46 protein-coding genes (2 of these 46 cut by a window edge) are annotated in these 57,671 nt (G+C 72.4%); 25 read left to right on the forward strand and 21 right to left on the reverse strand.

The window, feature by feature from the left end; all coding sequences use genetic code 11:
• The 3 genes in view from Aut01nite_RS33060 to Aut01nite_RS33070 are tightly spaced (each overlapping or abutting the next) and all read right to left on the reverse strand, a layout consistent with a single transcriptional unit that may run on beyond the window.
• A protein-coding gene (locus Aut01nite_RS33060) for a DNA alkylation repair protein (RefSeq protein ID WP_239124622.1) crosses the window boundary here: on the reverse strand, positions 1-651 show its 5' portion. It extends 24 nt beyond the left edge of the window; only the first 651 of its 675 coding nucleotides appear in the window; its start codon is at positions 649-651; the stop codon falls past the left edge of the window.
• Complete coding sequence (locus tag Aut01nite_RS33065) at positions 648-1,298, reverse strand: SRPBCC domain-containing protein (protein WP_043530732.1); 651 nt, start codon at positions 1,296-1,298, stop codon at positions 648-650. Before Aut01nite_RS33065 ends, Aut01nite_RS33060 begins: the two co-directional genes overlap by 4 nt.
• On the reverse strand, positions 1,295-1,654 hold the full coding sequence (locus tag Aut01nite_RS33070) for an ArsR/SmtB family transcription factor (protein WP_043530730.1): 360 nt from the start codon (positions 1,652-1,654) through the stop codon (positions 1,295-1,297). The genes Aut01nite_RS33065 and Aut01nite_RS33070 overlap by 4 nt, the downstream gene beginning before the upstream one ends.
• 466 nt (positions 1,655-2,120) lie before the next feature.
• Here Aut01nite_RS33070 and Aut01nite_RS33075 point away from each other — a divergent pair, with 466 nt between their 5' ends.
• The 6 genes from Aut01nite_RS33075 (at position 2,121) to Aut01nite_RS33100 (ending at position 6,436) form a co-directional block, all read left to right on the forward strand.
• The gene (locus Aut01nite_RS33075; protein WP_043530728.1) at positions 2,121-2,678 is read left to right on the forward strand and encodes a hypothetical protein; all 558 of its coding nucleotides are present in this window, start codon (positions 2,121-2,123) and stop codon (positions 2,676-2,678) included.
• A 116-nt stretch (positions 2,679-2,794) separates the two neighbouring features.
• The gene (locus Aut01nite_RS33080) at positions 2,795-3,706 is read left to right on the forward strand and encodes an SPFH domain-containing protein (RefSeq protein WP_043530726.1); all 912 of its coding nucleotides are present in this window, start codon (positions 2,795-2,797) and stop codon (positions 3,704-3,706) included.
• A gap of 4 nt (positions 3,707-3,710) precedes the next feature.
• Positions 3,711-3,929 (forward strand): type II toxin-antitoxin system antitoxin, encoded by a 219-nt coding sequence (locus tag Aut01nite_RS33085; RefSeq protein WP_043530724.1) that lies wholly within the window; start codon positions 3,711-3,713, stop codon positions 3,927-3,929.
• Position 3,930: 1 nt separating this feature from the next.
• The gene (locus Aut01nite_RS33090; RefSeq protein WP_043530722.1) at positions 3,931-4,557 is read left to right on the forward strand and encodes a GOLPH3/VPS74 family protein; all 627 of its coding nucleotides are present in this window, start codon (positions 3,931-3,933) and stop codon (positions 4,555-4,557) included.
• A gap of 73 nt (positions 4,558-4,630) precedes the next feature.
• Positions 4,631-5,545, forward strand: a complete 915-nt coding sequence (locus tag Aut01nite_RS33095) for an ADP-ribosylation family protein (RefSeq protein ID WP_083999770.1) — start codon at positions 4,631-4,633, stop codon at positions 5,543-5,545.
• A 60-nt stretch (positions 5,546-5,605) separates the two neighbouring features.
• On the forward strand, positions 5,606-6,436 hold the full coding sequence (locus tag Aut01nite_RS33100) for a hypothetical protein (protein WP_152629009.1): 831 nt from the start codon (positions 5,606-5,608) through the stop codon (positions 6,434-6,436).
• Between the two features lie 92 nt (positions 6,437-6,528).
• Here the strand turns inward: Aut01nite_RS33100 and Aut01nite_RS43885 are convergent, their stop codons facing one another.
• The 3 genes from Aut01nite_RS43885 to Aut01nite_RS33115 all read right to left on the reverse strand — a co-directional run bounded on the left by Aut01nite_RS43885 (position 6,529) and on the right by Aut01nite_RS33115 (position 8,497).
• Positions 6,529-7,167 carry a MarR family winged helix-turn-helix transcriptional regulator gene (locus tag Aut01nite_RS43885; protein ID WP_239124623.1) on the reverse strand — a complete coding sequence of 213 codons (639 nt, stop codon included), beginning with the start codon at positions 7,165-7,167 and terminating at the stop codon, positions 6,529-6,531.
• On the reverse strand, positions 7,164-7,700 hold the full coding sequence (locus tag Aut01nite_RS33110) for a deaminase (protein WP_204037761.1): 537 nt from the start codon (positions 7,698-7,700) through the stop codon (positions 7,164-7,166). The genes Aut01nite_RS43885 and Aut01nite_RS33110 overlap by 4 nt, the downstream gene beginning before the upstream one ends.
• Before the next feature lie 161 nt (positions 7,701-7,861).
• Positions 7,862-8,497: a GTP cyclohydrolase II gene (locus tag Aut01nite_RS33115; RefSeq protein WP_043527667.1), complete on the reverse strand. Its 636-nt coding sequence runs from the start codon at positions 8,495-8,497 to the stop codon at positions 7,862-7,864.
• Between the two features lie 210 nt (positions 8,498-8,707).
• Here Aut01nite_RS33115 and Aut01nite_RS33120 point away from each other — a divergent pair, with 210 nt between their 5' ends.
• Positions 8,708-8,935, forward strand: coding sequence for a hypothetical protein (locus Aut01nite_RS33120; protein ID WP_204037763.1), 228 nt, complete (start codon positions 8,708-8,710; stop codon positions 8,933-8,935).
• 385 nt (positions 8,936-9,320) lie between these two features.
• Here the strand turns inward: Aut01nite_RS33120 and Aut01nite_RS33125 are convergent, their stop codons facing one another.
• From Aut01nite_RS33125 to Aut01nite_RS33135, 3 genes are read right to left on the reverse strand one after another with little or no spacing between them, the layout of a single operon-like run.
• Positions 9,321-13,712: an SbcC/MukB-like Walker B domain-containing protein gene (locus tag Aut01nite_RS33125; protein ID WP_043527664.1), complete on the reverse strand. Its 4,392-nt coding sequence runs from the start codon at positions 13,710-13,712 to the stop codon at positions 9,321-9,323.
• On the reverse strand, positions 13,709-14,869 hold the full coding sequence (locus Aut01nite_RS33130; RefSeq protein ID WP_204037765.1) for a TIGR02678 family protein: 1,161 nt from the start codon (positions 14,867-14,869) through the stop codon (positions 13,709-13,711). The genes Aut01nite_RS33125 and Aut01nite_RS33130 overlap by 4 nt, the downstream gene beginning before the upstream one ends.
• The gene (locus Aut01nite_RS33135) at positions 14,866-16,425 is read right to left on the reverse strand and encodes a DUF2397 domain-containing protein (RefSeq protein WP_052164028.1); all 1,560 of its coding nucleotides are present in this window, start codon (positions 16,423-16,425) and stop codon (positions 14,866-14,868) included. The genes Aut01nite_RS33130 and Aut01nite_RS33135 overlap by 4 nt, the downstream gene beginning before the upstream one ends.
• A gap of 301 nt (positions 16,426-16,726) precedes the next feature.
• Between Aut01nite_RS33135 and Aut01nite_RS33140 the strand changes: the two genes are divergently transcribed.
• From Aut01nite_RS33140 to Aut01nite_RS33170, 7 genes are all read left to right on the forward strand, one after another.
• Complete coding sequence (locus Aut01nite_RS33140) at positions 16,727-17,875, forward strand: RBBP9/YdeN family alpha/beta hydrolase (protein WP_043527662.1); 1,149 nt, start codon at positions 16,727-16,729, stop codon at positions 17,873-17,875.
• Entirely contained in the window at positions 17,872-19,008 is a 1,137-nt protein-coding gene (locus Aut01nite_RS33145; protein WP_052164026.1) for a caspase family protein, read from the forward strand. Before Aut01nite_RS33140 ends, Aut01nite_RS33145 begins: the two co-directional genes overlap by 4 nt.
• Positions 19,005-20,525, forward strand: coding sequence for a VMAP-C domain-containing protein (locus Aut01nite_RS33150; RefSeq protein ID WP_043527660.1), 1,521 nt, complete (start codon positions 19,005-19,007; stop codon positions 20,523-20,525). Before Aut01nite_RS33145 ends, Aut01nite_RS33150 begins: the two co-directional genes overlap by 4 nt.
• Positions 20,522-21,466 (forward strand): AAA family ATPase, encoded by a 945-nt coding sequence (locus Aut01nite_RS33155; protein WP_043527658.1) that lies wholly within the window; start codon positions 20,522-20,524, stop codon positions 21,464-21,466. The genes Aut01nite_RS33150 and Aut01nite_RS33155 overlap by 4 nt, the downstream gene beginning before the upstream one ends.
• Positions 21,463-25,098 carry a DUF5995 family protein gene (locus tag Aut01nite_RS33160; RefSeq protein WP_204037767.1) on the forward strand — a complete coding sequence of 1,212 codons (3,636 nt, stop codon included), beginning with the start codon at positions 21,463-21,465 and terminating at the stop codon, positions 25,096-25,098. Before Aut01nite_RS33155 ends, Aut01nite_RS33160 begins: the two co-directional genes overlap by 4 nt.
• Positions 25,099-25,212: 114 nt before the next feature.
• Complete coding sequence (locus Aut01nite_RS33165; protein WP_052164024.1) at positions 25,213-27,480, forward strand: M4 family metallopeptidase; 2,268 nt, start codon at positions 25,213-25,215, stop codon at positions 27,478-27,480.
• 139 nt (positions 27,481-27,619) lie between these two features.
• On the forward strand, positions 27,620-29,044 hold the full coding sequence (locus tag Aut01nite_RS33170; RefSeq protein ID WP_152628851.1) for an Ig-like domain-containing protein: 1,425 nt from the start codon (positions 27,620-27,622) through the stop codon (positions 29,042-29,044).
• Positions 29,045-29,048: 4 nt separating this feature from the next.
• Here Aut01nite_RS33170 and Aut01nite_RS33175 read toward each other — a convergent pair whose 3' ends face one another.
• Positions 29,049-29,555 carry a hypothetical protein gene (locus tag Aut01nite_RS33175; RefSeq protein ID WP_043527651.1) on the reverse strand — a complete coding sequence of 169 codons (507 nt, stop codon included), beginning with the start codon at positions 29,553-29,555 and terminating at the stop codon, positions 29,049-29,051.
• Positions 29,556-29,871: 316 nt separating this feature from the next.
• On the opposite strand from Aut01nite_RS33175, the gene Aut01nite_RS33180 reads away from it, so the two are divergent.
• Positions 29,872-31,569: a discoidin domain-containing protein gene (locus tag Aut01nite_RS33180; protein ID WP_043527650.1), complete on the forward strand. Its 1,698-nt coding sequence runs from the start codon at positions 29,872-29,874 to the stop codon at positions 31,567-31,569.
• Here the strand turns inward: Aut01nite_RS33180 and Aut01nite_RS33185 are convergent.
• On the reverse strand, positions 31,563-33,563 hold the full coding sequence (locus tag Aut01nite_RS33185; protein ID WP_043527648.1) for a hypothetical protein: 2,001 nt from the start codon (positions 33,561-33,563) through the stop codon (positions 31,563-31,565). The two genes, Aut01nite_RS33180 and Aut01nite_RS33185, sit on opposite strands and share 7 nt — an antisense overlap.
• A gap of 14 nt (positions 33,564-33,577) precedes the next feature.
• The gene (locus Aut01nite_RS33190; protein ID WP_052164023.1) at positions 33,578-36,253 is read right to left on the reverse strand and encodes a CHAT domain-containing protein; all 2,676 of its coding nucleotides are present in this window, start codon (positions 36,251-36,253) and stop codon (positions 33,578-33,580) included.
• 190 nt (positions 36,254-36,443) lie between these two features.
• Here Aut01nite_RS33190 and Aut01nite_RS33195 point away from each other — a divergent pair, with 190 nt between their 5' ends.
• Complete coding sequence (locus Aut01nite_RS33195; protein WP_043527646.1) at positions 36,444-38,252, forward strand: caspase family protein; 1,809 nt, start codon at positions 36,444-36,446, stop codon at positions 38,250-38,252.
• Positions 38,253-39,109: 857 nt separating this feature from the next.
• On the opposite strand, the gene Aut01nite_RS33200 is transcribed toward Aut01nite_RS33195, so the two are convergent.
• Entirely contained in the window at positions 39,110-40,387 is a 1,278-nt protein-coding gene (locus Aut01nite_RS33200; protein ID WP_152628850.1) for a hypothetical protein, read from the reverse strand.
• 266 nt (positions 40,388-40,653) lie between these two features.
• On the opposite strand from Aut01nite_RS33200, the gene Aut01nite_RS33205 reads away from it, so the two are divergent.
• From Aut01nite_RS33205 to Aut01nite_RS33235, 7 genes are all read left to right on the forward strand, one after another.
• Positions 40,654-41,898, forward strand: coding sequence for a hypothetical protein (locus Aut01nite_RS33205; protein ID WP_043527643.1), 1,245 nt, complete (start codon positions 40,654-40,656; stop codon positions 41,896-41,898).
• Positions 41,895-43,778 carry an AAA family ATPase gene (locus Aut01nite_RS33210; protein ID WP_052164021.1) on the forward strand — a complete coding sequence of 628 codons (1,884 nt, stop codon included), beginning with the start codon at positions 41,895-41,897 and terminating at the stop codon, positions 43,776-43,778. The genes Aut01nite_RS33205 and Aut01nite_RS33210 overlap by 4 nt, the downstream gene beginning before the upstream one ends.
• Complete coding sequence (locus Aut01nite_RS33215; protein WP_043527642.1) at positions 43,775-44,422, forward strand: 4Fe-4S single cluster domain-containing protein; 648 nt, start codon at positions 43,775-43,777, stop codon at positions 44,420-44,422. The genes Aut01nite_RS33210 and Aut01nite_RS33215 overlap by 4 nt, the downstream gene beginning before the upstream one ends.
• Entirely contained in the window at positions 44,410-44,976 is a 567-nt protein-coding gene (locus tag Aut01nite_RS33220) for an FHA domain-containing protein (protein WP_152628849.1), read from the forward strand. Before Aut01nite_RS33215 ends, Aut01nite_RS33220 begins: the two co-directional genes overlap by 13 nt.
• Positions 44,973-45,758, forward strand: a complete 786-nt coding sequence (locus Aut01nite_RS33225; RefSeq protein ID WP_043527640.1) for a PP2C family protein-serine/threonine phosphatase — start codon at positions 44,973-44,975, stop codon at positions 45,756-45,758. The genes Aut01nite_RS33220 and Aut01nite_RS33225 overlap by 4 nt, the downstream gene beginning before the upstream one ends.
• Positions 45,755-47,890 carry a protein kinase domain-containing protein gene (locus Aut01nite_RS33230; RefSeq protein ID WP_043527639.1) on the forward strand — a complete coding sequence of 712 codons (2,136 nt, stop codon included), beginning with the start codon at positions 45,755-45,757 and terminating at the stop codon, positions 47,888-47,890. The genes Aut01nite_RS33225 and Aut01nite_RS33230 overlap by 4 nt, the downstream gene beginning before the upstream one ends.
• Before the next feature lie 210 nt (positions 47,891-48,100).
• Complete coding sequence (locus Aut01nite_RS33235; RefSeq protein ID WP_152628848.1) at positions 48,101-49,627, forward strand: PstS family phosphate ABC transporter substrate-binding protein; 1,527 nt, start codon at positions 48,101-48,103, stop codon at positions 49,625-49,627.
• A 412-nt stretch (positions 49,628-50,039) separates the two neighbouring features.
• On the opposite strand, the gene Aut01nite_RS33240 is transcribed toward Aut01nite_RS33235, so the two are convergent.
• The 8 genes from Aut01nite_RS33240 to Aut01nite_RS33275 all read right to left on the reverse strand — a co-directional run bounded on the left by Aut01nite_RS33240 (position 50,040) and on the right by Aut01nite_RS33275 (position 56,496).
• Positions 50,040-50,981, reverse strand: a complete 942-nt coding sequence (locus Aut01nite_RS33240; protein ID WP_043527636.1) for an aldo/keto reductase — start codon at positions 50,979-50,981, stop codon at positions 50,040-50,042.
• A gap of 83 nt (positions 50,982-51,064) precedes the next feature.
• Positions 51,065-51,709 (reverse strand): AfsR/SARP family transcriptional regulator, encoded by a 645-nt coding sequence (locus Aut01nite_RS33245; protein WP_043527634.1) that lies wholly within the window; start codon positions 51,707-51,709, stop codon positions 51,065-51,067.
• Between the two features lie 95 nt (positions 51,710-51,804).
• On the reverse strand, positions 51,805-52,578 hold the full coding sequence (locus Aut01nite_RS33250; RefSeq protein WP_043527633.1) for an enoyl-CoA hydratase: 774 nt from the start codon (positions 52,576-52,578) through the stop codon (positions 51,805-51,807).
• Entirely contained in the window at positions 52,575-53,567 is a 993-nt protein-coding gene (locus Aut01nite_RS33255; protein WP_043527631.1) for an NAD(P)H-dependent flavin oxidoreductase, read from the reverse strand. Before Aut01nite_RS33255 ends, Aut01nite_RS33250 begins: the two co-directional genes overlap by 4 nt.
• Positions 53,564-54,328 (reverse strand): SDR family NAD(P)-dependent oxidoreductase, encoded by a 765-nt coding sequence (locus tag Aut01nite_RS33260; protein ID WP_043527630.1) that lies wholly within the window; start codon positions 54,326-54,328, stop codon positions 53,564-53,566. The genes Aut01nite_RS33255 and Aut01nite_RS33260 overlap by 4 nt, the downstream gene beginning before the upstream one ends.
• A gap of 106 nt (positions 54,329-54,434) precedes the next feature.
• On the reverse strand, positions 54,435-55,085 hold the full coding sequence (locus tag Aut01nite_RS33265) for a TetR/AcrR family transcriptional regulator (protein ID WP_043527628.1): 651 nt from the start codon (positions 55,083-55,085) through the stop codon (positions 54,435-54,437).
• A 33-nt stretch (positions 55,086-55,118) separates the two neighbouring features.
• The gene (locus tag Aut01nite_RS33270; protein WP_043527626.1) at positions 55,119-55,586 is read right to left on the reverse strand and encodes a hypothetical protein; all 468 of its coding nucleotides are present in this window, start codon (positions 55,584-55,586) and stop codon (positions 55,119-55,121) included.
• 16 nt (positions 55,587-55,602) lie between these two features.
• On the reverse strand, positions 55,603-56,496 hold the full coding sequence (locus tag Aut01nite_RS33275) for a helix-turn-helix transcriptional regulator (protein WP_043527624.1): 894 nt from the start codon (positions 56,494-56,496) through the stop codon (positions 55,603-55,605).
• 173 nt (positions 56,497-56,669) lie between these two features.
• On the opposite strand from Aut01nite_RS33275, the gene Aut01nite_RS33280 reads away from it, so the two are divergent.
• Positions 56,670-57,560: an SDR family NAD(P)-dependent oxidoreductase gene (locus Aut01nite_RS33280; protein WP_043527622.1), complete on the forward strand. Its 891-nt coding sequence runs from the start codon at positions 56,670-56,672 to the stop codon at positions 57,558-57,560.
• A 75-nt stretch (positions 57,561-57,635) separates the two neighbouring features.
• Positions 57,636-57,671, forward strand: the 5' end (the start) of a protein-coding gene (locus tag Aut01nite_RS33285; RefSeq protein ID WP_043527620.1) for a hypothetical protein. 456 nt of this gene lie beyond the right edge of the window; only the first 36 of its 492 coding nucleotides appear in the window; its start codon is at positions 57,636-57,638; its stop codon lies off the right edge, out of view.

The raw sequence follows: 57,671 nt of genomic DNA on the forward strand, positions 1-57,671 counted from the left end.
CATCTCGGAGATCCAGATCGGGGCGTACGGGGAGGTGCAGCCCGGGGGAGTGGGGTAGTCCTCGAGGACCCGCAGGCGCTCGCCGATGCCGATGGCACGGGCCCGATGCCCGGGGTGCTCGATGCCGATCTGGGCCAGGCAGTGGTTCATCGCCCACTGCAGACGGTCCGGGGCGGCCTTCATCTCCGCCTCGATGACGTCGAGCAGGGCGGCCAGGTCCAGACCGGCGGGTTTCTTGGCGACGCGCTCGGTGGTCAGCGCCCATCCGGCGCTGGCGACGACCGGATCCGGGTCGGCCGACCAGGACAGACGCAGCTCCTCGGCCTGCCGGCTGTTCTTCACCACGTAGTTGACCAGCCAGTCGTGCACCTTCGGAGTCCGGGCCGACCGGAGCATGGCGTCCAGCTCGCCGGCGGTGAACTCCTTCGGCCGGCAGATCAGGATCGCCAGCAGCCGGGCCGCGCTGTCGCCGGTCGCCCACAGCGAGCGGGCCAGGTCATGCTGCGTCTTCAGCCGTTTCGCGATGGCGCGCAGCTTGCCGAGGTTCACCCCGTGGTCGTCGCCGTGCCGTTCGTTGACCGCCCGTGCCTTCGGATCGTCGAGGGCGGCCAGTTCAGCGAGCAGCGCGTCGACGATCACCTGGTCGGTCACGATTGCTCCGAACCGGGGGCGAAGTGCTGGACGCCGAACTCGACGGCCGCGGCGATGTCCTCGTCGCTGGTGTTCCAGGCCTTCTGCACGGCGGGGCCCCAGGCGTGGCAGGCCTGAGCGGCGAAGGCCTGCACGTCCGGCGCGTTCTCCCAGGTGGCGGGGTCCAGGTCGGCGCCGTGCAGGTGCAGGGCCAGCCCGAGGACGGTGAGATCCCAGCCGCCACCGATACCGATGGTGCCGCCCGGGCCGTAGGTCGCGACGAGATCGTCGACGACGGCGGCCGGGGAGGAGTGCTCCAGCTCGAAGGTGGTGCGCTCGTCGCCGGAGCGCGACAACCGTACCTCCACCTCGGTTTTCATGCCCTCGCCGAGAACCCAGGTGACCTTGAGAAGATGCGGCTGCTCGCACCGCAGGATCTCGCCGCCGGCGTTGCCCTGGAGCTGGAACGTGCCGCCCACCCGGAGATCGCCGTCGACCGTGCCCAGCCAGCGGCCGAGGCGGGCCGGGTCGGTGCAGGCGTCCCAGACGTCCTCGATCGCGGCGCCGTAGACCCGGCGCAGCAGCAGGGACCGCCCGGCGCCGTCGGCGACCGGCATGTCTCCTATCTCCCGGTGCGTGGCATTGATCTGCTGGACGATGTCGATCACGTGTTCTCCTCGTCGTCGGGGCCGGACGTGCTGCGGCGTGCGCGCTTGCCGCGGGCGAGCTCGGTCGCCAGGGCGTCGAGACGCTGCTCCCAGAACGGCCGGAAACCCTCCAGCCAGCGGTGCGCCTCTCGCAAGGGGGCGGCCTCCACCGCGTACAGCCGGCGGGTGCCGTCGGGCCGGGAGGAGGCGAAACCGGACTCGCGCAACACCCGCAGATGCTGGGAGACCGCGGGCGGCGAGATCCCGAACTCGGCCCGGACGACCTCGCTGATGGCGCCGGCCGGCTGCTCACCGGAGACGAGCAGCTCCAGGATCCGGCGCCGGACCGGATCGCCGAGAACGTCGAAGGCGTGCACATCCGTACTATTTCATCCTCGCCTTAATTAAGGCAACGACGAATAAAGGACGGCGGTCCGTCGACTGGTGGACAACCGCATGCAGCAACTCGGTCGTCCCGGCGGACGGCAGCCGGAAGCGAGGATTTCCGCATCGCCGCAGAGAGTGGCGCCAGACGTGGGGAGACCGAGATGCGGGAAACGGTACGGGTGAGGTGGCGCCGGCGGGCTGATCGGCGGGAATGCCCGTTCATCGCCGTCCACCGTCGTCGGCCGGTCGTCGCGGCGGCCGCCCGGCACCACCGCCGGCGATCGAGCACCTACGATCTTCCCCGTGCAACCTCCTGAGAATAGACCGCATCCTCCGCAATACGGGCCATACCCTCCGCAGCCGCATTACCCGCCACAGCCGCCGCCGGCGCAGTACTCGCCGCAGCAGCCCCCGCCGCAGTACCCGCCGCCGCCGGCGCAGTACCCGCCGCAGCCGATGCCGCCGCAGTACGGGCAGCCGGGCGCCTATCCGTACCCCGGAGGTCCGGTGCCGCCGCCGCGCAAGGGCAAAGCCCCGCTGGTGGTGGGCCTGGTCCTCGGGTTGGTGGTCCTGCCGTTGCTGCTGTGCGTCGGTGGCGGCTACTACTTCGCCGAGTGGGTGCCGAAGCAGGAGTTCAAGGCGCGTCAGGCCTTGTACGAGAAGCTCGGCGTCCCGGAAGCCTTCACCCGGGATCTGGTGGACGACGACGAGGACTTCGGCAACACCCTCGACACGTTCTTCTACCTCGATTGCCCCAAGGGTGTCTGCCCGGCGAACCCGACCACCTCGATCCACGAGTGGATGACCGACAACGGCGCGGTCAACCTCACCGCCTCCGATGTGGCCGAGTGCATCAAGACGGTCCAGGAGGCACGGGCGGTCAACTGCGATCCCCCGCTCCGCTGGGAGCGGGACGGACAGGTGATCAACCTGTTCCCGATGGGGCTGACGATGGGCAAGACGGTGAAGGACACGCGGTTCAAGCTCAGCGTGAGCATCTCGACGCCGGACTGACGCGGGCTCCGGCCGGCAGCCTGGATTCATGGATGGTCGTCGGTGGTCGTCGATGGTCGTTGAAAAAGTGATATCACATTGATAGTCTCAAGCCATCGCCGATCAGGGAGGTCCCCATGACCGATCACCTCGACCTGCCCACCCCGCAGGTGCGTGAGCGCAACGCCCGGGCCGCCAACGGTTGGCCGGCGCTGGCCGGGTCCATGCTGCTCGTCCTGCTCTCCATCGTCGTGTTCGTGGCCGGGCTCCAGCAGTCGTCCGACGCGGCCATCATCGGCCTCGTCGTGGCCAGCGCGGTGCTCCTGCTGGCCGGCCTGACCGTCGCGGCCGGGCTCACCCCGGTCGCCCCCGGCGAGGCCCGGGTCCTCCAGCTGCTCGGCCGTTACACCGGCACCGTCCGCACCGACGGTCTCCGCTGGGTCAACCCGTTGACCGCCCGCCGCCGGGTCTCCACCCGGATCCGCAACCACGAGACCGACGTCCTCAAGGTCAACGACGCCGACGGCAACCCGATCGAGATCGCCGCCGTGGTCGTCTGGCAGGTCGAGGACACCGCCCGCGCCGTCTTCGAGGTCGACGACTTCATCGAGTTCGTCGCCATCCAGACCGAGACCGCCGTGCGGCACATCGCCAACAGCTACTCCTACGACTCGCACGACACCACCCTGATGTCGCTGCGCGACAACGCCGACGAGATCACCGCCCGGCTGTCCGAGGAGATCGGCGTCCGGGTCGCCGCCGCCGGAGTGAAGATCATCGAGTCTCGGCTGACCCGCCTCGCCTACGCGCCGGAGATCGCGCACGCCATGCTGCGCCGCCAGCAGGCCAACGCGATCGTCGCCGCCCGGGCCCGGATCGTCGAGGGTGCCGTCGGCATGGTCGAGATGGCGCTGCAACGGCTCGCCGAGCACGACGTGGTCGACCTCGACGAGGAGCGCAAGGCGTCCATGGTGAGCAACCTGCTGGTCGTCCTCTGCGGCGATCGGGACGCCCAGCCCGTCGTCAACACGGGCACGCTCTACTCCTAGACACATGGCCACCGAGCGCAAGAAGCTTCTCCTGCGGCTGGACCCCGCCGTGCACGACGCCCTCGCGCGGTGGGCCGGCGACGAGCTTCGCAGCACCAACGCCCAGATCGAGTACCTACTGCGCAAGGCCCTCGGCGACGCCGGCCGGCTCCCCGGTGGGGTCAGCCGGATCCGGGGGCCCGGCAGACCGTCCCACACGAGCGAGCCGGAGGAGGACGAGTGACATGACAGTTCCCGGCAGCCTTGCCCAGCAGATCTTCCTGCTGGCCCACGACCCGGACAAGGGCCGGGTCCGGATCGGCACCCCGCTCGGCGCGATGCTCCGCGCCGCATCCCTCGCCGAGCTGTACCTGAACGGGCATCTCACCGACGAGCGCGGCCGTGCCGCCGTCACCGGCCGGGGCCGGTGCTCCGATCCGGTGCTGGCGGCGATGCTCGACGAGATCGGTGCCTCCCGGCCGCGGAAGTGGCAGTCCTGGGTGGACCGCCGCCAGGGCGCCGCCGTCAGCGCGGTCCGCACCCAGCTCGGCGCGGGCGGGTGGGCGCGGCTGGAGCCGTACAAGATCCTGGGTCTGATCCCCCGGACCAGGGTGACGCCGCGTGACCCGCGCGTCCGCAAGGAACTCCTGCGCCGCGTCCGGGCCGCCCTGACGGACCCGGTCGGCCGGGTGGAGGCCGTCGACGCCGCCCGGGTGGCCGTCGTCGCCGCGGGCGGCCTCGGCCTCGTGCTCGACCGTAAGGCCCGGCGTGCCGCGAAACGGCGCATTCAGGAGCTCACCGTCCTGACCGGACCGGCTGGTCCGGCCCTGCGCAAGTCGATCGAGGCGACGAACAGCAGCGCCGGCGGCTGAACCCACGGGTTCGGGGCAGGACCGGCACGCCCGGGAGAGATTTTGTGTCGTACCCGGGCTCTACGATGCGGTCATGACATCGCGAGAAGACGCCTTGGCCACCATGACAGAGCGGTTTCCGCTGGTCGCCGAGCGCTTCCAGCGGGTGTGGGGGCTGCGGCTGCCACGCCACGTGGCGGTGTTCGCAGCCCTCGCGGCCAGTGACGGCGACGCCCTCTCCGAGCTGATGATCACGCCGTGGGGCGTCACCGACTATTTCCGGGACGGCGGCCTGGACCTGCGTGGCCGAGACGGCCTCGACGAGCGGTTGCACGTCCGTTTCCGCCGAGACCCGGCCGAGTTCGTGACCGTGATGAGCGGCGGTTCCGACGGCCTCCACTACGGCCTCTGGTATGACGACCCCGCCGAGCTGCCGACCATGATCGTCCACAACTACGCCCGGGACACCGCCGAGACCTGGGAGTCGGAGTCGCCGAGCCTGCTCGGAGTGGTCGCTGAGGAGGTGGAGAGCCATCTCAGCGACTACGGCTCCGACGGCGAGGAGGCCGAGCGGATGGCTCCGCTCATCGAGGCCATCGAGTGGTTCGACGCCGCCGACGATGCCGCGCTTCTGGCGGACGGGCCACCCCGGTGGGTGTACGAGCCCCGGTCCTACCTCCGGGTGTCCGTGCTGCCGCTGCTGCCACCGGACGCCGGCGACCCACGCACGGGCGTCTCCGAGGCCCGGCTCGACACCTTCCAGAAGGATCCGGCCGGGGCCGCCGAGTGGATCGCCCAGGCCCGGCGGGAACTGGCCGGCGGGCAACCCGCGCTCGCCCTCGCGGTCGGCAGCGAGCTGCACTGGCTCGACCAGGACGAGTACCGGCAGGACGGTTCCGACCTGCTCGTCGGCGCCTACCGCGCGCTGGGCCGGGACGCCCTCGCCGAGATCGCCACGGTGCACGCCGCCCGCCGTGACCTGGCCTCGGTCCAGGTCCTGGCGAGCTGAGGCCCGGCGTGGGCGTAAATGCGGGGCGGGCGACGGCCGGCGCTGGCATCATCCGTGCGCATGCGCAATGACGACAGTGGAGTGACGTTGCCGCTCCGCTGGGACCTGGTGACGCCGGATCAGCTCGGTTCGCTGCCGGCCGGGTTGCCGGAACCGGATCTGTGGTTCGCGGACGAGCTGGTGGACTGTGCCGCCCGGATGCTGGCCCGCTCCGACGGCGGCCCGGTCTGCTTCGTCGGGCGCTCGCTGGATTCGATGTTCGACCTGCTCAGCGGAGTGGTGACCGACACCGGCCGGCTGTGGCGGCTGCCGTTCACCACGATCTTCCGGTTCTGGACACCGTCCGGCGCCTGGCGGGAGGAGGCCCGCGACATCCTCACACAGTGCGGTCTGACACCGTTCCGGCTCGCCCGCGCCGGTGATCCGGTCTCCCTGGTCGACGTGGTGTCGTCCGGCGGCACGTTCGAATGCCTCTACACCCTGCTGCGCGACTGGGTTCGGGAGGAGCGCGAGCCCTGGGACGTGGTACGCCGCAAGATCCGGTTCATCGGCATCGTCTCCCGCGGCAGCACCAGCCCGAAAACCCACCGGTGGCAGCAGCACGCGGACTGGACGTCGGATCTGCCGGCGGGTGCGGTCAGCAACGTGTCGATGGACCCCCCGCTGTACCGCTACCTGGCCGACCGGCAGACGAAAGTGACCCGCACGTTCGGCCCGGGCGCCGGCGGCCCACCGCCGATCCGGCACGACGACGACGGCCGCCGGGCCCTGGCGGAAGCGGTCGCCCTCGTCGCCTACGGCCGGCGCCCGGAGACCCGGGCGCGGCTGATCCGGGTCCTGTCGGCGCAGAAGCCGTACCCGAAGGCCTGGCTCTCCCTGCTTCGCCGCTGACCGCCTTCAGACTCCTGTGTGCGGGGTTCGGGCGTGACGAGCGGCTGATGTCCACACGTTGTTCCGCGGGGTCGGGGTGTCCGGTTCGGAGATCAGCGGTCGCCGGTGAGGGCGGGGCGGATCTTGTCGGTGATGGCGTGGAGCCGGGCGACGTCGTCGCTGTTCAGGTGGTCGAAAATCAGGCGGCGGACCTCGGCGACATGACCGGGGGCGGCCGCTTCCAGGACTGTGAAACCGGCGTCGGTCAGGTTGGCGATCTGGCCGCGTCTGTCGGTCGGGCACGCGTGGCGGCGTACCCAGCCGCGCTGTTCCAGATTGGCGACGGCGTGGGACAGGCGGGTCGTGGTGGTGCCGGTCAGGCGGGCGAGTTCGGTCATGCGCATCGACCGGTTCGGGCTGTCGCTGAGGGTCGCCAGGATCTGGTAATAGGCGTGCGGGATGCCGGCGTCCTCGCGGAGTTGCCGGTCCAGGGCGCTGGGCAGCAGCATCAGCACCTGAGCCAGGTTCAGCCAGGCGTCGAGTTCCCCCGGATCGAGCCACCGCGGACCTGGCGGGGCGGCGGGGTTCCCGAACCCGGAGCCGGACCCGAACCCGGGGCCGGTCCGAGGACTGGAGTCGGAGTCCGGCTTAGGACCGTAACCGGGGTTGGAGCGGGGCCCGGAGTCGGGGCGGGGGTTGGGGCCGTGACCGGAGCTGGAGGCCGAGCCGGGGATGGGGCGGGTGCCGGTCATCGGAGACCTGCCCGGGTGGGGGCCGGGACGAGCAGAGTCGTGGGGGAGACGAGCAGAGTCGTGGGGGAGAGGACGTGCTGGTTGACGGCGCGGGCGGAGTCGGCCAGGCCGGGGAACTCGATGACCTCGACGCCGTTGCGGCGCAGGGTTCCGACGCCGTCGCAGTCGGCGAACAGGGTGGGCTCGCGCCATGCCAGGACCACCCGGCTGATCCCGGCGGCCAGGATCAGGTCGGTGCAGGTGGCGGGACGCGACCGGCGGGCCGTGCACGGCTCCAGCGACGTGTAGATCGTGGCGCCGGACAGGTTCAGGCCGGCGAGTTTGGCCAGGGCCTCCTCTTCGGCGTGGTGGTGCGGGTGGGATTCGCCGGTGTAGCCGGTGGCCAGCACCTCGCCACCGGCGGCGAGGATGATCGCGCCGACGGCGTATCGGTCCGCGACCGGCGGCGCCAGCCGCGACTGCTCGATCGCCTGGACCAGCAGCCCGTGGTGGTCGAGCGGCACGTCCAAGGCCGGTACGTCCAAGATCGGCATAGCCGAGGGCGGCACGTCCAAGGCCTGTACACCCAAGGTCGGCACAGCTGAGGGCGGCACGTCGAGACGCGGCACAGCCGAGGACGGCACGACCGAGGGCGGCGCCTCCGAACGCGGTGCCTCCAGTCGCGGCGCGGCCTGGTGGTGGTCGACGGTTCTGGTCATGCGGCGGGTGGGAGGTCGATGGTGTGGGCGGTGTGGTCGCGCTTGGTGGCCAGGTAGCGGGCGTTGGCGGCGGACAGGTGCACGCCGGTGGGGACCCGTTCGGTGACCGTCACGCCGAGGGCGTCCAGTTGGGCGGCCTTGTCCGGGTTGTTGGTGAGCAGCCGGATCCGGTCGGCGCCGAGGGCGGCGAGCATCTGCGCGGCGGCGGTGTAGTCGCGTTCGTCCTCGCCGCGGCCCAGCGCCAGGTTCGCCTGGTAGGTGTCGAGGCCGGAGTCCTGGAGGGCGTAGGCGTCGAGTTTCGCGTACAACCCGATGCCGCGGCCCTCCTGACGCAGGTAGAGCAGGTAGCCGCCGGTCTCGGTGATCCGCTCGGCGGCCTCGCGCAACTGCGGGCCGCAGTCGCAGCGCTGCGAGCCGAACACGTCGCCGGTCATGCATTCGGAGTGCAGCCGCACCAGCGGCACCTCGGCTCCGGACACGTCGCCGAGGGCGAGGGCCAGGTGCTCCTGACCGTCGGCCAGGCCGGTGAAGGTGAACACCTCGGCCGTCGTGGCGTAACCGTCCGGGAACCGTAACGGCACTGTCACCCGTGTACGCACTGCCGCGGCTGCCGTCTGTGCCGTGACCGTCATGTCGTACCCCCCAGGTTGTTGAACTTTCACCAAGCATCGACGCGGGATGTTGAAAGATCAACAAACCTCGGGGTGGGGTACATCACCGTGGGCCAGGCGGCTTCAGGTGGTCGAGTCGTCGTAGCCGCTCGGGATCGCCCCGGAGACCCGCAGCAGCGGGAGCACCTTCTCGTTGAGATCGGCGATACCGTCCGAAGCACCGGGATGTGGATGTTGAACCCGGCCACCGCGCCGGAGCTCCACCAGTCCAGCACCGTGTCGGCGACCTCCCGGGGTGCCGACCGCCAGCCGGTGACCGCCCTCCACCCGGCGCACCAGCTGCCGGGGCGTGATCTCCTCGGCCGCCGCCGGCTCGGCGAAAGACTTGACGAACTCGACCCGCCCGTGCTGGTCCTCGCTGTGAGCGAACAGCTCCGGTCGGAGCGGCAGATCCAGTGACGAGCGAGGTCGACGGCCCAGTCGAGCTCCAGGAAGTCGGCGATCAACCCGTCCTTGCCGTGGTGGCCGTGCAGTGACTCGTGCATGTGGTGCGCCCTACCGGGTCACCGTGAGGCCCGGCAGCAGTCGCAGGACCGGGTGCGGAGCCGGTGCTGTTCAGCGCGACATTCAGGTCCAGACAGTGCGCGGGTATCAGTCATCTCCAGTCCAGATGGCGTGGTCATATACGGTGCGGCCGGAGGGTCGACGCCGGGAGCGGCGGCGCCGCACGTCGACGAGGAAGCCCGGGTACGCGCCCCGGACGCCGGACGCTGTCCCTGGCGATGATCGTGCTGCCGGATCACGGCGCCCGGAACCCCTCGGCCGTACCCGGGCGCCGTCGCCTTCATCGCGGGTCTCCTGACGGCGTGCCGGGATCGTCGACGCTGCTGAACAGGTCGGGCGTGTCGTCGGCGGGCCGTGGTGGGGTGAGGGTCGCGGTCGCGATGTCGCCGACCGGCACGTACTCGATGGCCTGGCCGGTCCACAGCATCAGCGACAGGTCGACGCCGGGCACCGGGGCGGGCGCGCGGGACACCGTCCAGATCGCCGCGGCCGGCACCTGCGCCGCGGTGACCAGCGCGGACGGCCCGGCCAGCAGGAAGTCGAAGTCGAAGTCGACCATCATCCGCAGCATCGTCGACCGGTTCGGGGTGTCCACGCCGGTGAACGCCTCGTCCAGCCACAGTGGCCGGGGTGCGTCCGGCGACTCGGCGAACAGCGTGACCAGGGTGGCGAGCAGCGGCTGCAACAGGGTGACCACCTTGCCGCCGCCGGAGTCCACCGAGTGGACCTGCCTGGTCAGCGGCCGCCATTTGCTGTCGCCGATCCGGAACTCCGGGACGATGTCGAACCAGGCCCGGTAGTCCAGCAGGCGGGACAGGTGTTCCACCCAGTCGTCGGTGCCGACCAGGCCGGACTCCTGGGCCTCGCGGAGCCGGTCGGCGAGGAACAGCCGCATCTGCTCCTGCGAATCGGCCGAGTCGATGGTGCCCTTCTCCAGGGCCTCCAGGATGTGGTAGCCGTGCCGCTGGCCCTCGGCCGGCCGCCGGATCAGCCGCAGCTTGGTCTTGTTGACCCCGGTCGGGTGCCGGTCGAGGACCGTGTTGACCGCCTTCAGCAGGTCGACCACCCGGGTCATCCGGTCGGCGAGGTGGTTGATGAACGTCGACGACAGCAGCTCGGTGTACATCTGGTGCAGCTTCTCGTCGTGGCTCGCCGACAGTTGGGTGACCAGCTCCAACAGGTGCTCGACGGCGGCCGGCGGGGTGAGCTGGGTGCCGGACGCGTCGACCACCAGCATGATCGCCGGCAGCGGGGTGACGTCGTCGGCGTCCACGGCGATCACCGACCGGCCGCCGGACGCCTCCAGCTTGGCCTGCAACTCGAAACGCGGGTTGGTGAACGCGCGGTGCTGGGCCGCCGCGACCCGTCGCGCCTTCTCCTCGGCGGTGTCCGGCCAGCCCGGCGGCCGGAGCGCCGCCACCGCCACGTGCGCCTGCGCGAGGGCGGCGGCGAGGCCCCGCCCGGCCGGTTCCGGCAGGTCGCGGGCGGTGGCGAGACCGGCGTCGACGGGCACCCACCAGTCCGCGACGGCGGCGTCCCGGTGAGCGACCGCGGCCGCTGCCGCGCGGCGGCGGGTCTCGGTGAGGTTGCGGGCGGTGGAGGCGTCGGCGGCCAGCCGCAGGCCGCGCCGCCGGCTGCCGGACGCGGCGCCGGCCGCGTCGCTGATGTCCTTCTCCAGCTGTGCGGCCCGGTCGAGCTGGGCCCGGTCGTCGCGGTCGATGGAGTCGGCCGCCTCGGCCGCTTCGATCCGCAGGCGGGCGGCGGTCTCGGCGGCTTCCCGGCCGGCCTCGTCGGCCTCGTCGACGGCCGCGGCCGCCGCGTCGACCCCGGCGGCGGTGCCGGCGACCGCCCGGGTGGCGGTGTCGAGTTCGCGCAGCGCCAGCCGCAGGTCGGTGCCGGCGCGGGCGGCCGTGTCGACGGCGGTGCCGACCGCGTCGAGCCGGTCGTGGCCGGCGGGCAGTCGGTGCTCGGCGGCGTACCCGGCGGCGGCCGTGGTCGCCTCGTCGGCGGCCCGCTTCGCCTTGGCGGCGTCGTCCTGGGCCTGGGCGTGCGCGAGATGGGCCCGGTCCCGTTCGGCGACCGCGGTGTGGTGGCCGTTGGCGGCGGTGACCACGGCGGTGTCGTCCGGGCAGGTGTCGGCGGAGTTCCGCAGCCGGGCCACCCTGGTGTTGACGGCGGCGGCCTCGGCGAGCCGGGTGGCGGCCTCCTGCCGCTGCCGCAGCGCCTCCTGACGGAGGGCGTCGATACGGCGACGGCGGGCATGGGTACGCGCGGCGGTGCCGATCAGCTCAGCGCCGTGCTCCGCGCGGGCGGCCCGGCCGGCCAGGCCCGTCATGCGCCAGCGGCCGTCGGCGGCGACCGAGGACTCCCCGGTCAGGGCCGCACCGACAGCGGAATAGCCGATGCGAGCCAGCAACCCGGTGACCATCCCGGTCAACGATCCGGCATCCTCGGCCGGCTGCAGGACCGCAGCGAGCGTGGAACCGGTGACCGCCGTGGTGGAATCGGCGCCGGCCCGGCCGCCGGCGAAAGCGGTGGGGTCGGCACCCGGCCGACCGGCGGTGAAGGCGGTGCCGTCGGTCTCGTCCCTGACTGCCGTGAAAGCGCTGAGAACCGTGTCATCGCCGTCACGGCCGGCCGCCCACATCCCGTCCGAAGTCACCCAGGCGTGCAGCAGCCCGGCGGCGGTGAGCGCCGCCTCCACCGTGGCGAGAACGTCGGCGCCGAGCCCGTCGACCGGGTCGAGCAGTCGCCACAGCGGCGCCCCGTCCGGCCCCGGGAACGCCGGCCGCTCCCGCCGGGTCCAGCCGTACGGCGCCGGCGGCTGCGGATCGCCGGCCTGTTCCAGTCTCGTGGCCTCCTGATCGGCCTCGGCCGCTCGCTGCTCGGCGATCCCCGCCGCCGCCCGGAGCTCCGCCACCGTCTCGGTCAGCGGCACCACCGTCGGATCGAGCCACTGCCGGGCCACCAGCGTCCGCAGCACCGGACGTGGCCGGGCCGCGCTGGACTGCGCGGTCACGTCCTGGACCCACCGGTCCCGCAGGCCGGCGTCGGGCGCGTCGTCGTGCAGTTCGGCGGCCCACCGTTCGATCCGGTCGGACACCTCCTGCAGCGCGTCGCTCATCCGGGTCTGCGCGGCGCGTGCCGCCGCGACCCGGGACTGCCATTCGGTACGGGCCTGCTCCGCGAACCGGTCGGCGTTGCGCCAGGCCGCGTCCTTGTCGCCGGTCTCGCGCAGCAGCCGCCGCAGCGCCCCGATGCGGGACCGCCGGTCGGTGACGGCGGCGTCGATCCGGTCCACGTCGCGGGCGGCGACCCACTGTGGCGCCTCGTCGCCGAGCCCGGCGGCCACCACCGCGGCGGCGGCGTGCCCGGCGGCCTGGTCGACAGCGGTCCGGGCCTGGCCGAGTTGCCCGGTGGCCTCCCGGTGCAGGCTCTCGGCCCGGTCGTGGTCGGCGCGGAGCCGGTCCAGGCGCTGTCCGGCGGTGTCCCGCTGCCGTTCGGCGTCCTCGGCCTCGCGGCGCAGCCGTTCGGCGTTGCGGGTGCGGCCGTCGGCGTCCCGGTACGCGTCGCTGCGCAGCAGCTGGGTCAGCGCGGCCTGCGCGTGCCGGGCCTGCTCCTCGAGGACCTCGGTCCGGTCGGTCTCGACCCGCAGATCGTCCTGCGCCTGATCGAGGGCCGCGTCGGCGGAGCACACCGCGTCCTCGGCGGCGGTGACCGCGGCGTCGGCGTCGAGGAGCGCGTCGGCGCGGGCCCGCAGCAGCGCGTCCACCCACGGCCGCCACGACTTGCCCAGGTAGAGCGCGACCGCGTCGCGGGCCGCCTCGGCGTCGTTGCGGTCGTGGCTGAGCTGTTCGAGCTGCTGCCAGCCGGCGGCCAGTTCCTCCACCTCGGTCCGGGCGACCGGTGGCAAGGCGGCCCGGATCTGAGCAGTGAACCAGTCCGGGTCGAGGCGCTGGCCCAGATGCGGGGTACGCAGCGTCTTGAGCATCTCCAGCACGGTGGCGTACCGGTCGGTGTCGGTGAACCCGAACAGCTCGGTGGCGATCCGGTCGGCGTACCGGCGGCCGGAGTCCATCACGGTCAGCCCGTCGATGCCGTGCAGGTCGCGCGGTTCGACGGCGGCCCGGCCGACGGCCAGGTCGATGCCGTCCCGGACGCGGGCCTTGCCCCGGCAGATGATCCACGTCGGGGGCATGTGGCTGACCCCGCGTTTGGCCTGCGCGTACAGCAGCGCGGTGAAGTACTCCGGCTCGCCGCCCTCGCCGAGCCGGGCGAACTCCACCCAGGCCCAGCCACGGTTGGTCTGCGCGGTCGTCTCCCGCCGGTCCCGCGGGTCGTCGGTCGGCTCGACGTAATAGCGGAACGACTTGTCCGATTGGCCGAACGTGTCGATGTACTGCCGGTCCAGGGCGCCGGCCAGCATGGTCAGGGTGGTCAGCGCCATCAGCGTCGACTTGCCGGACTGGTTGGCGCCGACGAACTGGGCGCGCCCGTCGGCGAACCAGTACTCGCTGACGTCGAACTCCCACAGGTTCACCAGCCCGGCCCGGGACGCCTGCCAGCGAGTCCGGGTCGGCACGGGCAGTCCCGCGTGGCTGACGGCGTCCCGCCAGGCGGCCAGTTCCCGGTCGCTCACGGCGGGCCCGACCGGGCTGTCGGGGTGGGTCATCGGGCGCGCTCCGCGGTGTCGGTGAAGGTGATGGTCGGGTCCCGGTAACGGCCGGCGACGGCGGCGAGGGTCCACGAGCCGTCGGCGGCGACGGTCAGCAGGCCCAGCTCGGTCAGCCGCGTCTCGGCGTCCCGCCGGACCGCGCCGGGCACGGTCTTCTGGACCTTGTTCATGTACGCGCCACGGTCGTCGGTCAGGTAGCCGATCACCATGTCGACGTCGGCGTTCGTCAGATGCACCCGGCCGTCGGGCAGCCGGGTGCCGTCCCGGCCGGCCTGGTCGGCGGCGAGCAGCGCCACCCAGTCCGCGGCCCGCGGCCGGGGCCACTCGGCGACCGTCGGCGGGGTCTGCTCGTCGTCGGTGAGCACCAGCAGCAGCCCTTCGGCGCGGGCCTCGCACGTGCCGCCGGTCATCTGCGCCAGGTCGCCGGCGCGCTGGCCACGGGACTGCCGGAGCGCGTCGGCCTCGTCGGGCGGGAGGTCGGCGTACGCCAGATGCGGGGTCTCCAGAAGGGCCCGCAGGTGACGCAGCGTGCGGGTGGTCGCCTGCTCCTCCTCGTCGGCGGGCTCCGGGGCCAGCGCCAGACCCAGCACGTCGGGGCTGGTCATCAGCAGCAGCGCGTCCCGGTCCACCTCGTAGCCGGCGCCCGGTCCGGCACCGGACTCGGTCCACTCGTCGAGGAGCTTCTCGTCACTGGTCCGCCGGCGCAGCACCCCCCAATGCGCGAGGATCCCGGCGGCGTCCCGCAACTGGACCCGCTGCACCCGGTCGTCGGGGTCGTATCCGGACAGGTGCACGCCGGGCGCCGCCGACAGGTCACGCACCATGTCGGACAGCCGTTGCAGGGTGACCGCCCCGGAGATCTCCTCGCAGCAGGCGGCGAGCCGGCAGGCCAGCGACAGCAGCCGCCGGTCCGGCGCGTCGGCGGGCCGGGGCGGCGCGGTGACCTCCCCGCCGATCGGCACCCGGATCAGCCGGACCGCGTGCCCGACCCGCTGGAGGCGGTACCCGGCCCGCTGCGCGTAGTCGGTGACGGTCTGCTGGCGCTGCACGACCTGCCGGTGCAGGTGCGCGTCGGTGGCCGGGGTGACGAGCGGGCGGGCCAGCAGCCCGAGGAAGGCCCGCTGCGCCTCCCGGACGTCCGCGGTGGTGCTCACGTGTGGATCTCCAGCGGTTCGATGTGCAGGCGGATGTCGGGATGCACGAGCCGCCCGTCGGGGGTGTGCAGCACCGCGGACGGTGCGCCGGGCGGCGCCGGTTCGGCGCGCAGCGACCAGCGGGCGTCGTCACTGACCGCGGTCCGGACCCCGGACGCGTCCGGACGGGTCGTGTTGACCGCGCCCAGCAGCAGCAACAGCAGGTCCAGCTCGGCGGCGTCGACCTCGGGCCACTGCGACAGCGGCAACCCGGACCGGGCCAGGACGCGGGCCTCGGTGCCGGCCGCCGCACCGCGCAGGCGGGCGGCGAACTCGCGGGCGGCCCGGCGGGCGTCGCGGCGATCGGCGATCCGGGCCGGTGCGCCGCCGCCCGTCGCTTTCGGGCCCTGCCGGCGCAACCTGGCCTCCACCTCGACCGGCTCGGCCTCCCAGAACGACACCGCGCCCGGGTTCCCCGCCGGGGCCGGTGTGGCGCCGGGCAGATGCCGGGCCGCATAGAGCCCGGTGGCGGCGCACCACAGTCGCCAAGCGGCCTGCTCGTCGGCGGCGCCCTCGATCCCGGTGGCCAGGCGCAGCAGCTCGGCCCGTCGCGACACGTGCCCGCCGACCGCGGCGAGGACCCGCTGGCTGCTCAGCAGGGGCCGGATGGTGTCGCGCATCTGCCGCCGCAACCGGCGGGCCTGGCAGTCCGGACCGTCGAACCAGCTGCGCAGGGTCGCGAGGGTCTGCGCGTACGACCGGGTCAGCTCCTCGATCGCGGCGTCGTCGGCGGAGGCGCCCAGGGTGTGCACGGCGATCCGCCGCCACCGCGCGGGCTCGACCGCGGTGAGCCGGGTGACCAGCTCGGTGATGGCGTCGGAGTGGGTGTCGACGCCCGCGCCCCACATGTCGACATAGCGCCGGAGGGTCTCCTGCACGACGGTGATCTTGCGCTGGTCGGGGGTGCCGGCCAGCGCCCCGGCCAGACGGGCCTGCCAGCTGGCGGCCGCGTCGGCCATCGCCCGGTACGTCGTCTGGATCACCGACCAGGCAGCCGCCGCCGCGACCGGATCGGTGGCGGCCGCCGCCTCCAGGACCGCCAACTGGGCGGTCAGCACCCCGGGCGCCATGGTGGCGGCCGCGCCGGACGCCACGTCCTCCCCGAGGGTGAGCACGGCCCGGTGCAGCTGGGCGGCGGTCTCGGTCAGCTGGTAGCGGTCGAAGTCGAGGACGAAGTCGGCGTCCCGGGTGACCCGGTCCTGGAAGATGTGGATGACCTGCCAGCGTTTCAGGTCGGCCATCCGGGCCTTGAGATGGAACGCCGGATCGTCGAGGACCGCCGGGTCCCCGCCGGCGCCCACGATGTGCGCACGCAACAGCCCGGGCAGGTCGGCCGCGGCGATCCCGGTCAGGGTGTGCTGCTGCTGGGCCAGCAGGACGTCGACGATCAACCGGTACTGAACGGCGTACACCCGATGGGTCAGGTAGCTCGCCTCGATCAGGCCACCGGGCAGGCCGGCGCGCTGCCACTCCGGGCCGGACCCGCCCTCGGGCGCATCCGCAGCATCGTTCTCCACCCGGCGGTGACCTCCTCGTCCCTTTTCGCGGTATCGCGCCAGGCAGCATAGGCAACGGGTCCGACACTTCCGGCGGCCCGGAGGGCGCGGATGCGATCCCCGCCACTGCGCGAAGCCGTCCACCAGCCGTCGAACCGTGACTGTCGGCTGCCCGACACGATCACGCCACCGGCGGGTCCGGCCACGCTTCCCGCGGTTCGAGGGCACTGTCCGGCGACCAGCCTTGTTCAGCGCGCGGTCAGTCATTCAGCCGACACGCTCCGGGCGTGCGCGGTGGGAGGCTGAGCGGAAGGAGGCGGTCATGCCAACGGTGATCTTCGTGCACGGCACCGGCGTCCGCGAGCCGGCGTTCTCCACCCTTTTTCGGCAGGTCGCGACCCGTCTGCGGGAGCGGCGGCCCGGTTACCGCATCGTGCCCTGTTACTGGGGTGAGGTCGCGGGCGCACGGCTGTGGCGCGGCGGCGCGTCGATCCCCGACTACGAGACCGCGCGCGGTCCCGAACCTCTCGCCGACGACGAGGACCTGGCCCTGTGGAGCCTGCTCCACCAGGACCCGCTGTGGGAGCTGCGGACCCTGGCCCTGGCCGGCGCCGGCGACGAGGAACTGCCGCCGAACGTGATGCTGCCCGGCGACGAGCTGGACGACCGGATCCGCCGGACCGAGATCACCGACGACCTGACGGCGCCGTTCAGCGCGGACGCGGTCCGGGCCGCCCGGACCGCGGTGACCGGGGACGCCGCCTACCACGCCGCGCTCGCCGCCGCATCGTCCAGCCTCGGCCCGACCCGGACGGCGGTCGCCCGCGCGATCGTGGCGTACACCGTCGTCGACCAGCCGGCGATGCCGGACGCGGAGACCCGGGACCGGCTCGTCACCGCGCTGACCGACGCGTTCGGCGGCACCGACAAGGCGGTCCGGGACGTGCTGCTGTCCCCGGTCCGCGGGCTGGCGCTGCGGATCGCCACCGACCGGGTCCGGCGGCGGCGCGGTTCGATCACCGACGCCGCCTACCCGGCCGCCGGCGACGTGCTGCTCTATCAGGCACGCGGCGACCGGATCCGGGCCGCGATCGCCGAGCGGATCAGCGCGGTGGACGGGCCGGTCGTCCTGATCACCCACTCGCTGGGCGGGATCGCCGCCGTCGACCTGCTGGTGTCCCAGCCCTCGCCCACGGTCGAGCTGCTGGTCACGGTCGGTTCGCAGGCGCCGTTCCTGTACGAGATCGGCGCGCTGTGGAGCCTGCCGCACGACGCCGGACTGCCCGCGCACATGCCGGCCTGGCTCAACGTCTACGACGAGCGCGACATGCTCAGCTACCTGGGGAACGGCCCGTTCGGCGACCGGGTGCGGGACGTCCGGGTGGACAGCGGGCAGCCGTTCCCGGCCTCGCACAGCGCGTACTGGAGCAACCGGCACGTGTGGGACGCGATCGTGGAGCGGCTGCCGTGACCACGGCCGCTCCGGACCGTACCCATGCCCTGATCGTGGGGGTGGAACGGTATGCGATCGGCAAGACCTGGGACCTGAACGGCCCGGCCCGCGACGCGGCCAGGTTCGCCGGCTGGCTGCGGCAGCGCGGGGTGCCGGCCGAGAACCTGCACGTGTACGTGTCACCGCTCCCCGAGAACTCGCCGCCTCCGGAGCTGCCGCCGGGGGTGGCCGTGCTGCCCGCCACCCGCGACGCCGTCACCGCCGCCCTGACCACCGTGCTGCCCGCCGTCCACGGCGACCTGCTGTGGCTGTACTGGGCCGGTCACGGCGTGCTGACCAGGGAGGAGAGCCGCCGGCTGTTCTACGCCGACGCCTCCGCCACCGACAAGCGCAACCTGGACCTGACGTCGTTGCTGACCGTGCTGCGCTCGGACACCTACGCCGGGCTGCCGGCCCAGGTCGTCGTGGTCGACGCCTGCCAGAACCACGCCGACCGGATGCCGACGGCCGGCACCCTGCCGACCGACACCTTCGCGTACGGGCGGCCGTCGCCCTCCCGGGACCAGTTCGTCCTCTACGCCGCCAGCCCGGGGCAGGTCGCGATCAACCGCGCGGGCGCCGGAGTCCTCACCGACGCGCTGCTGACCGAACTGGACACCGAGCCCGCCACCGTCTGGCCACCCGGCATGGTCGCCGTCACCACCCGGCTGACCGGCCGGTTCGTGGAGCTGCGCGACGCCGGGAAGGCCGGCCAGGTCCCCACCTCGTTCACCTACCGCACCTGGTCCGGCGGCGAGTCGACCCTCGCCGCCGCGCCCGGCGGCGGCCGTACCGGACCGCGGCCCGCACGCGTCGCCACGATCCGGGCGCTGGTGGGGGCGCTGCTGGCGATCCCCGACGCGGCCGATCCGATGAGCCGGGCGACGCTCGTACGGCGGCTGCGGGTGGGGATCGCCGGCACCATCCGGTTCGCCGCCACCGACCGGGGACACCTGGTCAACATCGTCAGCCGCTGCGCGGAATGGCCCGGCGGCGTCGCCGAGCTGATGGACAACCTCAAACTGCTCGTCGATCCCGAGGACCCCGCCGTGGTACGGGCCGACGAGGCCGCCGCCCGGCTCGCCACCGAGATCGGCGAGGACTACCCGTGACCGCCGCCGGCGAGCGGGACCGGGTCGTGCTCGGCGGGGCGACCCTGCTTGACAGCCAGCGCAGACAGCTCGTCGCGGCCCTGGTCCGGGTCGGGCTCGACGACTGGGAGACCCGGTCCGCCGTGATCCGCCGGGTGCGGGCCCGCCGCGACGACTTCGACTTCCCGCACACCGGCCGGTCCTATCTCGCCGACATCAACGCCATGCTGGCCGCCGCCCTCACCGACGGCGACATCCTCGACGATCTGCTCGACGAGATCGGCCTGCCTCTGCCGGCCGACGATCCCGCCTGGGTCGACCTGCTCACCCTGATCCCGACGATGCTGCCGCGCAGCCCGCTGACCAAACGTGAACTCGCCGCCCTGCTCGCCGTCGACCTGCCCGAGCCGCCGAGCCCGGGTCAGCTGAGCCGGGTGGCCCGGGAACTGTGGCCCCGCGGGCCGCAACGGGCCGACCTGTTCACCGGCGTGCGGGCGACGGCCCTCACCCTGCTCGGCGGTGTCGACCTGCGCGGTGGCATGTGCCGGCTGGTCCGGTTCGCGTGGTGGCTGGGCAGGTACGCACGGGACCTGGGCGACAGCGCGCCGGCGGACCGGTTCGAGGAGTGGGCGCGGCAGGTGACCGGGCGGCATGCGCTGACGGTCGCGGCCGGATGGGAGCCGCCCTCCGTCGAGGCGTCGGCGGCCGACCCGCCCGCGCTGCTCGTCGAACTCGACCCGGATGTGCCGCGACGAGGGGCGTACGCCGTACATCTGCGGGTCTGGCGTCCGGGAAGTGGTCTGGAACCGCTCACCGGGTGGCCCGGCGAGAACGACTACTACCGGCCCGAGGAGCTGGAACAACGGCTCGGGGAGCTGATCGGGCTGGCGGCCGCGAGGTTCGGTGACACGGGACCGCGGCTGCGGGTGGAGTTCCAGGTCGACGACGACCTGGTGCACTACACCGCCGACCGGTGGCGGCTGGCGACCCGCAGGCGCGGGCCGTTCCCGCCGCTCGGGGCGGAACGGCAGGTGCTGATCCGGCCCCGGCGGCAGCCGCTCGACCCGGAGGAGCGCCAGGACTGGGCGCGGCGCTGGCGGCAGCTGCGCACCGGCGGCAGACGGCTCGGCGAGCTGTGCGTGTGGGTGCCGGACGAGACGGCGTACGACGAGATGGCGCTCTGGAGCCACTTCGACGAACACCCCGACGGTGTCCTGGTGGTGCCGGTCGGACCGCCGGAGAAAGTCGAGGAGAAGCTCTGCGAGCTGCTGCACCAGAGCGTCCACGGTGGCCTGCCGATCGCGCTCTGCGTGCGCCGCGATCCGGACCGGGCGGCGGAGGTACTGGCGTGGCTGCGACGGCAGCTCGACGGCAGACCGGTCGCCGACCTGCCGGAACAGGTGCGGGCCTGGCGGCGGGACGCGGCCCGGACGCCCGGGCACTTCGGCGCGGATCTGATCCTGCTGTGGGACGACTACGACAGGTGGCCGGACGCGCGATTCAGCAATCCCGCGGTGGTACCGGAGGAGGCGGCATGAAGGAGTGGTGGCGGTACCGGGGCGACGGCAAGCCCCACCAGGACTGGGTTCTGCCGGACGCCCCGTCGTGGCGCGCGTTCGCCCCGCGCCAGCGCTTCGGCGACATGGCCCGCGGTGCGACGTTCCAGGCCGAGGAACGCGAGATCGACCTGGTGAACGCGGCGCTGATGCTCCGGCGGCCGCTGCTGATCACCGGGGCTCCCGGCACCGGCAAGTCGTCGCTGGCGTTCGCCGTCGCCTACGAACTCGACCTGGGGCCGGTGCTGTACTGGCCGATCAACAGTCGCAGCACCCTGCGCGAGGGCCTGTACGAGTACGACGCGATCGGCCGTCTCCAGGACAACGGCATGGCGACCGGCACGCCCGACATCGGCCCGTACCTGACCCTCAACGCCCTCGGCACCGCCCTGCTGCCCCGCTCCCGACCGCGCGTCCTGCTCATCGACGAACTCGACAAGGGTGACATCGATCTGCCGAACGACCTGCTCAACGTGTTCGAGGAGGGCGGCTTCCCGATCCCCGAGCTGGTCCGGCTGGCCGATCGCGCGCCGGACGTGGAGATCCGTACCGCCGACGGCGGGCGGGCCGTCGTCGGCGGGGGAGAGGTCCGTTGCTCGGAGTTCCCGTTCGTGGTGCTGACCAGCAACGGCGAACGCGACTTCCCGCCCGCCTTCCTGCGCCGCTGCCTGCAACTGGACCTGAAAGCACCGGACCGGCAGAAACTGATCCGGATCGTACGGGCGCACCTGGACGCCGAAGTCGCGGCCGCCGCCGATCCGCTGATCACCGAGTTCCTCCGCCGCCGCGACCGGGACCTGCTCGCCACCGACCAGCTCCTCAACGCCGTCTACCTGCTCGCCGGCGACTCCGGCAGAGCGCCCGCCGGCCGGGAGGCGCTGCTGGACGCGCTGCTCAGATCGCTGGGGGAGGCGGCCGGATGATCGACGGGGTGATCTCGGTTCTGCGGGCGGCCGGTTTCGAGCCGACCTGGGAGGAGGTCGCCGACACCGTCTGGCTGGCCGGTCAGATCACCGGCGAGCCGATCCCGCCCGCCACCGGAACGCCCGCGCCACCGCCTGAGGGAGACCCCGCGCCGGGCCGGGCGCCGGGCCGCCCGGCGACCCCGCGATCACCGCCCGCCGCCGCCCCGGCGCCCGACGTGCCACCGGCCGCCCTCACCGTTCCGGCCGCGCCGGGGGCGTCCTGGCAGCACGGCGAACTGAGTTTCCGGACCCCGGCCTCGACCGCCCTGCCCGGCGCGCGCAAGCTCGGACGATCCCTGCGGGCGCTGAAGCGCCGGGTCCCCGCCCGGACCGGCACGGTCCTCGACGAGATCGCCACCGCGGACCGCGCCGCCGACGGCGGGCTCTGGCTGCCGGTGCTGCGCCCGGGCACGGAACGCTGGCTCGACCTGGCCGTCGTCGTCGACCAGAGCCCGTCCATGGCGGTCTGGGCCCGTGCCGTGGAAGAGCTGCGCGGCCTGCTGGAACGCCTCGGAGCCTTCCGCGACGTACGGATCTGGCTGCTGGAGACCGGGGAGACGCCGGTGCTGCGGGCCGGCACCGCGTCCGGGACCAGCAGACCGCGGACCGCGTCACCCCGCGACCTGCTCGACCCCGGCGGGCGGCGGCTCATCCTGGTGGTCAGCGACTGTGTGGGCGACGGATGGCACACCGGGGCGGTGCCGTCGCTGCTGCACCTGTGGGGCGGGCAGGGCCCGGTCGCGATCGTGCAGGTGCTGCCGCAGCGGCTGTGGCGGTACACGGCGGTGCGGACCGAGCGGGTGGAGCTGCGGTCGCCGTACCCGGGGGCGCCGAACGAGCGCCTGCGAGACGCCTTCTGGGCGCCCGCCGTGCCACGGACCCGTCGGCGCCGGAACGCGGCGGTGCAGGCGGCTGCCGTACCGGTGCCGGTGGTTCCGCTGGAGACGCGCTGGCTGGCGCCCTGGTCGGCGCTCGTCGCCGGGGCCGGCGGGCGAGCGGTGCCGTCCGTGGTCACCTGGGTCCGGGCCGGGGACGGCCAGGCCCCGCCGCAGGCTCCGGACGCCGGGCGGATGACGGCGGAGGAACGGCTGCGGCAGTTCCGGGCGGTGGTGTCGCCGGAGGCGTTCCAGCTGGCCGGGTATCTGGCGGCGGTGCCGCTGACGCTGCCGGTGATGCGGCTGGTCCAGGAGGCGATGATGCCCGGGACCGGGCAGGCGCACCTGGCCGAGGTGCTGCTCACGGTGCTGGAGCGGAAGACCCCCGAGGACGCGGCGATTCATCCGGACGACGTCGGATACGACTTCGCCGATGGGGTACGGGATCTGCTGCTCGACACCGTCCTCGGCAGTGAGGTGCTGAGCGTCCTGCACACGGTCGGCGACTTCGTCGGCCGGCACAGCCACCGCGGTCGGACCTTCGCCTCCGCGCTGCTGGAGGCGCCGGACGGCGACGTGTCCGCCGGGGAGCGGGCGTTCGCACTGGTCAGCGCCGCGACGCTACGCCGGTTCGGCCCGGACTACACCGGCCTGGCCGACCGTCTGGAGGGCCGGCCCGCGCACGTCCCGCAGCCCGGGGCCCGCCTGATCCTGGACGTGGTGCCGATCCGGCGGGAGGACGGCGCGGAACTGCTCGCGTTGCGCGCCGAGGGCCGGGACCGCCTGTCGGTGATGCCGGTGACCAGTGACGAACCCGCATTGGCCCTGTCCCGTTATCGCCCCGGCGTCGAGGCAGCACGATCGGCGGGGCGACGGCTCCACGACGCGATCACCGTCGACCCGGAGGTGCGCGACCTGCTCAGAGGGCGGCCCGGAACGCTGCTGGCGCCGGCCGACTCGTTGCCCTGGGAGTCGCTGTGCACGCCGGACGGCCGGTTCCTCGCGGTCGACGAGGGGTGGGGCGTCGGCCGGTTCTTCGAGCACCGGTCGTCGTCGCTGCCCTATTGGCCGATCGTCGGGCCGGTGCGCGTGCTGGCGATCCTCGCCTCCCCGGTGGTCACCGGCGACGCCGAGTTCGAGGCCCTGCTCCAGGCGTCCGGGCCCACCGGCGGCGGCGTACAGATGCTCGTGGTCGCCGTCGAGGAGCGGATCCTCGAGCACGCCCGCCGTCGTTCCCCGTGGTTGCGCGCGGAGGCCGTCCCACCGACCGTGACCGGCCTCCGTGACCTGGTCCGTTCGTTCCGGCCGCAGGTCGTCCACATCTTCGGTTACGCGGAGGCCGGTCCGGCCCCGACGCTCGAACTGGGCACCCGGGCCGGGATGACCTCGCGGGTCCCCTCGGCGACGTTGCAGGTGGGGCCGGGGTCGCTGCGCGGATGGTGGGATCACGCCGTGACGGCGCCGATCGTCGTCGTCATGGCATCGGAGAGCGCCCCGTTCTGCCGGCGGCTCGTCGACCAGGGTTCGGTCATCGCCGCGATCGGCATGCGGTCCCACCTGACCGTGCCCGACTCGGCGTCGTTCACCTCCGCCTTCTACCGCGAACTGTTGCCGCTGCTCGCCGGCGCGGCATCCGGTTCCGGCGCCGTGCCCGTCGATCTCGCCGCTCTCGTCACACCGGCCCGGCGGGCGCTCGCGCAACGGGACCGCCGGAGCGCGGTCTGGACCATGCCGATCGTCTACACGCCCCGTCAGACGCTCATCGCCCGCGCGGTCACCGCGGAAGCCGTCACCAACCTGGCCAGGGCCGACGTGTTCGACGAGTTCCTCACCCGGCTGCCGCCGGAGACCCCGGCCGAGGTCACCGCCGAGATCCAGGCGGGTCGTGACCAGGCCCGGAGCCAGGCGTACGGAATCGTCACCGATGCCTTCGACCGGGAGTCGGCGAAGGCCGGGGCCGATCTCCTGCGTCCCTCCCTCGACCATCCGGCGCTGATCAGCCCCGGCATGCTCGGCGAGATGACGGAGGTGCTGACGTATTCACCGCGCACGTTGAAAGAGGTGCAGGACTCCCTGCGGAGGATGGCTGTCGTCTTCGACGAACTGCCGCCCTTGCGGAGGTATCACGCGGTGCGCATGGCCGTCGCCGACCGGCTGATCGCCGCGTTGCACACCTCGGTGTCCGATCCCCGTTGGTTCGAGGCGCTCGCGATCGACTGGAGCCGCCGATACCGCTTCGCGCTGCTGGAGGCGGCCCGGCCCGACGAGGACGTGTCGGCCGCCTGGCAGAGCTTCTTCCGCCGGGCCGTGAACATGACCGTGAGCCGGCACGACGCGGCGGCGCTCGGCATGAACGTCGCCCTCAATCTCGACCTCCCGCTCACCCTGGTCCGGACCTGGGAGGAGTTCGGCGCGCCGGACGGCGAGGCGCCCGGCCATGACTACCTGCTGTTCCGGCGGATCCTGAAGAACGAGGTCCCGGCGTTGTTCACGATGTCCGCGCGGATCGCCCGGCGGCAGAACGAGCCGCGGTTCCAGCCCCTCGACGGCTGGACCCGCGCCATGTTCGCCGACGTCTTCTCCGGCCGTGCCTGGGATCAAGCCCTGCGTCTGTGGCCGCTGCACGACGACCTGGCGGACCGGGGCGTGGCGCGGGAGACCCTGGACGCCGCCACCGCACAGCTGGGGGAACTGTTGATGGAGCGTTCCTTGTAAATGCTCGTCGTGGCCACGGTATGACCATCTAGATATAGATGTTCTTCACTTGCGCTTCCCCATACTGGCTCAACACGTAGTCATGCGTGCATGCCTGGTTCGGGGAGGAACCGAGTGAAGAAATCCATTGCGCTGGCCGGCGTCACCATGCTGGCCGGCAGCGTTCTCGTGGCCACCGCCACGAGCAGCTCCGCGGCGCCCACACCTCCGGTCACGCCGCCGTCGCAGGCCCAGGCCGTCGAACGTGCCGACGATCTGATCGAAGCCGCTCCCGCCGCCGTCGAGGCCGCGCCCGGCGAGACCTACTCCGTCTACCGGACCAAGATCGACGCCGACGGCTCCGCCCACGTCCGGTACACCCGGCAGTACCGGGGCCTGCGCGTCTACGGCGGTGACTTCGTCGTGCACACCCGGCCCGGCGGCGCGTACAACGGCACCTCGGTCGGCCTGCACGACCCGCTGACCCTCAGCGCCACCCCGACGATCGCCGCGGCCGCCGCGGAGAAGGCCGCCAAGGCGCGCTTCGAGGGCCGGGTCAACACCGCGGAAGCCCCCGAACTGTTCGTCGACGCGAGCACCGGCACCGGCCGTCTGGCCTGGGAGACCGTCGTCAGCGGGTGGGCCGCCGACGGCCAGACCCCGTCCCGGCTGCACGTGATCAGCGACGCGCGGACCGGCGCGTTCATCGGCGAGTTCGACGACATCGAGACGGTCGCCGGCACCGGCGCGAGCGTCTACTCGGGCACCGTCGCCGTCGACACCACGCAGTCCGGCTCGACGTACAGCATGATCGACCCGTCGCACGGCAACGGCCGTACCTGCGACATGAACAACGGCACCAGCACCTGCACCACCTTCACCGACGCCGACAACGCGTGGGGCACGGGCGCGACCTCGAACCGGCAGTCCGCCGCCGTCGACGCCCACTTCGGCGCCGCCAAGACGTTCGACTACTTCAAGAACGTGCACGGCCGCAACGGCATCTTCGGCAACGGTACGGGTGTCCCGTCCCGCGTCCACTACGGCAACGCGTACGTGAACGCGTTCTGGGACGGCTCCCAGATGACCTACGGCGACGGTTCCGGCAACTCCCGCCCGCTGGTGTCCCTGGACGTGGCCGGCCACGAGATGTCGCACGGCGTCACCGAGAACGTGGTGTCCGGCGGCCTGACCTACTCCGGCGAGTCCGGCGGTCTCAACGAGGCCAGCAGCGACATCTTCGGCACGATGGTCGAGTTCTACGCCGACACCGCCGCGGACCCGGGCGACTACCAGGTCGGCGAGAAGATCAACATCAACGGCAACGGTACGCCGCTGCGCTACATGTACAACCCGACCCTCGACGGCAAGGGGCACGGCTGCTGGTCGACCAGCACCAACACCGTCGACGTGCACTACTCGTCCGGCGTCGGCAACCACTTCTTCTTCAACCTGGCCGAGGGCACCGGCGCCACCGCGTACGGCACCTCGCCCGTCTGCGGCTCCGCGCCCGCCGTCACCGGCATCGGCCGGGACAAGGCCGCCGCCATCTGGTACCGGGCGCTGGACGCCTACTTCACCTCCAACACCCGCTACGTGAACACGTCGAACCCGTCCAACACGGCCCGCGCCTACACCCTGCGCGCCGCCACCGACCTGTACGGCTCGTGCTCCACCGAGTACCGGACCGTCCAGGCCGCCTGGACCGCGGTCAACGTCGCCGGCAGCGACTCCACCTGCTCCACCGGCAACGACTTCGCGGTGTCGGTCAACCCGGCGTCCGCCGCGGTGAACCCCGGCTCGTCCGTCACCGCCACCGTCAGCACCGCCGTCACCGGCGGCAGCGCCCAGACCGTCGCCCTGACCGCGTCCGGCCTGCCCAGCGGCGCCACCGCGTCGTTCAGCCCGGCCTCGGTCACCGCCGGCGGCACCTCCACGCTGACGATCGCCACCACCGCGGCCACCGCCCCCGGCACCTACCCGGTCACCGTCAACGGCGCGGGCGCCTCGGCCACCCGCACCGCCACGTTCACCCTGACCGTGAACGGCTCCGGCGGCGGCAGCTGCACCGGCACCAACGCCACCGACGTGACGATCCCGGACAACACCACCGTCACCTCGGCGATCACCGTCAGCGGCTGTGCCCGCAACGCCTCGTCCGCCGGCAAGGTCGAGGTCCACATCGTGCACCCGTACGTCGGTGACCTGGCCGTCGCCCTGGTCGCCCCGGACGGCAGCGTCTACACGCTGCGCAGCCGGTCCGGCGGCAGCGCCGACAACATCGACGCCACCTACACGGCCAACCTGTCCACCGAGGCGGCCAACGGCACCTGGCGCCTGCGCGTCCAGGACGCCGCGTCCGCCGACACCGGCTACCTCAACAGCTGGACCCTGACCCTCTGATCCGATCACCGCGGCCGGCTGTCCCCCGGGCAGCCGGCCGCGGCATCCGTCGGCTACGCTGCGACCAATTTCGATCATGGGGGAACTCGGAATGGTCTTCACCGGTGGCAGGCGTCGGGGACGCCGTACCGTCTCGATCGTGGCTGTCGCGTCCGGCCTGGTGGCCGCCGCGGCGGGCCCGGCGTCCGCGGAGGATCCCGCGCCGGATGTCACGGCGCCGGTCATCACGGACCTGGGAATCGAGCCCGGGAAGCTGATGCCGCGGACGTTCAAGTTCGAACCGGTCGTGACCGATGACGTCGGTGTCGCGAAGATCGAGGGCTCCCTCGCTGGTCAGCGCTATCACGTGTGGTGCAGCCTGGTGTCCTGCACGGTCGAGACCACCAACGTGGAGCACGATGCCGAGGTGCCACTGGCGGTGTGGGCGACCGACGTGGCCGGAAACAAGAGCGAGGTCGTGACCACGACGGTGCGCATCGACAGGGAGTCGCCGACGGCGACCCTGTCGCCGGCGGTCCGTTCCACGATGAAGAGCGGGCCGGTCACCATCACCCTGTCCAAGGTGCCGGAGGACATCGCGACGATCGAGATGACCGCCGGGTACAAGGGCGAGGTCTTGGACAGCAGGACCGAAGGGCCGTGGGTGTTCACCTGGAACGCGGTGGCCGGCGCGCCCAGGCTCCACTTCCGGTTCGTCGACCGGGCCGGCAACGAGATCATCGCGAGCAGCGAGTACGTCGTGGACGACGATGCCCCGATCATCGAGCGCGTCGACTCCGTAAGCACGTACTCGCCCGGCCGGGTGGACCTGAACGACGGCTGGGTCGGCTCGTTCAGCCGCCTGAGCGCCAAGGTCAGAGACGCCTCGAAGGTCACCCGTATCGAGTGGCGGCTCAACGGCAAGGTCGCCTCGAACTCCTTCGAATACTTCTGGATTCCCGGGAACCTGAACGCCACCCAGGCGGTGGTCACGGTCCAGGTCTGGGACGCGCTGGGACACGCCTCGGCGCCGAAGCTGTTCCGTGTCAACATCGACAGCACGGCGCCGGCCATGACCGTGACCCCGGCCGAGGGCGCACTGATTCGGGGCACGACGTTCCGAACCTCGGTCAAGGCCACCGACCCGCACGGCGTCTCCTGGGTTCAGCTGCAGGGGCCGGACAACCCGACCGGATCGCGGGCCGACACCCTGACCGTGCCTTCCGGCCGTGACGGTGCCCGCACGGTGACCTGGCTGAGCGTCGACAACCTGGGCAACTCCGTCTCTGCGGACCGCACGGTGATCGTCGACAACACGGCGCCGGTCGTGGGGTACAAGAGCGGCCCGAAGAACCTGTCGAAGCTGACAGGCAAGACCGCGCTGACCGCGGCGGCCCTGGACCGCAACGGCATTCTCGGCGTGCAGTTGCTGGTCAACGGCAAGGTGGTGGCGACCGACGTGACCGGCCCGTACAGCTTCGTGCTCGACCCCAAGAAGTACGGGACGACGTTCACCGTCCAGTTCCGGGGCTACGACAAGGCGGGCAACTACCAGCACAGCGCCAAGCTCACCTACCGCCGCTGACGGGTCAGGAGCACGCGGGCTGGGCCTGGAGCGCGCCCACCAGGGTGGTGGCGGAGGCGGTGTGTTTGGCGTACGCCTCCGGGAAGGCGGAGATCTGCACCGCCTGCGCCGCCTCGGTGAGCCGCATCTTCCGCCAGCCCTTGACCTTGAGCAGCTTGTCGTAGAACTTGTGGGTCTGGTAGGCCGGATCGGACAACTGCCGGGGTGTGCCCCATCCCTGGCTGGGCCGCTGCTGGAACAGGCCGATCGAGTCCCGGTCCCCGCCGCGCAGGTTGCGCAGGCTCGACTCCTGCAACGCGGTGGCGACCGCGATCACCAGCGCCTCGTCCGGCACCTGCCGTTGCCTGCCGATGGTGACGATGAGCCGGGCGTTGGCGATCTGCTCGGCGTTCCATCTCCCCAGATCTTTCGGGGGTACGGGGCCGGCGGCGCATTTCGTGTCGGCGCGCACGAGCGGGCTTGCCAGAAAAGCGATGACGACGGCGACGACAGTCACGAGGAACGTGCGCACAGGCGAGCGGAACCTTCCGGGGGGTGCGGGGCCTCGCGAAGGCTACCTGTCGACCGCCGTCGACAGTGGACTCGCGCCGCACAATGATCCGTTCAGCCGATCACCGACCGTCCGTGTGCCGGATCGCCGGGGTTCCGGAACCTCGGCGGCGATCAGGGGCTGAGCTGGGCGGATGTGGGACCGGTACCGAAACCGGTTCCGGGTGGCATTGACTCCGGTCGACGGCGGTGCCACGGTGACGACTAGAGAGCGGTTTCACGAGTTGTTCCCCACTTGGAAACAGACTCGACACATCCCCTGAGGAGTCCCTCCCGTGATGAACCCTGCCCGGAAACGGTCGTCACCCCGTACCAGAAAGCTCGCTCTGACCCTGGCGATCGCCGGCCTGATGGCCGGCTTCCTCACCGCCACCACCGGCCCGGCAGCGGCCGCCGAAGTGCTCGTCTCCCAAGGGCGGGCCGCGACCGCGTCGTCGACCGAGGCGGCCGGCGCCTACCAGGCCCGCGAAGCCGTCGACGGCGACGACGGCACCCGGTGGGCCAGCGCGTACGCCGCGAACCAGTGGTTCCAGGTGGATCTCGGCGCGCCCACCGCGGTCAGCCGGATCGCGATCGACTGGGAGGCGGCGTACGCCCGCGCCTTCACCATCCAGTTCTCCACCGACGGCAGCACGTGGAGCCAGGTCCACGTGACCACCGGCGGGACCGGCGGCCGGCAGGACATCGCCGTCGCCGGCACCGCCCGCCACGTGCGGATCAACCTGACCCAGCGGGCGCTCGAAGCGTACGGCTACTCGTTCTGGGAGTTCCGGGTCTATTCCGGATCACCGGCGCCCACCTCGGGACTGCTCTCCTACGGCAAGCCGGCCCAGGCCTCCAGCTGGCAGAACGACGTGAACTGCAACCCGTGCAGCCCGGACAAGGCGTTCGACGACGATCCCGCCAGCCGCTGGGCGACCAGTTCCACGACCGGCTGGGTGGATCCGGGCTGGATCTCCGTCGATCTGGGCGCGACTGCGCAGATCAGCCAGGTGGTGTTGCAGTGGGACCCGGCGTACGCCCGCGCGTATCAGCTCCAGGTCTCGCCCGACAACGCCACGTGGACGACGATCTACAGCACCACCAGCGGTGACGGCCTCAAGGACGTCCTGAACGTCACCGGCTCCGGCCGGTACGTGCGGCTGTACGGCACCGCGCGCAACGGGCCCTACGGGTACTCGCTGTGGGAGTTCAGCGTCTACGGAACCGGTGGGAACCCCGTGACCCCGCCCGCCCGGCCCGCCGACCCGGTCTTCCCGGCCACCCGCCTGGTCTTCGCCGACGAGTTCGACGGTCCGGCCGGCGGCCGGCCGGACGCTGCCAAGTGGACGATGGACCCGGGTGTGCCGCAGAACGGCGAGATCCAGTACTACACGCCGAACAGTGAGAACGCGTCCCTCAACGGCGCCGGGCAGCTCGTCGTCGAGGCCCGCCGGCAGGACTACCAGGGCCGGCAGTACACCTCGCACCGGATGAACACCAGCGGCAAGTTCCACGTCCAGTACGGGCGGATCGAGGCGCGGGTCAAGGTGCCGAAGGGCAACGGGCTGTGGCCGGCGTTCTGGATGATGGGGGAGGACTTCCTGCAGGGACGGCCGTGGCCGTACAACGGCGAGATCGACATCATGGAGGTCCTCGGCCGCAACACCGCCGAGGCGTACTCGACGCTGCACGCCCCGGCCTACAACGGCGCCGGAGGGTACGGCCAGAAGTACGCCACCACCGACCTGTCCCAGGACTTCCACGTGTGGGCCGCCGAATGGGACAGCCGGGGCATCCGCTTCTTCCTCGACGGCCGTCAGGTCTTCGACGCCGCCAAGGAGACCGTGGAGAACACCCGCGGCCCGTGGATCTTCGACCACCCGTTCTATCTGATCCTGAACCTGGCGGTGGGTGGCGACTTCCCCGGCCCGATCGACGCCACCACCCCGTTCCCCAGCCGGATGCTCGTCGATTACGTCCGCGTCTATCAATAACCGCGGCAGATCAGGGCGCGGGCGTACGCCGGATCGTCCAGATCGAACGTCGCGGTGACACCGAGGTATTCGGCGGCCAGCAGCTCCGGCGGTTTGCGGTCCGGATCGCGCAACCAGGCGCGAACCGCGGCGACCGCCTCCGCCGGAGCCAGGCCGTCGTCGACCAGCGAGGCGTGCAGCATCCAGTAGAGGAGGGAGGCCACCCGGTCCGGAATCGCCTCGGTGAACCCGACGGCCGCCGTGAACCCGCGGGTCAGCAGCGCCTCGGCGAGCGGTTTCACGGCGTTCGGATCGGGCGGCAGGATCGCGACACCGCCCGTCGTCGTGGCGATCCCGGACGGGGCGAGGACCTCGGAGCCGGCCAGCTCGAGGGCGCCGTCCGCGGTGACACCGCAGCCCAGGTGCAGCATCGAGGCGTTGAGGTGTGCCTCGACCTCGGCCGCGGTGCCGTCGCCGTGGCTCTGCTCGATCGTCTGGCCGAGGCCGGTGGACGTCGGATAGAAGGCGCGGCGCAGTCGCAGCGCGTCCATCGTGGCGGTCTCCCGGTCCCGGCGCGGATTGGCGACGAACACCGCGGCCTCGGCGATCGGGCGGTGGCCCCGGCGGATCAGGGTGAGCAGTTCGGCGGCGGTGCGGACGTACGACACGGTGGCGTCGCCGTCGACCGGGACGGTGGCGGCGACCCGGCCGGTCCAGCGGGTGCCGTCGGGAACCGGAGCGAAGCGGCCGGTGGCGGCGTCCAGGGCCAGCGACGGGAAGACCAGGGCACCGATCCCGGCGTCCCGCATCGCGGCGGTGACCTCGGCGAACGCCGCGTCGAACCGAGCGGGGCGGGGGAGTTCGGCGGCGATGCGGGCGGCGACCCGTACCGCATCGGGGGTCAGGGCCGGAAGATCGGGCGCAGCCCGGTCGAAGGATCGTGCCGCCACCCACCGGTCGTCCGGAACGTCCCGCCAGTCCGTGCCGTCGCCGGTGTGGTGGCGGGCGATCAGGGCGGCGGCCAGGGCGAGATGGTCGGCGGGGCGTGCGCCGGGGGCCTCGGCGATCGCCGCGGTCAGCGCGACGTGGTCGTCGACCGTCGCGGGATCCCGGCCCTCCAGCAGGGCGTCCGGACCGACGCTGAGCAGGGCACGCAGCTCGGCGGCGGGAGTCGCGGGGATCGGCGCGGGGCGCCGCCGGGGCAGAGGACCGCTGTCGGGTACGGGTCCGTCGACCACCGCGACCCGGCCGACATCGAAGGGCATGTCCGGCTCGGCCCGTTCGGCGAAACCGAAGTGCGGCTCCTCGGTCGCCGGTGGTGGCGTCGTGGCTGCCGGCGGCCGGAAACCGGAGAACGACGACATGTCCGGCATCGGTGGTACGGGCATGCCGCTGCCGCCCATCTGCTGCTGCAAGGACTGCGCCGCCGCGAGAGCCTGACCCAGCTTGCTGAAGTCCATGCCGCCCGGCCCGCCGAGCATGCCCCGCAACGCCTCACCGACGGTGACCAGCGTCCGGGCCGACGACACCATCTCCGCACTGATCTGCGGCCCGTCCGCGACCTCCCGGAACAGCGCGATCGCCCGGTCCACGTCCCGCAGGTCGGTCGGCTGCCCACCGGTCATCAACCGCATCATCGCGTCCGGCGAGTTCATCCCGGAAGCCGGTCCGGCCAGCAGCAACTGCCCCAGGACGATCTTGGAGCCGCCCGCCACCACCGGCGCCTGGTTCGGGAACCGCAGCGACTCGTCGAGCAGGTGCACCGCGGTGGTCCGGTCCTGGACGGTTCCGCCGTGCGCCAGATGCCGCACCCCGTACAGCCAGCCGAGTTGTCCCGCGACCTGCCCGCGCAGCGCCTCGCCCGGCTCGATGCGCTGGTAGGCCTGCTCCAGCACGGTGATCGCCTGGTCCAGGTACGGCCGCCCGGTCACCGACCCCGGCCCGGCCCGCAGGTAACGGTTGGTGAGGTCGGCACCCCGCTCGACCATCGACCGCAGGTCCTCGTTCTCCGGCATGATGCGATCTCCCCTCACTGTCCGCCGTGGATGAACGCCGCCCAGGCGGCCACCTCGCCGAGGTCGGCCTCGGCCAGCCGGTCGCGCAGCGCGGTGGGCATGTCCGGCGGGATCTCGCGGTCCGGGTCCAGCATCCACAATTGCGCGTCCCGCAGCGCCGCCCACGCCGGGCGGCCGGCCACCCGCAGATGGCGGTGCACCATGAACATCAGCGCCGAGGTGGCGCTGTCCGGCACGTTCCACTGGCTGGACAGCACGGTCCGCGCGCCACCGGCCAGGAACGCGGTGCCGAGGCTGTACGCCTCGTCGTACCCGCTCAGCGACAGCCCGGTCCGGCAGGCGGCCAGCACCACCAGGCCCACATGCCGGTCCGGCACCGCGCCGAGCAGCGTGACCAGCTCGTCCGCGGTCAGCTTGCCGTCCCCGCGGTCGGCGGCCAGCTGCAGATAGGCGGCCGGCCGGTCACCCCCGGACCGCACCAGACCGTGGCAGGCCAGGTGCAGCACACCACCGGCGGCCGGTGCGGGTGTGACGAGCCAGGCACGGACCTCGTCGGCGGTGCCGCGGCCGGACCGGCTCGACGAGCCGTCCGGGCGGCGGCCCAGGTAACGGGCGCCGGGATAGAAGGTCTGGCGGATCGCGTACGCCTCGATCCGCGCCGCCGGAAGGGGCCGTGCCGACTCGTCCGGGGTGTCCGGATCGCCGATGATCAGGCCGGTCGCGGTGTGCGGCACCGCGGGCAGGACGGCCGAATGCACGAGCATCCGGGCCGAAGCGGCCTGCGAGAGGGCGATCAGCTCGACGGCGTACCGGCCGTCGGCGCGGCGGGCGGCCTGCCACGGAATGCGCGACAGCTCACCCATCGGGATCAGCACGATCCGTGGCGGCCGGCCGTCCGGGGCGGGCAGCCGTGGCAGATACGTCTCGACGAGCGGCCGCATCGCCGAATCCCACGCCCAGCGGCCGACCTCCTCGAGGCGGGCCGCGAGATCCTCGTCGGTGACCGGCTCCTCCTCGGCGTCCTCGAGATCCCGTTTCGCCAGGGCGGACAGGTACTCGTCGACATTCGGCACGTCGCCGAGAGTCAAGCCCATCAAGGTGAGGAAGCTGGGCGGCCCGGACGCCGGGGCGATCACGGCATGGCCCGGGCGGACCTTCTCTCCCGGTACGAGGTACACCAGCGCATCCGCGTCCAGGTAGGTGAGCGCCTGCTGGATCTCCGCGAAGCCGGGCGGATCGAGCAGCGGGGCCGTCGTGCCGTGCGTGGACAGCGCCTTCATCACGTCCCGGCGCAAGTCGGCCGAGAGCGCCGCCGGATCACCGGCCGCCGCCGCCACCCGCCAGCGCTCGGCCAGCCCGGCCGCACCGGCCTCGACCAGCCGCTCGGTGAGCGACCCGGTCACCGTGGCCGCGAACAGGGCCAGTCCCCGGCCGGAGTCCAGGGCCGTGATCGCGGCGGCCGGGTCACCGGCGGCCAGGCATTGGCGGGCTACGTCGATGGCCTGGTCACCGGCGGTGCGGACGGCAGCGGTCGCGGACCCTAGATCCGGCTGGACCAGCACCTGCCAGACCGTGCCGCGCAGCCCGTCGAGGGCGGCCAGGTGGAAGTCCGGCCGCTCGCCGATCATCCGGTCGACCTGGCCCCGCATCTCGTTGATGATCTGCCACTGCGGGTGGTGCGGCCCGCCCGCCACCGCGTGGGCCTCGTCGATGATCTTCTTCGTCTCGCGCAGATCGTCACCGGCGCCGGTGTTCTCGTGGCGGCGCAGCAGCGCGGTCGCCAGGGAACCCAGGAAGAAGACCCGTTGCGGATGGTGCGGCCCGGCGGTCTCCAGCGCCCGGCGCAGCTGGCCGATGCCGAGCGCGATCCGGGCGGGGTCGTCCTCACGGCCACCCCACATCGCGGCCATGCCGGCCTGACTGTGCATGAGCGCCCGGTCGGCGCCGCCGAGACCGGCCTGCTCGGCGTGGGCCACGAAAGCGTCCAGTTGCTCGTCGGTCGGCCGGGGCGAGTCCTCCTGCAGCATGCCGGCGAAGGCGTCCAGAGAAGGCGACGTCTCGTCGAACGCCGCGCGGACCGGGCCGTCCGGGGGCAGCTTGGCGAGGGTCTCCCGGATGGTGCCGGGGTCGAAGTTCCGGTCGGCGAGCATCCCGGCCATCCGGGTGATCACCTCGGCCTCGGGCAGGCCGGCGACCGCCGGCGGCAGGTCGGCGAGGAAACCGGCGACCTCGGTGGGCAGGCGGGACATCGCGCCCGGGTCGTCGTCCTGAATCGCGGTGGCCCACCGCAGCGCCATCCGCCCGGAGGCGAACAACGGTTGCAGCCCCGGGTCGGCGGCGTTCTCCGCGGCCAGCTTCTCCAGGACCTCCAGGCTCGCGCGCGGATCGGTGGGATCCTGCACGAGCATCAAGATCTCGGCGGCGGTACGGGTCCGGCGCCAGCCCGCGGTGCCCGGCGGATCGGTGTCGGCCGCCGCGAGCAGAGCCGGAAGCGCCCGCGCCCGGTGCGGCTCCGGCATCGTCCCGGCCCGGAAGATCGTCTCCACCAGGCCGGCAGCGAGCCGGGCCCGGCCGGGTGTCGTCTCCGGGAGCCGCGCGAAGTCACGCAACGCCTCGTCGAGGTCCCCGTGCCCGGCTACCGCGCTCGCGATGGCGGCGTAGCGCGCGATCACGTCGTCCTGGTCGCTCACCGGTCCTCCAATCAATACGTCCCTCCCTTCTGACGGACCGTCCATCTCGGATGGCTCACGGGCCGCTCTCGGGTGGCGGACCCTGCGTTCCCGCGTCCTCGCAAGCGGACCGTGCGTCCTCGATCGCGGACGGTCCGTCAGAGGAGAGCAGCGACCAGGGAGGAACCATGATCGATCCGGAGGCCGGCCGATGAGCGCCGTGTACGCCCTGCTGGTGGGCGTGGACCGGTACGCGGCATCCGACTCGCTGGTGCCGGACCTGCGCGGCTGCGGCAACGACGTGACCGACGTGCTGGCCATGCTGCGCACCACGGTCCGGCCGGGCACCGGCCTGCATCCGCTGGTGCTGCGGGACGAGCAGGCGACCTTGTCCGGGGTGGTGGCCGCGTTGCGTACCCATCTGACCCAGGCCGGGCCGGACGACACCGCGCTGTTCTGGTTCAGCGGGCACGGCTCGCAGGCGAAGGCGCCGGCCGACGCGTGGGTGGTGGAAGGCACCGGGATGGTCCAGACCCTGGTGTGCCACGACAGCCGTACCGCGGGCGTCCCGGACCTGTGGGACAAGGAACTCTCGGTGCTGCTGGACGTCGTCGCCGCTCGCGCCGGGCACGTCGCGGTCGTCCTCGACTCGTGCCACTCCGACAGCGGAACCCGCGTGATCGGCTCCCGCTCACGGTCGGTGCCGCCCGGCCCGGACCGTGCCACCCGGACCCTGTCCGTCAGCGCCCCGCCGGCCCCCGAGCACGTGGCGCTCGCCGCGTGCCGCCGGGAACAGAAGGCCGAGGAACGCGAGTTCGACGGTACCCATCACGGCCTGTTCACCTGGACGCTGCTGCGCGCGCTGCGCCGGCTCGGCCCCTCGGCCACCTATGCCGAACTGCTCGCCGCGGCCCGCAGCGAAGTGGCCCGGCGTGGCGCGTTCCGGCAAGTGCCACAGCTCTACCCGGCGACGTCCGAACTGACCGGCATGCGGTTCCTGCGCGGCGAGGCCGGCGCCGCGCGCACCGGCGTCACCCTCTCCAGCGAACGCTACGGCTGGCAGATCGACGCGGGCCGGGCACACGGCCTGCCGTCCGATCCCGCCGGGCTGCGGTTCGGCGTACCGGGCACCGGCTGGGAGGTGCGCGTCGACGAGGTACGGCCGGAACTCAGCCTGGTGACCCCATTACCCGGCTGGCGGCCCGACCCGGACCGGCAGTACCCGGTGGCGATCACGGCCCTGCCCCGGCCGGTCGCCACGGTCGCCGGCGCCGACGTCTCCGGGTCGCCCTACCTGCGGGCCGCCGAAGACGGCGAACCGGTCACCCTCACCGTCACCGCGGCCGGACCCGGCCGCGCCCACATCACCGACCGGCAGGGCCGGACCGTCGAGGTGGACGCCGCCCCCGAGCAGGTGACGGCGACCCTGGAACACGTGGCCCGATGGCTGTGGCTGCGCGATGAACTCCGCAACGACGGGTCACGGCTGGGCGAACCGATCCGGCTGGAGTTCGTGCCGGTCGCTCCGGAACAGACGGTCGAGGACCTCGGGGGCCGTTCGTACCAGGCCGAGTACACCTGGGACGGAACCCGCTGGACCGCGCCGGAGATCCATCTGCACCTGCACAACACCGCGGACCGGCAGCTGTACGTCACGGTGCTGGACCTCACCCCCGGCTACGCCGTGCACGCGAAACTGTTCCCGCCCGCACCGATCGGCGCCGGCCGCAAGGTCGCCGCGATGGAGGGCCGCCGCATCCGGATCTCGCTACCGGCGAGCGAGCCGCCCGAGCCCGGCCGGTCGAACAGCGACTGGCTGGTGGTGGTGGCTTCGGAACGGCCGTTCGCCGCCGATCCGTACCTGCTGCCCCGGCTGGGCATCGGCTCCCGCGAGGTGCGCGACATGGAGGCGGTGGGCCCGCCGACGTCCACGGGCGGCGACTGGACGGTGCAGCGGTACGAGCTGCGCACCCGAGTGCCGAATGATGCACACTATCCCCATGATCATCCACCCCGGTGATCGGCCACGACGATGACGCTGACCGACCGGCAACGCCAGGACCTGTACCGCCTCCTCGCCACCGAGCTACGCACGGCCCTCGCCATCCCGCCGGACACCGCGCCCACCACTCGGAACGACGCCGAGCCTCCCGCTCGTGAGGATGGTGAGTTCTCCCTTCGGGAGGGCGCCGCGTCTTCCGCTCGGAAGGGTGTTGAGCTGTCCGTTCGCGAGGGCGCCGCGTCTCCCACCCAGGAGGGCGCTGAGCTCTCCGTTCGGCAGGGTGCCCCGTACACGACCCAGGGAGGCGCCGCGTCCACGAGTCCGGGAGGAGTCTCGCCTCCCGCTGCGGAAGGCGACGCGCTCGCTGCTGTGGAGATCGACGCGCTCGCCGATGCGCTCGCCGCGCGGCGAGCGGCGCTCACTGTCGCGGACGGCCCGCCCCTGCCCTGCTGAAAGACGACACAGGCTTCCCGCCGTAGATCGGAATCTTGCCCGATGCGGCCCCGCACGCTGCTGCGATGGCTGACGGCCCACCTCACGAGACACCCTTTTCGGCGGTACGCCCACAAGCTCCCACCGTCCGCGTTCCCCACCCGAACTCGCTGCCTGCTCCGCTCACCCTTCGCTGTGCACAGTGCGGGAGCATCGGGCGGCCGGACCGTTCTTCGGCCAGCCGGTGGGCCGGGCCAGATCCGGCCGGCTGTCAGTGCTGTCTACCCCCGGCTGGTCGTCACTGCTGTCTCCGGCCGGAGACAACCGTGACGACCAGCCGGGAAAGTACAGCACTGACACCTGGCCGGGGCGTCACATGCCGTTCGTGCCGGTCGCCGTGTGGGGGCGGGCGGTGGGATCGGCGGCGGGACTCCGCGCCGGGGTCAGGGGCGGGTGTTGACGATGGACAGGACCGTGGTGACGATGCGGTTCAGCGTGGCCATGTCGGTGAGCGCGCCCGCCACGTCGCCCAGTGGGTCGGGTGCCGTGTGCGGAGCCTGGTCGAGGGTGGTCGTGACCGCGCCGCCGAACACCGTGCGGATGACGTCGACGACGATCGTCTCGGCCGGTTCGCCGTGGCTCAGGCGGGTCTCGATGGCCTGCACCGCGTCGGCGGCGAGCCGCAGCAGCTCGGTTTCGACGCGGTCGTTGGCGTCGCTGAGCGCCAGCGGGCTGACGGCCTCCCCGGCGTCCAGCGGCGCCCTCGCGACCGGCGGCTGTTTGGCGCCGAGCGGCCGTTCCACATAGGCCTCGTACCATTCGGGGCGGCGGCGCATCACCGTCAGCACGGTGTCGACGTCGCGCGCGGTCACGGCCGGGGTGCTGCCGGACCAGTCGCCGGTGGCGGTGGCCCGGTGCTGGGACCACACCTCCAGCGGCCACACCTCGGCGCCCGCGGTGACGCTGACCCCGACCCAGGTGAGGACCTCCAGGGCGAGTGTGGTCAGCCAGCGGTCGTTGCCGAGTGCGGTGGCGACCCAGCCGGGCAGCCGTGGCCGCTGGAGCGCGCCGCGCGCTCCGCGGCGGCGCCGGTGCCCGTCGACGGTGGCGGCGACGAGCCGCCGGGTGATCCACGCTTCGAGTCGGTGCACGGGCTGGCGGGCGTGTGCGAGGAGATCGGCGACGACCGCCTCGACGTCGTCGTGGAAGCGGTCCAGGCATTCGTCGGTCAGGTGCGCCACTCCGGACGCGCAGGTCGCGTGCCCGCGCAGTTGTTCGAAGCGGCGGGTGATCCGCGCGTACACGATGGGCCACACCACGTCGTAGGCGGCGCCGGTCAGCTCGGCGCGTTCGGCGGGGGTGGCGGCGGCGGCCGTCGCGGTGAGGGTGCCGGCGCCGGCCAGGTCGCGGAGCCGCTGCACCCGGTCGGGGCGCTGCCGCTGCCGGGGCGCGACAGGCAGGGCGGGCGCGGCGTTGAGCCGGGCGCCGCCGCGCGGCTGGTGCACGCCCGCCCCGGCGTGTTCAAGGCCCTGCGTGCCGGCCGGTGTCCCGCTGGAGGCGCCCTGCGCGCCGGCGGGCGAGCCGTTCGGGGCGGCCTGCGTGCCGGTGGGCGACCCATTGGGGGTGCCTTTCGTGCCGGCGCGTGGTCCGTTGGGAGTGCTCTGCCGGCCCCGGACCTGTGTTGCGGCCAGACGCCGGGCCGACCCGTTCGCGACTCCCACCTGCGTTCCTTCCCTCCCGGAAGCGATGTGACCGGCCCGTCAATCCCGACGGCCGGTCATCCCGGACAGCATGGCCCAAACACGCCGCGTGCGCCCTTCACCACTCGTGGTTGCACCGGTTCGGCAGTCCATTTCGTACTTTCAGACAGACCTCTGCCGGATGATCGTCGATCAGCCCTTCAGGGGCTTCCCGGCTGTCCGTCAGAAACCCGCGTCCCTGTCCACAGTCCTCGGGTGTGTGCACATTGAGCGCAGAAGTAGGAGTCGTGTTCCTCGCGCCGGCGATCGTCGGTGTCGGCCTGGTGGCCGGCGCGGGTTTCCTCGCCGCCCGGGGTGTCGGCGTGCTGGCCGGGGCCGCGGGCGACCGGATGGCCGCGCGCCAGACCCGCGGCTGGGCGGTGGCCGACCGGATCGCCCGGATCGTCGCCGATCACCGGCTGCTCCAGGATCAGATCCAGCGCGGCCAGGCCCAGTTCGGCGCCCTGATCTCGGCCGGGCCGGCGCTCGGCGAGGTGCCCGGCACCGCTCTCGATCTGGGCCGGGGCGAGCAGTGGGCGGGGCAGGCGGAGGCGATGCTGGCCGCCGCCGAGAGCCGGTTCCGCACCGAGATGGCCGCCGCCCGTACCCGATGGGTGATGAACGAGGTGGCCGCCGCACTGGACCGGCTGCCCAAGCCCGCGCCCGTGCCGGGCCGTCCGCGGGCCGCCGCGGCGGCTCCGGCGCCGAGCGCGCGGGTGGCCGAGTCGCTGCAGCGGGTGCTCGGCCGAATGGACGGCGGGGTGCCGCCCGGCCAGGCGAAGGTGCTGCAGAAACGGGCCGCCGACGCGCTGACCGCCGCGACCGAGACGGCCCGCCTGCGGCTGCTGGACGACCTGCGGTACTCGGTGGACCAGGCCAACGAGCAGGTACGCCGTCGGCAATCCACGCTGCGCGAGCTGGCGGCGCGGCTGGCCGGGTACACCGGACCGGCCGTGGACGGGGCGCTCGCCGCGATCAGCGCCGCCGGCGCCGACCCGGACCCGGACCTGCCGGGGCTGTCGTCGCTGGTCGAGGCCGCGGTCGCCGCGACGCTGGCGCCGATGGTGCGCGACTACACCCGGCAGGCGCTGCGCGAGTCCCTCGAGGAGATCGGCTGCACGGTCGAGGAGGAGTTCGACACCGCGCTGGGCGTCAACGGGCTCGCCCACCTGCGCCGCGACGGCTGGGAGGACCTGGCGGTACGGGTCCGCAGCCGCGGCGAGGAGAACGCGTACTACTTCAACATGGTCGCTCCGGCCGGCGCGGTCGCCGACGACGTGGCCGCGATCGAGCACCAGTGGTGCTCGGCGGTCGACAAGCTGCTGCCGGCGCTGGAGGCGCACGGGCTGCAGGTGACCACCACCCACCGCAGCGAGGAGGGCGACCCGCACGTGCAGAACGTCGACCCGGCCCGGTTCCCGTTCGAACGCCGCCGCCGCGACGACCGGCGCCGTGACCAGGACCAGCGCAGGGAGAGGAAGCTGCCCCGATGAGCGAGCTCACCAGGGAAACGGCCGGCACCGCGATGGGCGACGGATACCCGGCCTGGTTGCGTGAGGTCCGTACCGCCCTGTCGATCAATTCGCAGGTGGTGTTGTACGGCAACGTCCGCGACGTGTTCCTGCTGCCGGCCGCGCACGGCTGGGAGCCCTGCGACCTGCAGACCGGCCTGCACCGGGTGCTCGCCGACGAGGGTTACCCGCACCTGGTGGTCGCCGACGCGGTGGCCGGCCTCGGGGTGCTGCCGCCGGATCCGGTGACCGCCAAGGCGGCCGCCGAGGTGGTGCAACGCGACAACAAGCCGCCGTGGGGGCCGTGGAAGGAGAAGGACGGGCCGCTCGGGCCGCTGTCGGACGTGATCGAGCGGGTCACCGGGGCGGACAACGAGCGCAGCGCCGTGCTCATCGACTTCGCGTCCCGGCTGATCCTCGACCCGGGGCGCCTCGATCCGGCCGAGCACGCGTTCTTCGCCCGCTGTGACCGCTTGTCGCGTGTCGCGTACCCCAAACCCGCCGGAGGCGATTTTCGTCCGCTCTTCAACCCGGTGATCTGGGCGGTGAACAACGAGCGGGACCTGCCGATCTGGCTGACCGCGGGCAACGACGACATCCGCAAGATCGCGGTGCCGCTGCCCGAGTTCGGGGTACGGGAGACCGCCGCCCGCTGGCTCGCCAACGCCCTCGCCGGTTACCGGGACGCGAACGAGGAGGACCAGCGGGCCCTGGAGCGGCGGCTGGCCGAGCAGACCCAGGGCATGACGCTGCGCAGCATGATGGCGATCGCCCGGCTCGCCGCCCGGATGCGCACCCCGATCGCCGACATCGACGAGGCGGTCCGCTGTTACCGGGTCGGCGTGCACGACAACCCGTGGCGCGCCTCCCATCTGCGCAGCCGCATGCAGAGCGCGACCGAGCGGATCTCCTCGCGGGTGAAGGGCCAGCGTGAGGCCATCCAACGGTCGGTGGACATCGTGGTCCGCGCGGTCCTCGGGTTGTCCGGGGCGCAGGCCGGTGGCAACGTGTCCCGGCCGCGTGGCGTGCTGTTCTTCGCCGGGCCGACCGGTGTCGGCAAGACCGAGCTGGCCAAGGAGCTGACCCAGCAGATCTTCGGCGACGCCCGGGCCTACACCCGGTTCGACATGAGCGAGTTCTCCGCCGAGCACTCCGCGGACCGGCTGATCGGCGCGCCGCCCGGTTACGTCGGCCACGACGCGGGCGGCGAGCTGACCAACGCGGTCCGGCAGCGGCCGTTCAGCCTGCTGCTGTTCGACGAGATCGAGAAGGCGAACCCCCGCATCCTGGACAAATTCCTGCAGATCCTCGACGACGGCCGGCTCACCGACGCCAGCGGCTCCACGGTGTACTTCTCCGAGACCGTCCTGGTGTTCACCTCCAACCTGGGCGTGACCGCCGAGGAGTACCAGATCCAGGCCCAGGCCGACCCGCTGCACGCCCCCTTCACCCGCGAGGAGCTGGAGAATCGGGTACGCCGGGCGGTCGAGCACCACTTCGTCAGTAATCTCAACCGGCCCGAGCTGCTGAACCGGCTCGGCGACAACATCGTGGTGTTCAACTTCATCGACGCCGACACCGCCGCCGAGATCTTCGACGTGCTCGTCTCCCACATCCGGGACCGGCTGCGCGCGGAACACGGCGTCGACCTGCGGCTCAGCGACGACGTCCGCCGCCGGCTGCTCGACGGCGCCACCGCGAACCTCGGCATGGGCGGCCGGGGCATCGGCTCGCACCTGGAGAGCGCCCTGGTCAACCCGCTGGCCCGGGAGCTGTTCCGGCGCGAGGACCTGGCCGGGCGGACGGTCACCGTCACCGACCTCCGGCACGCCGACGGTATCTGGCAGGTGAGCCTGGCATGAGGATCAGGATCAACCGCGTGCACTATCCGGTGGTCGTGCTCGGGTACGGCAGGCGCGCCGGGATCTGGACGCAGGGCTGCGGCATCGGCTGCGCGGGCTGCGTGTCCCGGGACACCTGGGATCCCGACCCGGACACCGAGGTCGACGTCGCGGCGGTCGCGCAGTGGTGCGCGGGCCTGCCCGCCGACGTGGACGGGATCACGATCAGCGGCGGGGAGCCGTTCGACCAGCCGGAGGCGTTCCTGGCCCTGCTCGAAGCGCTGCACGTGTGGCGCGCGGGCCGGGACCGGGAAGTGGACCTGCTCGCCTACAGCGGCCGGAGCCCGGCGGTGCTGCGCGCCCGGTTCGGGGCGCATCTGGCCCTGCTGGACGCGGTCATCCCGGGACGGTTCGTGGCCGCGCAGGCGCCCGGTCTGCGCTGGCGCGGCTCGGCCAACCAGGAGCTGATCCCGCTCAGCTCGCTCGGGCACGAACGTTACGACGCCGAGGTGGACCGGCCGGCCGGGACGACCCGGATCCAGGTCGGCACCGACGGCGACCGGATCTACCACATCGGAGTGCCCGCGCCGGGGGACCTCACGGCCCTCGAAGCGGCGATGGCCAGGCGCGGGCTCGCGTACGAGGAGGCGTCATGGCGCAGTTGATGATGTGCCCCAGCTGCAAGAACGACATCGCACCCGGTGAGCAGTACTGCCGGAACGCCTGTTTCGTCACCCCGGTCCCGAAGCCGTCGGCCGACGAGGCCACCGCGCCTCTGCAGGAACCCGCGCCCGCCGCCGCATCGTCCGTTCCCGCCGCTCAGGCCCCGGCGTGCGGTGACCCGGACTGCCCGCACGGGGGACGGGCGCCCGCAGCCGGGTGCCGGGCCTGCGGCCGGGCCGGGGCGCCCACCGCGAAAGGGACGACACTGCGGTTCGACTGGGGCACCATCCCCGTGCCCCAGGACGGGCCGCTCGTCGTCGGGCGGGAGGACTCCCCGGTCGCGGGCCGGCTACAGAACCACTCGAACATCTCGCGCAAGCACGCCGAGTTCCGGACCACCGCCGACGCGCTGACCGTACGGGACCTCGACTCCATGAACGGGACCTTCGTCAACGGCCGCCGTCTGGACCCGGGGCAGACCACCCCGCTGCGGGCCGGGGACCGGGTCCGGTTCGCCGCCGACGTCGAAGCCACCGTGACGGGAGAGACAACGTGACACACATCGACGTGGTCGCCGTGACCCACCGCGGCCGGCAACGCGACTACAACCAGGACACCGTCGCCGTCGCCGGCTTCCAGTCCGGGGTCCTCGAAGGCCAGCCGGTCCGCTTCGCCATCGACCCGGTCCGGCCGGTGACCTGCCTGGTCGCCGACGGTCTCGGCGGGTTGGCCGAGGGCGCCCGGGCCAGCCGGGTCGCCGCCGCCACGATCACCGACGCCGCGCCCCTCTTCCACGATCAGGACGCCGTGGTCCGGGCCGTCCACCAGGCCAACGACGCGGTGTACGCCGAGATGGCCCTCACTCCCGCCTGGTCCGGGATGGGATCCACCGTGGTCCTGCTGGTGCTCGCCGGGGACCGGGCGATCTGCGCCAACGTCGGCGACAGCCGCTGCTTCCTGCTGCGCGACGCGCACCTGGTGCAGCTCTCCCAGGACGACTCGATGACCCCGGCCGGCGAGGAGACCATCGCGACGGTGGTCACCCAGGCGCTCGGCGGCACCCCCCGGCCCACGGCCGTGACCCCGCACGTGCTGGAGACCGAGGTCGCCCCGGGCGACCGGTTCCTGCTGTGCAGCGACGGCCTCACCGACGAGCTGGACGTCGAGCGCATCGAGGAGGAGCTGGTCAAGGCGGCCGATCCGCGGTCGGCCGTGTCGGCGCTGCTGCGGGCCGCCCTCGACGCGGGCGCCCGCGACAACGTGTCGATCGTCCTGGTCACCGTGCCCGAACCACCGGCCGAGCCGACCGGTACCGCTCAGGAAGGAAACCTCCCGTGACCGAGAACGCCCAACCGGCGCCGGGGACGACCCGCGACACCGCACCCGGCACCACTCGCGATGCGGCCCCGGGCACGACCCGCGACACCACCGCCCCCGGAACGACCCGGGACACGGCCGCTCCCGGAACGACCCGGGACACGGCCGCCCCTGCTCCCGGAACGACCCGGGACACGGCCGCCCCTGCTCCCGGGACGACTCGGGACGGGGCGGTTCCCGGGCCGACGACGACGGGGGAGCGGTTCGTCCGGGTCAACCTGCCCCCGACCCTGCAGCAGAGGTACGCCGTCGACCGTGAGCTGGGCGCCGGCGGCGAGGCCGACGTGCTGCTGGCCAACGACCGGGAGACCGGCGAGCAGCGGGTCGTCCGGCTGTACCGCCGCCAGGACCTGCCCCTGGACGACGACAAGCTGAAACGCCTGCTCCTCGCCGACCGGCAGCACCTGATCGCCCTGCTCGACTACGGCCGCGGCGACGGGTACGTGTGGGAGATCCTCGAGTTCGCCCGCGAGGGCTCCCTCGAAGAGCTGCTGGCCCGCACCCCGGCCCCGTGGCCCGCCCCGCAGGTCCTGTCCGTCTTCGATCAGCTGGCGCCGGCGATCACGTACGCCAACTCGCTCGGCATGGTGCACCGCGACATCAAACCCGGCAACGTGCTGATCCGGTCCATCAACCCCCTGGACATGGTGCTCGCCGACTTCGGGCTCACCAAGTTCATCGCCGCGACCCACCACATCGGCACGAACTCCCGTACCTCCGCCTATGCCCCTCCGGAAGCGATCGGCGGCGGCCTGTCGAGGTCCAGTGACTGGTGGTCGCTGGGCATGGTCCTGCTGGAACTGCTGGTCGGCCGCAGCCCGTTCCAGCGGACCGACGGCACCTGGATGGACGACCGGTTCATCACCCACGAGCTGATCAGCCGCGAGATCGACGTGTCCGAGGTGGCCGACGAGCACTGGCGGCTGCTGCTGCGCGGCCTGCTGACCCGCGCCCCGGACAAACGGTGGGGCCCGCAGCAGACCGCGATGTGGCGCAACGGCGGCAAACCTCCGGTCGCCGACCCGGAACCCGCCACCGCCACCGCCACCGGCGCCGGCCCCACGACCCGGGGAAGCAACGCCACGTACGTGTTCGGTGGCCGCGGCTACAACGACCCCGTCCAGTTGGCCGCCGCCCTGCGCGCCGACTGGGGTGAGGGCCGCCGCCTGCTCGCCGGCCGCAAACTCAAGACCCCGCAGTACCTGGCGCTCAAGGACTGGATGACCAAACACCAGCGCGCCGAGGCGGTGCAGGCGCTCGACAACGGCGTCGACGAGCGTCCCGAACGCGGGCTGATGCAAGTCATCATGGCCCTCGACCCGAACGTGCCGCCGGAGTTCAACGGCCGCCGCCTCGACGGCGAACACCTGCACGCCCTGCTCCGCGACGCGGTCGGCGGCCAGGTGGCGGCCCGGCAGCTGCTCGACCAGGTCTACGAGGACGGCATCCTGACCATCTGCGACGAGGCAACCGGATGTACGGGCTACGCCATGCTCGACGACCGCTGGCACCGCTCGGTCGACACCGCCCAGGCACGGCTGCAGCAGGAGAACGTCCCCCTCCAGGCCGAACACGTCCAGTCGCTGCGCATGCAGTTGCTGATCACCGCGTACGAAGGCCAGGGCCATCAGTACGCCGAAGCCGCCCGCCAGGCCGCACAGAACCCGGAGGCCCTGCAGCAGCAGTGGTTCCGCAACCTGGCCGGCGAGCAGATCGTCCCGCAGTACCAGGCCGCCCACCACGCCGTCCTGATGATGGCCGCCCCGGTCGCCGCCAGCCAGACGATGAACCAGCGGGCCGAAGCCGAACGCCGCCGGATCGCTGCCGAGCAGCACGCGGTCGCGCAGAGCCGGGCGAAGGTCGACCAGCTCAGCGTCCCCATCGGTGTCGTCTGCGGCCTCCTCGCCTGTATGCCGGTCGTCGGTTTCCTCACCGCCCTGGCCGCGATCTACTGCGGCGTCCGTGCGCGGCGCACCCAGTACCAGTCCGCGTCCACCTGGGCGATCGGTCTCGGCGGCGTCGGTGTGGTCCTGCAGCTCTGCTACCTCATGCAGGCGATCGCCGGAGTCTCCGCCCAGCCGCCGGCGGGGTGACCGCAACGGGCATGCATGAGTGGCACCCGGGGACGTCCGGGAGGGGACGCCTGCCCCGGTCGGCCGGCACTTCCTCCACCTGCTCGGACTCCGTGATCGCGATGCGCGAACCACACTGATGGGAACGCCGTTTCGCTAGAGGATACGGCTTCGTGCGGTCGCCGCCCGGTGTTCACGCCACGCTCACCTCGACCGGGTTGGATATCGGTGGTGATCTCCGTCCTGGTCGAATGGCTCACCGCCCAGCAAGGTGTCGGCAGCCTCATCGCGGCGCTCGTGCTGATCGTCGGCGTCACCGTCTTCAACCAGTACCAGGCCCGCCGCAAACGGGTGCTGTCGTTCCGGGTCCGGTTCAACTCGCCCCTCGGATTCAGCCCCGACTACGCCAAGAGCGTCGCCCGGGTGATGGACCGCGACAACACCCACATCGCCGAACCCGCGCTCGTCGTGGTCCGGGTCAAGAACGTCGGCCGCACCCCGATCCACGAACGCGACTACAAGACCCTGAAACTCGAATTCGCCGGCCGGCCCACCATCGCCGCCGGAACCACCGAGGAGAAACCCGACGGCCTCGTCGACGACCTGAAGGACTTCGACTGGAAGGTCGGCGACGAAACCCTGCAACTGCCGCGGATCGGCCTCAACCCCGGCGACGAGTACAAGGTGGTCGTCCTGCTCTCCAACGCGGGCGCCCCACCCAACCCGCCGGCGAAACCGATCGCCCGGCTCTCCGAAGGCGGCATCGTCACCCAGGCCGACAACCCGCGAACCCGGCGAACCATCATCGCCGGCGCCGCCCTGAGCATCCTGCTCGCCGGCGCGCTCGTGGCGACCCTGCTGTTCGTCGAATCCACGCCGTTCCGGCGCGACGCCCCGGTCTGCGCCTCCGGCGAACTCACCGTGGAAGGCTCCAGCGCCTTCGCCGGAATCGCCGCCCACCTGGCCAAGCAATACATGACCTACTGCGGCGACGCGAAGATCACGGTGATCGCCGCCGGCAGCTTCGAAGGCCTCGACCACCTGCAGAACGCCGCACCCGAACAGCGGCCCCGGCGGCTCGCCCTCGCCGACGGCAAGTTCATCGGCTTCTCCGAACTGGTGCCGGCCCGCGGCGTGGCCGTCGTCCCGTACAGCATCGTGGTCCACAACAACGTGCCCGTCAGCGACCTGCCCCCGCAAGCCCTGCAACGGATCTTCCACGGTGAAGCCGCCGACTGGCGCGACATCCTCCCGACACTGCCGTCCGCCCCACTGCGGGTCGTCGCCCGCGACGACCGTTCCGGCAGCCGCCGCGCCCTGGAAACCCACGTGCTGAAGACCCGCCAGGCAGGCGCCACCAGCGACTCGTGCGACGTGCTCCGCGAGGGCGTCCCCGCCACCGAGCCGGTCATCTGCGAACAGACCACCACCAGCGACGTGCTCGCCAAGGTACGCACCCGCCCCGGCGCCGTCGGTTACGTCGACACCCCGAACGCGCTGCTCACCCCCGGCGTGAAACAACTCCGCCTGGCCGGTCGCGCCGCCACCATCGACGACATTCGAGCCGGCTACCCCTTCTGGACCGTCGAATACCTCTACAGCTACGGCGACCTGGACAAGACCGACCCGCTCACCCGCTCCTTCGCCAACTACCTGATCGACGCGGAGGCCCGCTCGATGATCGCCGCCCAGCAGTACGCCCCATGCGTCCGCACCGACGGCACTCCCGAGCCGCTGTGCACCACTCCCCGCGAGTGACCCATACCGCCCCGCCCCGCTCACCCCGCCTCCCGCAGGCCGAGTTGCCGCGTGCCCCACCCGGTGCCGCACCGTCTCTCCCGCGTGCCGACGCCGATGCAGCGACGGCGCCGCATCGGGAGCGGTCAGTGACTCCGCCACCCGCAGGCACTCCACGCACGGCGGCAAGGCGGCGATGTCGGTGCAGGTGTCACGAAGGCGTATGTCGTACGACATGGTGATCGCCTCTTGGTCCTCGCCCCAGACCGGACGTTCCGGGGTCGAGCACAGCGTGCAACCGATCGCGCCGCCATCCCCGCCGGGAGCGTCGTCGAGGTCCACCGACAGATGCCGCAAGGTGCCGTCCGTGGTCTTCCCCGCCACCGGGCGCCCGTGCCGACGAACCCTATCCATGCCCCCGCAAACGTGCTGCTCAGGCCGCCTGATCGAGGCGCCGGCGCTGATCGCTGCTGAGGACCACCCGGTCCGCCTGCAGTGCCTCGTCCAGCTGTGCCGGTGTGCTGACCCCGACGATGGGGGTGACCGCCGGGTCGCCGGTCGCCATCCAGGCGAGCACCACCTGATTGCGGCTGACGCCGAGCTCGTCGGCGACCTCGGCCAGTGCGGTGAGGCGGCGGTCCGTGCCCGGATGCTGGTACGCCTCGGGCAGCGGCCGGTCCGGGCGGGTGTAGGCGCCGTTGATCAGCGGCGTGTACGCCCACATCGCGATGCCGGGTTCGGAGCGGGCGTAGTCCAGGGCCTCCGGTGTCAGGAGCCGGTGCCCCTGGTCGGGGAGTTCGGCGCCGGGGCGCGGTTCGACGTACGACCAGCGCAGTTGAAGTGCCGTGTATCCGGCGACTCCCTGCTGGGCGGCCAGCCGCCGGGCCCGCTCGACACGCCAGACCGCGTGGTTGGAGGCGCCGAGCCGGGCCACCAGCCCGTCCTGCACCAGTTCACCGAACGCGGCCACGGTCTCCTCCAGCGGGACCGCCCGGTCCTCGCCGTGCGCCCAGTACAGATCGAGCCGGTCGGTGTTCAGCCGTTTCAGGCTCTCCCGCACCGCCGACCGGATCACCGGCCCGGACAGGCCCTCGGCGGACTCCGGCCACCGGCCGGGAATGGTCGGCTGGTACCGCACCTTCGTGCTGATCCGCACCCGGTCGCGCATCCCCGGCCGGGATGCCAGCCACCGTCCGATGAGCGCCTCGCTCTGGCCGCCGACACCGCTGGGGTCGGCCCAGAACGCGTAGTTGTTGGCGGTGTCGATCCAGGTGCCGCCCTGATCCACGAACCGGTCCAGCAACGCCATCGACGAGGTCTCGTCCAGCCGGGTGCCGAAGTACATCGCCCCGAGAACCATGCTGCGTTCCGTCATAGCCGTCCCCTTCCTTCCTGCGGGCTGACGGCGATCACGTTTCCACCTGGAGCGCACTCCAGGTCAAGAGTGATCGAGGGCGGTCAGGGCAGGGTGCTCCAGTCGGGCGGGAACAGATCGTGGCCCGCCCAGGGATCGACCGGCTCGGCGTGGTCGGGCGCCGGCGTGGCGGCGGGTGTGGTGGCGGGCGCGGTGGCGGCGGGTGTGGCCAGGATCGGTTTGGCGAGAAGCTGGGAGGCGGTGGCGCGTTCCTCCTTGAGACGGGCCCGGGCCGACTCGAAGTACGGGCCGGTCAGGCCGGACAGTGGCTCCTCCTGCCAGCGGTCGAGCACCGCCCGTACCTCCTGGGTGCCGTCGCCGTGGGTGCCGGTCTGGTGTTCGCTGCGGGCCCGGTCCAGCGCGGCGCGGAAGACGCCGGTGTCGACGGCGTTGTCGCCGGTGCGCAGAACGTACCCGTCGTCGGTGTGGGCGAGCAGGGCGGTGCGCTGCGGGTCGAGGATGCGGCGCAGCGTGCCGATGTAGCGCAGCACGATGTCGTCGCCGTTCTCCGGCGGGTCGCCGTTCCAGAGGGTGTGGACGATCTGCGCCAGCGGGACGGGGCGGCCGGCGTGCAGCAGCAGGAGCGCGAGGACCGCTTGTTGCCGGACATGTCCGAGATCGAGTTCTTCGTCGCCGCGGTAGGCACGGACCCGGCCGAGGATCTCGAACCGTAACCGGCCGTCATTCATCGCGACATCCCCATCCACCAGCGGCTTTCCCCCACGGCTGCAGCATAACGACAGCCGTGCGGCGCCCCCGGTGGAGCACCGCACGGCTGTGACGTTCACCGGCCGACGAAGTGCGGTGTCTCCTTCGCCAGGAACGCGGCGGCGGCGGTGTGGAAGTCGGTGCTGGCCAGCAGCGCCGACTGGCCGGTCAGTTCGCGTTGCAGGGCGCCTTCGAGGTCGCCGAGGGTGGCGGCGTTGACCGCCTGTTTCGTCGCGGTGAGGGCGAGGGGGGCGGCCGTCGACAGGCGGGTGACGAGGGTGTCGAGGGCGGGCTGGAGTTCGCCGGGTTCCACCACACGATGGACGAGGCCCCAGGCGGCGGCGGTGGTGGCGGGCAGTCGTTCGCCGAGCAGGGACAGGGCCATCGCCCGGGCCCGGCCGACGCCGGCCGGGACGAGCAGGGTGGCGCCGCCGTCCGGCATCAGGCCGACGTTGACGAAGGCGAGCTGGAAGAACGCGGTGCTCGAGGCGAGCACCAGGTCGCAGGCGAGGGCGATGGAGCAGCCGACCCCGGCGGCGGGCCCGTGCACGGCGGCGACGATCGGCCGGGGTACGGCGAGCAGCGCCCGGATCAGCCGGTTCGCGGCCTGCACGGTGGCCTCGGGGGAGGTGACCGCGGCGGCGCTGCCGAGGTCGGCGCCGGCGCTGAAGGCACGTCCGGCGCCGGAGAGCACGAGGACGCGTACGTCCGGGTCCGTCCCCGCCTCGGTGACCAGATCCGCCAGGTCGTCGAGGACGGCCTCGGTGACCGCGTTGAGCACGCGCGGCCGGTTCAGGGTGATCCGCAGGACCGGCCCGTCGTGGTGCACGCCGATGTCGTCGGTGGTCATGCGGGCACCTCGGCGGTGACGGCACGCAGCCGGTTCTGGATGAGCGAGACGGCTTCGGTGACGATCCGGTCGATCAGCTCCGCGCAGGTGGGGATGTCGTGGATCAGTCCCTGCACCATGCCGACGGTCCAGATGCCGGCGTCCAGGTCGCCGTTCTCGAACACCTTCCGGCCGCGGGATCCGGCGACCAGTTGGGCGATGTCCGGGAACGCGCCACCGTCCCGCAGGATCTCGACGACCTCCCGGCTGACCGCGTTGCCGGCGACCCGGGCGGTGTTGCGCAGCTGCCGGAAGATCAGCTGGGTGCCGCGTTCGTCGCCGTCCACGATGGCCTGCTTGACCTTGTCGTGGATCGGGGACTCGGTGGTGCACATGAACCGGCTGCCCATGTTGATGCCGTCGGCGCCGAGGGCCAGCGCCGCGACGAGCCCGCGGGCGTCGGCGAAACCGCCGGAGGCGAGCACCGGGATGCGCAGCCGGGCGGTGGCGGCCGGGATCAGCACGAGACCGGGCACGTCGTCCTCGCCGGGGTGCCCGGCGCATTCGAAACCGTCGATGCTGACCGCGTCCACGCCGACCTTCTCGGCTTTCCGGGCGTGGCGGACGCTCGTACATTTGTGAATGATCTTGACGCCGTGGGACCGGAACATCTCCATGTGCGGTTCCGGGTTGGAGCCCGCCGTCTCCACGATCGTCACGCCGGAGTCGACGATGACCCGGCGGTACTCGTCGTAGGGCGGCGGGGTGATCGCCGGCAGGATCGTCAGGTTGACGCCGAACGGCCGGTCGGTGAGCCGGCGGCAGCGCTCGATCTCGGCGGCCAGGTCCTTCGGGGTGGGCTGGGTCAGTGCGGTGATCATGCCGAGGCCGCCGGCCGAGGAGACCGCGGCGGCCAGTTCGGCCCGGCCGACCCACTGCATGCCGCCCTGCACGATGGGATGCCGGACGCCGAACGTCTCGGTGAACCGGGTGGTCAGCGCGGCGCTCATCGGGGCGCCATCCGGATCGCGCCGTCGAGCCGGATCGTCTCGCCGTTGAGCATCGGGTTGCGCACGATGCTCAACGCGAGATCGGCGTACTCCTCAGGTCTCCCGAGCCGGGCCGGATGCGGCACCTGCGCGCCGAGCGAGGCGCGGGCCTCGTCCGGCAGCCCGGCCAGCATCGGCGTCTCGAACAGGCCGGGCGCGATGGTGACGACCCGGATCAGCGAGCTGGCGAGCTCGCGGGCGACCGGCAGGGTGAGTGCGGCGACGCCGCCTTTGGACGCCGAGTACGCCGCCTGGCCGATCTGCCCGTCGAACGCCGCGACCGAGGCGGTGTTGACGATGACGCCGCGTTCGCCGTCGACCGGTTCGCCCCGGGCGATGCGTTCGGTGGCCAGACGGATGACGTTGAAAGTGCCGATCAGATTCACTTCGACGGTACGGCGGAACAGGTCGAGCGGGAACACGCCCTTCTTGCCGACCACCCGGTGCGCCGACCCGATGCCCGCGCAGTTCACCACCACGCGCAGCTGTCCCAGCCCGGCGGCCACGTCGAGGGCGGCGGTCACCGACTCCTCGCTCGTCACGTCGGCGGGGCTGAACCGGGCCGTGCCGCCGAGCCGTTCGGCCACGTCCTCGCCGTCGGAGGAGGGCAGGTCGACGATCACCACCGCCGCCCCGGCGGCGGCGAGGGCCCGCGCGGTGGCGAGGCCGAGGCCGGAGGCGCCGCCGGTGACGAGTGCGACGTCGTGCTGGGTCAGTCTCACGGAGATCCCCTTCGCAGTCTGGCCGGACCGTGCGCGAGGCCGGTCCGCGCGTGCTGAGTCTCACCCCGCGACCTAGAAACAGTCAAGGCTGTCTGTTAATGGATCGTCATGCCAGGAGCGCGTGCCGGGCGATCTCCTTCCAGTGCTCCAGCAGCGGCTCGGACCGCGGATCCCGGGCGTCGAAGGCATAGCTCAACGCCGTACCCCGCATGCTGGTGAAGATCACTGGGCGGACCGGGAGGTAGAGCGGGCGCGCGACCAGCTCGGCTCCGAAGAGATGGTCCATCCGGGCCCAGATCGCCCGGCCCAGCCGCCGCTCGGCCGGCCGGATCGCCTCGGCGAGCGCGGGCTCGGTGCGGGAGGCGACCCACAGCTCGGTGGCCGCCCAGAAACTGGGCTCCTGGAACGTCGCCCACAGCACGTCCACCACCACGGCGATCCGCTCACCGGGACCGCGCGCCTCGGCGATCTGATCAGTGAGCGGTCCGGGCACCGGCTGCTCCAGCTGCGCCGCGAAGATGTGATGTGCCGCCGCGACCAGCAGCTCCTCCTTGGACGGGAACTGGTGCAGCATCCGCCCGCGCGACACCCCCGCCTCGGTCTGGATGGAGATGGTGCTGGTCCGGGCGTACCCGTCGCGCAGCAGGCAGGTGACGGCGGCATCGAGGATCCGGGAGCGCGACTCCCTGGTCCGGTCGGCCCGCGGTCGGCCCCGCGCGGGCCCGGGGTCGGCGGCGGCCGCCGGCGTCATCGTCATGTCAGCGACAATACCGGTCAACGCTGACCGTCTTCAGGACCGTTGCGTGCAGACCGCATCGAGCGGCCCGGTGGTCCCCGGCCCGATCGCGAAACAGTAGTCGCTGTCGGGGTTCAGGCCGGCCACGGTGTAGCTGCCCACCCCGGCCGGCACCTGCCCGACCGGCCGGGGTTCCTGCTGGTGCCGGCCGGTGAAGACGATCGGCGCGAACCCGCTGGTCGCCGCCCCGTCCCAACGGAGGGTGACCATGTCGCCCCGGTCGAGAAGGCTCAGGCCGATCGTTGCGGCCCGGATCGGCGCGGCCGCCGACGGCGAAACCTCGACGGGCTCCGGCGGCGTCGTCTCCCACGGCCGGGTCACCGAGGTCAGCGCGCTCACCGAGGCCACCGCGACGGCCACCGCGACCGCCGGGACGATCACGATCCGCCCGCGCCGGGCGGGCGGCGCCGGGGCGACGCCGGCCCCGGGCGCCGGCAGCAGGTCCGGATCGGCGTCCAGCACCGCCGCCGTAGGGATTTCAGGGGCGGAAGGTTCCCGGTGACGAGTCGAGAGCTCTGCTGGGCGTGAACGTGTCGGCGCCGAGCACGGCGAGCAGTGCCAGCTTCTCGTGGTCCTCCGTGCCCGGTGTGGCGGTGAAGATCAGCAGCGACTGCCCCTGGTCCGGGTCGAGCAGGGTCTGGCAGTACAGGTCGATGCGTCCGACCTGGGGGTGGACGAAGCGTTTGGCGCCGCTCCACCGCAGCCCCACCTCCTGGCGGTTCCACAGCTCGGCGAACTCCTTGCTCTGCTGTTGCAGATCGGGTACCAGCAGGGCGGCGGGTGATCCGGGACCTTGAGCGGTGGCTGCGGCGCGCAGAATGGCGACGTAGACGCGGCTGTGCAGGTCGTGGTCGGCGGGCAGGTACCGCCGGCGGGCGCTGGAGTCGGTGAACCACCGGTAGAGGGCGCTGCGCGCCGGGCCGCTGTGCCGTGTCTCGTCCCCGAGCAGCGCCACGGCGGGCGGCGTCTGCTGCAACGTCTCGCCGATGGGGCCGACGATCTGGGCCGGGGTGTCCTGGAGCCGGTCCATGACGCGCAGCAGGCCGGGGCTGATGTGGGCGTCGCGAAGATGCCGTGGTTGCAGGCGGTGGCCACACAGCAGGAACAGGTGGTCCCGTTCGTCGGGGGTCAGCCGCAGGCCCCGGGCGATGGCCGCGGCCATCTGGTGCGACGGCTGGGACCCACTGCCACGCTCCAGGCGGGCGAGATAGTCGACCGACATGTCGCACAGTTCGGCGACCTCCTCACGGCGCAGGCCGGCCGTGCGCCGGCGGGCACCGCGACGCAACCCGACGTCCTCGGGCTGCAGCACCTCTCGCCGACCACGCAGGAAGGCGGCCAGGCCGTCACGGTCCAGTGCCCTGTCCACCATCGGGTTCCTGCTCTCACCGTCGCGTCGTATCCGCGCCTCATCGTCCAGCAACTGGGCTTCCGTTATCCACGCCCTGCTGTTCAGTGGCTGGCCGAGTCCTTCATCCACCGGCGCGGTGCGTCTCTACTGGGACGGCGGTAGATCCGACACGTACCCCTCACAAGGAGTCTCCCATGGCCAAATGGACCGCTGACCAGATGCCGACCCTGACCGGCACCACGGTGGTGATCACCGGCGCCGGCGGCGGAATCGGTCTGGTGGCCACCCGCGAGCTGGCCCGGGCCGGTGCCCATGTGGTGCTGGCGGTACGCGACGTCGAGAAGGCCCGCCGGGCCGTGGCCGGCATGCGAGGTGATTTCGATGTCCGGCGCCTCGATGTATCGGACCTGGACTCGATCCGGGCGTTCGCCCAGTCGTACACCGGCGACATCGACATCCTGATCAACAACGCCGGGGTGATGGACATCCCGGCAGCCCGGACCCGGCAGGGACTGGACCTGCAGACCGCGACGAACTACTTCGGGCCGTTCCTGCTCACCAACCTGCTGCTGCCGCGGCTGACCGACCGCGTGGTGACGGTGTCCAGCCAGCTGCACCGCTTCGGCAAGGTGAAGGTCGACGACCTGGACTGGCGTACCCGCAAGTACAACGGGCTGGCCGTCTACGAGTCGTCCAAACTCGCCGTAGTGCTGTTCTCCCTGGAACTGCAACGCCGCCTGACCGCCGCCGGCAGCCGCCTCCGCTCGGTGATCGCCCATCCCGGCGTCGCCCGGACCGGACTGGTCACCCACTCGAAATTGAACATCGTCAACCGGTTGCCGTTCCTGGTCCAGGACGTCGAACACGGGGCGCTGCCCCTGCTGTACGCGGCCACCCAGGACGTTCCCGGCAACGCCTACGTCGGCCCGGACGGTCTGTTCAGCTTCACCGGTCACCCGGCCATCCGCAGACCCGGCCGCGCCGGCCAGGATCCGACGGCCGCTGAGGAGCTGTGGGAGGCAACCGTCTCTCTCACCGGCGCCGGTGCTCTTCACGTCGGTCCAGGGCGGGAGCGGCACCGGTGAGGCGCGGTCGGTTGCCGAACCCGAGACATCGACGGCTCATCACCCGTCGATCGGTCTGACGACTATCCTGCGGCGGTGAGCGCAGCGAAAGCCCTGGGGCTGGTCCTTGTC

It is taken from the genome of Actinoplanes utahensis, assembly GCF_016862455.1.
Taxonomy (GTDB): Bacteria; Actinomycetota; Actinomycetes; order Mycobacteriales; family Micromonosporaceae; genus Actinoplanes; species Actinoplanes utahensis.

Coding starts and splice junctions, on each gene's coding strand:
- Aut01nite_RS33280 (WP_043527622.1), top strand. CDS start 56,670: ATGGCCAAATGGACCGCTGACCAGATGCCGACCCTGACCGGCACCACG.
- Aut01nite_RS33090 (WP_043530722.1), top strand. CDS start 3,931: ATGACAGTTCCCGGCAGCCTTGCCCAGCAGATCTTCCTGCTGGCCCAC.
- Aut01nite_RS33210 (WP_052164021.1), top strand. CDS start 41,895: ATGAGCGAGCTCACCAGGGAAACGGCCGGCACCGCGATGGGCGACGGA.
- Aut01nite_RS33185 (WP_043527648.1), bottom strand. CDS start 33,563: ATGCCGGAGAACGAGGACCTGCGGTCGATGGTCGAGCGGGGTGCCGAC.
- Aut01nite_RS33125 (WP_043527664.1), bottom strand. CDS start 13,712: ATGACCCACCCCGACAGCCCGGTCGGGCCCGCCGTGAGCGACCGGGAA.
- Aut01nite_RS33255 (WP_043527631.1), bottom strand. CDS start 53,567: ATGAGCGCCGCGCTGACCACCCGGTTCACCGAGACGTTCGGCGTCCGG.
- Aut01nite_RS33215 (WP_043527642.1), top strand. CDS start 43,775: ATGAGGATCAGGATCAACCGCGTGCACTATCCGGTGGTCGTGCTCGGG.
- Aut01nite_RS33140 (WP_043527662.1), top strand. CDS start 16,727: ATGCCAACGGTGATCTTCGTGCACGGCACCGGCGTCCGCGAGCCGGCG.
- Aut01nite_RS33265 (WP_043527628.1), bottom strand. CDS start 55,085: ATGACGATGACGCCGGCGGCCGCCGCCGACCCCGGGCCCGCGCGGGGC.
- Aut01nite_RS33115 (WP_043527667.1), bottom strand. CDS start 8,497: ATGACGGTCACGGCACAGACGGCAGCCGCGGCAGTGCGTACACGGGTG.
- Aut01nite_RS33155 (WP_043527658.1), top strand. CDS start 20,522: ATGAAGGAGTGGTGGCGGTACCGGGGCGACGGCAAGCCCCACCAGGAC.
- Aut01nite_RS33100 (WP_152629009.1), top strand. CDS start 5,606: ATGCGCAATGACGACAGTGGAGTGACGTTGCCGCTCCGCTGGGACCTG.
- Aut01nite_RS33240 (WP_043527636.1), bottom strand. CDS start 50,981: ATGACGGAACGCAGCATGGTTCTCGGGGCGATGTACTTCGGCACCCGG.
- Aut01nite_RS33195 (WP_043527646.1), top strand. CDS start 36,444: ATGAGCGCCGTGTACGCCCTGCTGGTGGGCGTGGACCGGTACGCGGCA.
- Aut01nite_RS33160 (WP_204037767.1), top strand. CDS start 21,463: ATGATCGACGGGGTGATCTCGGTTCTGCGGGCGGCCGGTTTCGAGCCG.
- Aut01nite_RS33220 (WP_152628849.1), top strand. CDS start 44,410: ATGGCGCAGTTGATGATGTGCCCCAGCTGCAAGAACGACATCGCACCC.
- Aut01nite_RS33110 (WP_204037761.1), bottom strand. CDS start 7,700: ATGCCGATCTTGGACGTACCGGCCTTGGACGTGCCGCTCGACCACCAC.
- Aut01nite_RS43885 (WP_239124623.1), bottom strand. CDS start 7,167: ATGACCGGCACCCGCCCCATCCCCGGCTCGGCCTCCAGCTCCGGTCAC.
- Aut01nite_RS33120 (WP_204037763.1), top strand. CDS start 8,708: ATGTTGAACCCGGCCACCGCGCCGGAGCTCCACCAGTCCAGCACCGTG.
- Aut01nite_RS33080 (WP_043530726.1), top strand. CDS start 2,795: ATGACCGATCACCTCGACCTGCCCACCCCGCAGGTGCGTGAGCGCAAC.
- Aut01nite_RS33275 (WP_043527624.1), bottom strand. CDS start 56,496: ATGGTGGACAGGGCACTGGACCGTGACGGCCTGGCCGCCTTCCTGCGT.
- Aut01nite_RS33250 (WP_043527633.1), bottom strand. CDS start 52,578: ATGACCACCGACGACATCGGCGTGCACCACGACGGGCCGGTCCTGCGG.
- Aut01nite_RS33095 (WP_083999770.1), top strand. CDS start 4,631: ATGACATCGCGAGAAGACGCCTTGGCCACCATGACAGAGCGGTTTCCG.
- Aut01nite_RS33180 (WP_043527650.1), top strand. CDS start 29,872: ATGAACCCTGCCCGGAAACGGTCGTCACCCCGTACCAGAAAGCTCGCT.
- Aut01nite_RS33085 (WP_043530724.1), top strand. CDS start 3,711: ATGGCCACCGAGCGCAAGAAGCTTCTCCTGCGGCTGGACCCCGCCGTG.
- Aut01nite_RS33245 (WP_043527634.1), bottom strand. CDS start 51,709: ATGAATGACGGCCGGTTACGGTTCGAGATCCTCGGCCGGGTCCGTGCC.
- Aut01nite_RS33075 (WP_043530728.1), top strand. CDS start 2,121: ATGCCGCCGCAGTACGGGCAGCCGGGCGCCTATCCGTACCCCGGAGGT.